This window comes from Pseudomonas fluvialis (genome assembly GCF_002835605.1).
GTDB classification, from domain to species: Bacteria; Pseudomonadota; Gammaproteobacteria; order Pseudomonadales; family Pseudomonadaceae; genus Aquipseudomonas; species Aquipseudomonas fluvialis.
The window spans coordinates 330,566-377,540 of the sequence record NZ_PIYS01000018.1 but is presented as its reverse complement, the minus strand read 5'-3'; the positions used below and the strand labels follow the sequence as shown (position 1 = coordinate 377,540).

The following is a 46,975-nucleotide window of genomic DNA, read 5'->3' as shown; positions in this document are numbered from 1 at the left end:
TCACTTAAGCGGAGCAGCCTTTCGATCCACTGGATAACGGGTCTTTGAGATCTTCACCGTCCTTGGTCTTGATGGCCTTGGACGGTGATCCAGAAACAGCCCACCGATTCCTGCTCTCAGCTCCGACAATCGTGTTCCTGTTGCTGAAATCGGGTTGGCCGCCGCCATCACGATCAATTGCACGGCGATGTATTGAGCTACTGGTTTGAAGCGGATGTCGCCCGGAGAGCGGCCGAAGGCGACGGCTGCCTGACCGGCTTCGCGGCGGATGATGTTGTAGGCCAACAACAAGCCCCAGACCTCCTGGTAGACCAGCTCCGTTACCTTGCTGCGCAGGGTCATCGCATTCTGCTGCAGAGAGCTTTTGATATCCCGGAAGCCCAGCTCGATCTCCCAGCGCTCCTGATACAGCTTGGCGATGGTCTTGGCGCTGTAAGTATCCGCAGGCAGCGAGGTGAGCACTGTCTTGATCTTGTCCTTCACGGCGTAGCTGACTTCACGTACCTCCCAGTGCGTCGGCAGGTCGGGGTTGCGCTTTCGTGCCTGTGCCGACACCTTCATGCGCAGCAAACGATCGCCCTTGCCGTAACGAGCGACTTCCTCGCCAACCAGCCCTTGGCGGGCCGGAATCAGCCAGTGCCGGCTTTCCCCTGCGGCGCCCAGGCGCAACAGCAAGTCGGCACTCCAGAAGCCCTTATCGAACAGCGTCACCGACTGATTGGGAATCTGCTGCATAAACTCATCGGCCAAGCGCATCTCACTGCGCCGGTAGGGACTCACCTGCGCATCCAGAATCAGGTGCGAGCGCACGTTCATCAGGGCTACCAGTCGCAGCATGGGAAACGGCGTCTGGCGCTCGGTGGAGGTATTGCCGGAGCCGAAATGCTCTCGGAGTTCAGGCGTGTCTGGGGTGCGCAGGAGTGCGCCATCCACGGCCAATACTTGCAGGCCCTGCCAGGTATCGCCCTCATAGCGCTCGCAACCCCACTGGTTACCCGTCTGACGAAACAGCCACTCAACCGGATCGGCACCCAATCGTTTACGCGCCTCGGTGACACCGCTTCGGGCCAGCAGGTCGTGAGAGGCCAGCCCCTGGGCACAGATATTCAGGCGTCGTGCGACCTCATGCACCGGCTCGTCACGGAACAAGGCCATGCCAAGCACCAGCCAGAGCACCTGATCGCTGGGCAGACGCCGCCGCCTTATGGTGGCCTGGGCGGACAAGTCCAGAGCGGATGCCACCCACTCGATCGGGATGTTTTGGGTGAAGGTGCTCAGATCCGAGAAGTTGAACAGTTCACCTAAGTCGAGCAGTTGCTGTTGCAGAGACATAAAAAATCCGATGCCAGGGACCTGACATCGGATTTTCGGGGAAGCCCCGTCAGGGCTCAAATGCTTAAGTGAACAGCATTACGGCTACCGCCGGGTTTTTTATGCTCTAGCAAAAGCTTGCCAGGCTCATTTGCTCTGGAGGATATCCAGGCATAGCCGTCCATCCGTCAGCGGTGGGCACCAGTAATAACTGCCGGATATAGGGCGGCTGAAACGAAACAGGCCGTCGACGATCCCGTCTTCAAGACCGACCATACGCTGCATCTGTGCTTCAAAGGCAGCAAAGCTATGGCCAAAGGCCAGGAATACCAGACCGGCCTGCTCGCCTGCAGCCCACGGCATGGAGCGTCGCAGAATGAAGGCTTGCGGAGTAAAGCTTTCCTGGGCGGTGCGTTTGACGTGCGCGGAGTCGGGCGCGTCCTCCAGTTCCTCGTTGTCACTCTGCCGGCGACCGAAAATGTGATCCTGCTCGGTTGCTGGCAACCGGGCAAAGTACTGCAGGTCATGCAGCCAGTGCTGGACAACAGCGAAGCTGCTGCCATCCATACTGCCTTGTCCACTGACTACGGCCGCTGCAACCGCATCTTCATCCTGCGGATTTTCCGTGCCGTCTTCGTAACCGCTCAGGTCGTGGCCGCTGCGATAGCGGAAGGACTCGGTGCTGCACATCAATTGCAGCGCAGGCGCCAGCAGTTGCTGAAGGTGTAGCTTGCGATGCAACAGTTCTCCGCGGTCTTCTCCGCGCAGCCATAGCCACAACGCATGAGGGGTACTGGGGATATCAACGCTACTACCCTGGAGGTTCGGGAAGCTGCGCAAGCCAGGTACTGCCAAACCCAGTTGCCGAGTCAGCGAGGCGCCCAGGCCGACTACCAGCTGCTCGCCATCAACCAGCGGCAGCAGGCGATCGAGGGCAGCCTGCACAGGCTCGGCCTGTGTGATGCTGAAGAACAGGTGAATGGCCTGGGCAGGCACGGGTGTAGCAAGAATGCCTGGTTGTACATGATTCATGCGGGATCCTCGATCATTCGCCTGGGGTGACTGCCTCGCCTGACAGTTGCAGCCAGTGCGCCAGTACCTGCAAGGCCTCTTCGATGCCCTGGCGTTTGGGGGCGGAAAACAACTGGATGCTGGCGTGTTCACCCCAGTGCTGGCGGATCTCCTGGCTGACCTTGAGCAAAGCATTCTTGGCTGCGCCATAGGCGAGTTTGTCAGCCTTGGTCAGCAGGATATGCAACGGCATGCCGGCAGCACTGGACCAATCCAGCATCATGCGATCGAAGTCAGTCAGCGGATGACGGATATCCATCAGCAAGACCAGTCCTACCAGGCTATTGCGGCTACTCAGGTAGGCTTCCAGGTGCTTTTGCCAGTGCTGCTTGAGCGGGATGGGAACTTTGGCGTAGCCATAGCCGGGCAGATCGACCAGCCGGCGTTGTTCGTCCAGGCTGAAGAAATTGAGCAACTGGGTGCGCCCTGGGGTCTTCGAGGTACGTGCCAGATTGGCATGCGTCAGGGTATTCAGTGCACTGGATTTGCCAGCATTGGAGCGTCCGGCGAAAGCGATTTCCAGGCCTTCGTCGGCGGGACACTGATCGACCTTGGCGGCGCTGATGAGAAAGCGGGCTTGTTGGCACAAACCGAGAAGCGGATTCTTGACGGACATGGGGTGGGATCCAGAGCGTGCAACACAGCGTCGCAGGAGAGGCAGTTACGTTTCCGTTTGGTTCGCGCAAGTATATAATGTTGGCGATTTACTGTGCGCTCTATAATCCAGGGTCGAGTGCCAGCCGGGAGGCGCGAACAACCGCACGCAAGAAAGCGGTGCCGCCATTTGCAGCCCAGCTGCTTCATCCGTGATGTCAGGCTGCTGCCGAGCCGGGCATCCAGCAGTACCCATTTTACCGGGCTGGTGCCGTGGGCATCCCGGTTCTGACTTTATCCCTTAGCCGTTGGTTGGATTAGCTGATGAACAAACTTCTGATGAGCCTGCTTTTGACACTGGGTGTGACCACTGCCGTTCAGGCCGCCGGCGATGCCGCAGCTGGCCAGAACAAGGTAGCCATGTGCGGCGCCTGCCATGGTGCAGATGGCAACAGCATGATGCCCAACTTCCCCAAACTGGCTGGCCAGGGCGAGCGCTACCTGCTCAAGCAGATGCTCGACATCAAGTCTGGTGCCCGCCCTGTGGTAGAAATGACGGGCATGCTGGATGCGCTCAACGAGCAGGATCTGGCGGATATCGCTGCGTACTTCGCCAGCCAGAAGGCTTCCGTAGGTATGGCTGATGCCCAGCATGTGGAGCGCGGCCAGGCACTCTACCGTGGTGGCAAGCTGGAAGACGGTATGCCGGCCTGTACCGGTTGCCATGCCCCTGATGGTGCCGGTATTGCGACCGCCGCGTATCCGCGCCTGAGTGGCCAGCATGCGGCCTATATCGCCAAGCAGCTGACCGACTTCCGCGAAGGCAACCGTACCAACGACGGTGAAACCATGATCATGCGTTCGATTGCCGCCAAGCTGAGCAACAAGGACATCGAAGCACTGTCCAGCTATATCCAGGGCCTGCACTAAGGCCTGCCGGCCCGCCTGATGGCGGGTTACGCTGGAATGAAAAAGGGTGGCCATGGCCACCCTTTTTCGTTGTCGCTGCCGCTACAATGAAGGAACCCCTGGCCAGGCCAGGCAGTCCAACTGCCGTTGCCAACCGGCCCATTTTTCTAGGAGTCAAGCATGCGTAATCTGATCCTGTCCGCACTCATCGCCAGCACTGGCCTGTTTGCCTTGCAGGCACAGGCCGAGCCGATTCAGGCCGGCAAGCAGTATGTCGAGCTGAATTCGGCTGTGCCCGTCGCCGTGCCGGGCAAGGTCGAGGTAGTGGAACTGTTCTGGTATGGCTGCCCGCACTGCTACCAATTCGAATCGACCATCAACCCATGGGCCGAGCAGCTGCCCGAAGATGTCAATTTCGTACGCATTCCGGCCATGTTTGGCGGTCTGTGGAATCTGCATGGCCAGGCATTCCTGACCCTGGAAAGCATGAAGGTTGAACATCGCGTGCACAGTGCCGTTTTCGATGCCATGCACAAGCAGGGCAAGAAACTCACCACACTGGAAGAGTTTGCTGATTTCGTCGCGACCCAGGGTGTGGATCGGGCCACCTTTCTCAAGACCTTCAACTCCTTCGCCGTGAAGAGCCAGGTCGAGAAGGCCAAGAAACTCGCCAAGGCCTACCAGATTACCGGTGTGCCGGTGCTGGTTGTCGGTGGCAAGTACCGTTTCGATATCGGTAGCTCGGGTGGTATGGCGCAGACCCTCAAGGTGGCCGACCACCTGATCGATCTCGAGCGTACCCAGCCCTAAGGCGTTTCGGGCCATGCTGCGCCGCTGGCTTACTTCGCGTCCGGTTGCCCTGCCTGAAGCGCAGTGCAACCCGCGGGCGCAGCCTGGCTGCCTGACGCAAGGTGATTGCCTGCGTTTGCTCAGTTTCAACATCCAGGTTGGTAACAGTACTGCGCGTTATCGGCATTACCTGACGCGCAGTTGGCAGCATGTGCTGCCGCATCCCGAGCGACAACTCAATCTGCAGCGGATTGCCCGCATGCTCGCGGATTTTGATCTGGTGGCCTTGCAGGAGGTCGATGGCGGCAGCCTGCGTTCCGGTTATATCAATCAGGTCGAGCATCTGGCGCAGTTGGCCGACTTCCCCTATTGGTATCAGCAGCTCAATCGCAACATGGGGCATCTTGCCCAGCACAGCAACGGCTTGCTGTCGCGCGTGCGTCCCAGCTTGCTGGAAGATCACCCACTACCTGGCCCTCCCGGTCGTGGCGCTATCGTGTTGCGCCTGGGGCAAGGACAGGATGCGCTGCTGGTGGTCATGATGCATCTGGCGCTGGGTGCTCGTACCCGTACCCGGCAATTGGCCTATATCCGCGAGTTGCTCCAGGACTACCGGCATTGCATCCTCATGGGCGACATGAACACTCAGGCCGAGGACCTGCTGCAGCGTTCGCCGCTACGCGATCTGGATTTGCGCGCCCCCCAGTTGCAGGCCACCTTTCCGAGTTGGAAACCGCTACGCTGTCTGGACCATATCCTGCTCAGTTCCAGTTTGCAGTTGCAGCGCTATGCCGTGCTGGGTGAACCGATTTCCGATCATTTGCCGGTTGCCGTGGATATCCGCCTGCCGGTTCCCTTGTCTCTTGAGCCCCCTCTTGCGCCGGCTGCGTGGCAGCGGCATGGACCGTAGTCATGAGTGACGATAGCCAACGCTGGAAAGCCAAGTACCTGGAAAGCCTGGAGCAGCAGGAGCGCCAGGAGAAACGCTGGGAAAACCGCCTGGACCTGTTGCGTCGTGGCCTGGTGCGCACTTCGCTGGCTGCCGAAGGCAGCGACAAGATGGTTGACCAGTGCATGCAGGAACTGCGCGAGATCATCCGTGGCGACAATCTCGATGCCGGTCTTGCCGGGCTGATCCCTCGCCTGGAAAAAGCCGTACTCGACTCCGAACACCGTCGTCAGCAACGTAGCCAGGCAAATTTTTCCGCGCTGGCTACCCTGGCCAGGCAATTGCTCGATCTGCAACCGCCCCGCGACATTCGCAAGGCGCTCAAGCGTTTTGCCAAGGAAGTCGAGCGACAGGCTGGCAATATCGCCGAGCTGCCTGCCCTGCTGGGCGAACTGGGCAGCCTGCAGCAGCAGACGTTCAGCCTGCTGGGGGATGTCGAACAACAGCGCCCAGGTTTTTTACAGCGTCTGTTTGGCCCGCGTGAAAATGCTGGCGATGCTGCCGAGCCGTTGGCGACGGCTGAGCCGACGAGCTTGCCGGTAGCCTCGCGGGCAGAACAGACAGCGCCGCTGCAACAACCTGACGAGCAGCGCCCGCAAGCGGCACTTTCCGCCAATACCCTGGACAGCCTGCCCCTGGCAGCCAGTCTGCTGTCTGGCGAAGGCGATGACTACGCACTCCCGGCCAGTGAGCCGGGCTACAGCGCCGTGGCGCCGCACATCGCCGCTAGTCTTGGCAAGCTGCTTGACGAGTTGCAGTTGCCTAGCCATCACCAGGCGTTGGCTGCCGACCTGCGCCAGCGTTTGGGCGGCACACTCAACTGGTATGAACTGGTTCCTGCCCTGGATGACCTGGCCGTATTGGTCCTGGCAGTCAGTGACAGTGGCCAGCGCGAGTTTGCCGTCTACCTCAGTCAGCTCAACGAACGCCTGGCCAGTTTTCTCGATACCCTCAACCAGGCCCAGGAAGGCTACAGCGAGTCGCTGTTGCAGACGCGCAGTTTCAACCAGGAGCTGCGCGAGCAGGTCAGTGGCCTGCAAAACAGTGTGCAACAGGCCAGCGACCTGGACAGTCTCAAGCGTGCCCTGGAAACCCGACTGGATGGCTTGTTACAGACGGTCAGCCAGCACCAGCGCAAGCGTGACGAGCAGGAGGCGCGGGTGGCCGAGCGCCTGCAGGGGTTGATGGGCAAGGTCGCGGAAATGGAGGAGCAAGCCGCACATTTTCGCGAGCACATCGAAGAGCAACGGCAAAAGGCGCTGACCGATCCGTTGACCGGCCTGCCCAACCGGGCCGGCTGGAACGAACGTCTGGAGCTGGAGGTTGCCCGCCGCCAGCGTTACGGCGGCGAGCTGTTGCTCGCCGTGCTGGATGTCGACCATTTCAAGCGCATCAATGATGGCTATGGCCACCTGGCCGGCGACAAGGTCCTGAAGATCATTGCCCAGGAGTTGCGCAAGCGGACCCGCAAGACGGATTTCCTGGCACGTTTTGGGGGGGAGGAGTTTGTCCTGCTGATGCCGGGCACGCCGCTCAGTGGTGGCCAGCAACTGCTGGAAACCCTGCGTGCCGCCGTGGCCGCCTGCCCTTTCCACTTCAAGGGCGAACCGCTGACCATCACCTGTTCTGCCGGACTGACCGCCTTTGCCGATAACGAGCGCAGCGATCAGGTTTTCGAACGTGCTGACCAGGCGCTCTACCAGGCCAAGCGCGAAGGGCGCGATCGACTGATCGTGGCCTGACTGGTCAGGCCTGTGGCTCAGGCTGCATGGGGAAAGTAGGGTTTCCAGCTCTCCGGTATCTGCTCCAGGCAGGGATAGCCGAGTACCCGCAGGTGACCATGGGCCAGCAGGAACGGGGTATGGCGCAGCTGTTGCGGCAGATGGGCCAGCTCTGGTAACCAGAGACTGACATAGGCCGCCTCTGGGTCATACTCGCGTGCCTGGCGCAGGGTATTGAAGACCCGTGCGTGGCGTGGGTCGTTACCAACACCGGCCAGGTAGGCCCAGTTGCACCAGTTGCTGGCCGGATCGTAGTCGAGCAGATGTTCCTCGAACCAGGCGGCACCGTGTCGCCAGTCCTGCTGTAGGTCATGGATCAGGTAGCTGGCGGCGATCTGCCGACCACGATTGGACAGAAAACCGCTGCTGGCCAGCTCGCGCATGCAGGCATCCACCAGCGGCATGCCGGTACGCCCCTGGCACCATTGCTGGAAACGCGCGTCGAGTGCGCGTTGTGCCACGGCTTCCTGCTTGATGCCGTGGGGCTTGAAGAGCGCTGCGCCATGACGTTTCAGGGTCCAGCGGAAGAATTCGCGCCAGAGTAGTTCACGCCATAGCCATTGGGTGGAGTCATTGCCGCCGAACTGGGCTTCATGACGGCGCAGCTCGGCGGCTACCCGGCGTGGTGACAGGCTGCCATTGGCCAGCCAGGGCGAGAACTTGGAAGAGTACTCGGTACCGATCATGCCGTTGCGGGTGTCCTTGTACTGGCGCACGTTGCCGCTTTGCCACAGGTAGTCACGCAACCTGGCCTGGCCAGCCACCTCGCCTCCGGAAAAGGGGAAGGCGCTATGTTGAACCGGCTGCGCTTCACCGTAGCCCAGTTGTGAAAGGGTGGGCAGTGGCTGCAGCCATTCCAGCGCCGCCTCCGGCATGGCCGGCAACTGGTGGGGAATGCTGGATGGCTGGAATACCGGCAGGCGTTGTTCTACCCATTCGCGGAAACGGCTGTATACCGTGGGCAACTGTTGCAGTGGCATCGGCAACTGGCTTTCCTGCAGCAGGCTGTTGCCGGGCAGGCGGCGCAACGGCACGCTGCCCAGGGCACGGGCTACGCGTTGCAGCTGGGCGATTTCCTCAGGGGCTATTTCGTCGAGGGTCAGGACTTCACGGATATCCAGTTGCTCGACCAGGTGCGCCAGGAGATTTTCTGGCTGGCCTTGTAGCAGCAGCAGACGCGAGCCATGGTTGCGCAATTGGCTATCCAGGGCATGCAGGCTTTCCAGGAGGAAACGTGCCCGGTGGCTGCCCAGACGCCGGCAGCCGAGTTGTTCGCTCTCCAGCCACTGGCTGTCGAGGATATACAGAGGCAGCAGGCGATCAGCCTGCAGGGCAGCTTGCAGGGCCGGATGGTCATCCAGGCGCAGGTCGTTCTTGAACCACAGCAGGGTACGGTGCATGACAGGTTCCTCGTACGCGGCGGGTGGGCGCTATGACTATGACTTCACGCTAGGCCTGTGGTGCCCTGCCTGCACGGCAGTTGGTCGAATGAGCTGACCATACGGTCATCAGGCTGCGCAAAATCGCTGCTGCATCACAGTTTTCCTGGCGCTGCCGGTGTGCAGTGCCGCGCGCTACACTAGCCCGCTCATTGTGTGGAGCGCAGTATGGATATCCTCGGCATTGCCGTTCTGATTTTTCTGGTAACCGATCCTTTCGGCAACATTGCCATCTTTCTCGCCGTACTCAAGCATGTCGAGCCACACCGTCGTTTGCGTATCGTGTTGCGTGAGCTGTTGCTGGCGCTTGGCCTGCTCCTGCTGTTCCTGACGTTTGGTGAGAAGATTCTCAGTGCGCTCAACCTGTCGCGCGAAGCCATCTCGATTGCCGGCGGCATCATCCTGTTTATCATTGCACTGCGCCTGATTTTCCCTGGGCCGCAAGGGGTGTTGGGGGATTTGCCGGGAGGCGAGCCGTTGCTGGTGCCCCTGGCCACCCCTGCCGTGGCCGGGCCCTCGGCCCTGGCGGTGATCATGACCCTGCGCAATACCCACCAGGGGCCGCTTTGGGAGTTGTATGCCGGCTTGCTGCTGGCTTGGGCTGCCGCGGCGCTGATCCTTTCCCAAGCAGCCTTTCTGCAGCGTCTGTTCGGCCCGCGCGGGCTGGGGGCTATCGAACGCCTGACCGGCATGCTGTTGATCATGCTCAGCGTGGACATGCTGCTCGACAACCTGCAAAGCGTCCTGCATATCCAGCCATGAGATACCTGCTGCCTTGCCTCGTCCTGCTCCTCGCCGGCTGCTCAAGCGGCCTGTCGATCCAGCGTGACTACAGCTCCGCCAACCATGCCAGCCGGGTGCAGTACGTGGTGTTGCATTACACCTCGACGGACCTTGAGCACTCGCTGCAACTGCTTACCGAAGGCCCGGTCAGCAGTCATTACCTGATTGGTGAGGAGCCGCCGACGCTTTACCAATTGGTCGACGAGAACCGCCGTGCCTGGCATGCCGGCGATAGCAGCTGGCAGGGACGAACCTGGCTGAATGGCAGCAGCATTGGTATCGAGCTGGTCAATCCAGGCTATCGGGAAACGCCCGCAGGGCGTGTATGGGCACCCTACAGCGAGGCGCAGATCGAGGTCTTGCTGGCCCTGCTGCAGGATATCGTGCGGCGCCACGGGCTAGCCCCGGACAGCATCATTGGCCATAGCGATATCGCGCCGCAGCGTAAGGTTGATCCCGGGCCGCTGTTTCCCTGGGCACGCCTGGCCGCGGCCGGGCTGATTCGCTGGCCGGATGCGCAGGCAGTAGCCCGCGTGCAAGGCGATTTCAGTGAGAGGTTGCCCGAGCCGCTGTGGTTCCAGCAGCAGCTGGCCGCGCTAGGCTATGCGATTGCCCTGAGTGGCGAGCACGATGAGCAAACACGCAATGTACTGGCCGCATTCCAGATGAAGTACCGGCCGGCACGTCATGATGGCCTGGCTGATGCACAAACCGCCGCCTTGTTACAGGTACTCAACAGCCACTAAGCTGGCAGGGCAAGGCTCAGGAGGAGCGCTATGGGAAATAGCCTGTCGGTGTGGCGCAGGGTGTTGCGGCCCTGGCCCGTTGCCGTGGCCAGCAGCGTGCTGTTGTTTGGCCTCTTGGCCAGCCTGGCCTGGCACTGGGCCGAGCAGCAGGCTTATCGTCAGGAAACCTAGCGTCTGCAGGTATTGCAGGGCGAGCTGGTGCGACGCAACACGTTATTTTTCGAGCAGTTGCATGGCCATTTGCAGGAGCTGACCAGTCTGCAACTGAGCCGTTGTGATGCCCCTGCCCGCCAGCAGTTGCAGGCGCTGGATGGGCGGCTCTACCTGGCCAGCGCTGGCGATGCCCAGGGTATCCAGTTGCTGCTGATTGCCGATGCCACGGCGCTACAGGCCAGTCTGACCGGCCTGCGCCTTGGCTATGTGCTGCTGGCCGGCGTGCTGGCTGTGCTGGGTGGCGCCCTGGCCGGCCTGCTGATGCGCCGCGAGCTGTCCCTGGAAAAAGCCTTGCAACAGGCCTTGCGGCGCGGCGAACTGGAAGTGGACTACCAGCCACTGGTCGACCTGGCGACGCGGCGTTGCGTGGGTGCCGAAGCGCTGGTGCGCTGGCGGCGCGCCGACGGTCAGCGGGTTCGTCCGGACCTGTTCATTCCCCAGGCCGAAGCCAGTGGGCAGATTTGTGCGATTACCCAGCGCGTCATCGAGCTGGTCATGCAGCAAATGGCGGAGTTGCTGCGCGCGCACCCCACGCTGTACATCTCGGTCAACCTGGCGGCAGCGGATATTGCACAAGGGCGTTTTGTCGAGGTTGCCAGGCAGCAACTGGCCAGTCAGGGCGTGGCTGCACGACAACTGGTCTGGGAAGTGACCGAACGAGGCCTGGTGGATGTCGAGCAAGCCTGCCAGCTGCTGGAGCAGCTTCGTCAGGCCGGGCATCGAATTGCCATCGATGACTTCGGGACCGGTTACTCCAGCCTGTCCTACCTGCAACGCCTGCCGGTGGATGTGCTGAAGATCGACAAATCCTTCGTCGACAGCCTGGGCATGCAGGCTGCCAGCAGCTCGGTGGCCCCGCATATCATCGACATGGCCCGTGACCTGGGCCTCAAGGTGATCGCCGAGGGTATCGAGTCGGCGACCCAGGCCGACACCCTGCAACAGCTCGGTGCGCAGGTGGGCCAGGGCTTCCTGTTCTCCCGCCCACTGGATGCCAGCGCGTTCCACGAGTTCGTGCGCCGCCATGGTTAACCACGTGAGTGGCCTTGCAGGCCACTCGTCAGGGAAGCGAGGTTTCCCTTTGTAGCGCTTCCAGCCAGCGGCTGAGCAATATCGGGCGGTCATAGATCAGGCCACTGGCACCCTCCCTGACGCGCTGGATCATGTTGTCGCCAAATAGCTGCTTGCCTTGCACGAAGTGTTCGCCGGGGCGCAGGTTGGGGTTGTCTACGCGATGCCCCAGACGCTCGGCCAGCCATAGGCCGGCCTCATGATGGCTGATCCAGCGTTGCTGGCGCAGGCTGCTCAGGGCCTCTTCGGGGGCTTCGCGGGCGAGCACCATCACCGGTACTTCGGCTACCTGCGGAAGCAGGTCGTTGTGGCCCCAGCGTCCATTTTCACCGAGCAACTGACCATGGTCGCCGGTGATCAGCAGGTAGCGTTCACCGTCGAGCTGATCGAAACGGGCAATCACTTCGGCGAGCACGTCGTCGAGGTAGCCAATGGCGTTGTCGTAGGCATTGCGCTGGCGTTCTTCGCGCGGCAGGCTCGGATCGACCGGCCAGCTCGGCAACGGCTCGTTGTGCTGGTCGTAGTTCTCCTCGTAGGGCAGGTGCGCGGTACGCAGGTTGATCACGACGAAGTTGCGCTCCCCCCAGGACTGCTTGCCGAGCAGGTCGACCAGGGCATGATCGTGACGCTGCAGGAACAGCAGTGGGTGGTCCTCGCGGGTGATGCTGACGTCCAGGTGACGGCTGCCCAGGTGGCTGAGCAGTTTCGATTCCTGGGCTGAAAGCCAGTGGCTGCGAAAGCCGCTGGTGCGGGCCAGGGCGAACAGGTTGTGTGGTTGCTGGCGCAGCAGTTCAGGCTGGCCGGGTTCGCGGATCAGGTTGAGCAGCATGGGCAGGCTGACGGCTGTCGCTACGCCGGAAGCGATGCCTGGCCGGGCCAGCAATTCGCCCTGGCTGTGCAGGCGGCTCAGGTTGGGTGTGGTATCGCGGTGATGGCCGAACAGCCCCAGGCGATCGGTGCGCAACGAGTCGGCTACCACCACCCAGACATGCCTGGCACTGCTGGCTTGTGGGGTGATCCGGTAGGGCGCAAAAGGTGCGGCGGGCAAGGTTTCCACGGGACGGAAAGCCAGGCGCACGCCATAGAAGGCGAAGGCGTTGAAACTATTGTGCAGGCCGCTGCGGGTCGGCCCCGGAAGGAATGAGCTGTAGTCGCGGTAGGTGGCGCGCCAGGGCTTTGCAGCCAGTACCAGGAAGAGGATCAGTAGCGCCCAGCGACTGCGTGGCAAGCGTACATAGCGTGGCAGCCAAAGGTGCAGAGCAATCAACAGGGCATAAGGCAGCAGAACGCTGGGTAGCACGTGCCAATGGTCGGCGAAGCTGGCCCAGCCGGTTTCACGGACTTCGGCAAAGTCGTCGACCAGGCTGACCAGATCGGGCGCCGCCAGCGGTTCGCCGAAGAAGGATACGTGGCTTAGCTGAATCAGCTGCATGCCGGCCAGGCCCACCAGCAGCGCCACGACCAGGCGTGGCATGGCGCATAGCCAGAGGCCCAGGGCGAACAGCCAGACTACGACCACGAAACGCAGCTCCAGCTCGGCCTGATTGGCCGGGGTAAACAGTTGCTGGATGAAGTCATCGGCCATCAGCAGGCCGGCACTCAGGCTGCTCAACAGCAGCAGGCGAGACAAGGCTGCCTGCCAGGTCAGTGGGCTGCTAGGCAGGGAGGCAGGGGCGAGTGCTTGTAGCCACATATCCGACAATCCAACTGGGAAATAGGTGGCGCTAAGAGTCGCCCGGCGTGTAACAAGTTCAAAGGCCTACTTGTATCTGTATATGAACGCGCCGGTAGTCGTGCAGCAGGGGGCGCTGCTCGCTATCATCGCCGCACTGAACAGGGGGACAGGGCATGCTCAACGGCCTGTGGCTGAGTTTTTTCCTGGTAGCCACGCTGGCTGCCGTGATGCGCTGGATCGGCGGTGACCCGGGGGTATGGGCCGCCATGGTGGAGAGTCTGTTCGCCATGGCCAAGTTGTCGGTCGAGGTGATGGTCCTGCTATTTGGCACCCTGACCCTGTGGCTGGGCTTGTTGCGCATTGCCGAGAAAGCCGGGCTGATCGATCTGCTGGCACGCCTGCTCGGCCCTCTGTTCGCGCGCCTGATGCCCGAGGTGCCGCGTGGCCATCCGGCGCTTGGCTTGATCAGCATGAACTTCGCCGCCAATGGTCTGGGCCTGGACAACGCGGCCACGCCCATCGGCCTCAAGGCGATGAAAGCCCTGCAGGCGCTCAACCCGTTGCCGCACACGGCCAGCAATGCGCAGATTCTCTTTCTGGTGCTCAACAGCTCGTCATTGACGCTGCTGCCGGTGTCGATCTTCATGTACCGCGTACAGCAAGGCGCGACTGACCCGACGCTGGTGTTTCTGCCGATTCTCCTGGCCACCAGTGCCTCGACACTGGCCGGCCTGCTGGCGGTGGCGCTGATGCAGCGCCTGCGCTTGTGGGACCCGGTGGTGCTGGCCTATCTGCTGCCCTCGGCGCTGCTGCTCGGTGCTTTCATGGCTTTGCTGGCCAGCCTCAGTGCTACAGCGCTGGCCCAGCTGTCCTCGCTGCTCGGCAATCTCAGCCTGTTCGGTTTGATCCTGCTGTTTTTGCTGGTGGGCTGGTGGCGCAAGGTGGCGGTTTACGAAAGCTTCATCGAAGGGGCGCAGGAAGGCTTCAATGTCGCCCGTGATCTGCTCCCCTACCTGGTTGCCATGCTCTGTGCCGTGGGTGTTTTGCGTGCCTCGGGCGCACTCGATCTCGGTCTGCAGGGTATCCGCTGGCTGGTTGAAGGGGCTGGTTGGGATACGCGTTTCATCGAGGCCTTGCCCACCGCGCTGATCAAGCCGTTCTCGGGCAGTGGCGCACGCGCCATGCTCATCGAGACCATGCAGACCTTCGGCGTCGATAGCTTCCCTGCCCTGCTCGCTGCCACGGTGCAGGGCAGTACGGAGACGACCTTCTACGTGCTGGCGGTGTATTTCGGCGCGGTGGGTATCCAGCGAGTACGCCATGCGGTGGGCTGTGCGCTGTTTGCCGACCTGGCCGGCATCCTGGCGGCGATTACAGTGTGTTACTGGTTTTTCGGCTGATCCGGCCGGCGCACGCTAGTCTGTAAATAAATCCTAAATATTTACCGGCGGCAGTCGTTAAACCACTTACCCCTAGCGTTTTTTCTGGAGCTCAAGATGTCCCTACGAGCCATTAGCGTGCGTGCCCGCAACCTGCTGGGTTTTGGCCTGCTTGGCCTGATCCTGTTGACCACCGGCCTGGTGGCACTGAAACAGATCAATGTCCTGCGTCAGGATGTACTAGATATCCGCGATGGCTGGATGGAGGGGCTGGACGCCATGGGGCAGATCAAGGCCGCGCGCCTGAACATGCGCCTGCAGGAAAGCCTGGCGCTGACCATGCCTGATCAACTGGATCTGTTTGCCGAGGAGATCGAGCGCTTCAAGGGACTGGTCCAGCAGGTTGATCGCCAGTACGAGGCGACCATTACCGCCGAAGAAGTAGAGGATCGCCGGCTGTTCAACCGCTATCAGGAGTTCAGCCGTGCCTATGAGCAGGCCCTGCAGGCCGTTGTGGTCAGCCTGCGTTCGGGCAGCCCCGACCTGGCCAGCGTCGGTGCCAGCTTGCAGGCCTACAACAGCATGATCGCCGGGCTCGACGAACTCATCGTGCATAACCGCCAGGGCGCGCAACGGGCCGGCGAGGAAGCCGAAGACAGCGCCAACCAGGCACAGTGGACCTTTGCCGTGCTGTTGCTGGTGGGGCTGATCCTCACCCTGCTGACCGCCTGGTTGCTCAGCCAGAGCGTGACGGCGCCGCTCAACCAGCTCAAGGCCGTGGCTGCACGGATTGCCGGAGGTGACCTGAGCCAGGATGTGCGGGTACATGGCGCCGACGAAATCACCGAAGTCCAGCAATCGCTGCAGCAGATGCAGGTCGCCTTGCGCGACACCCTGCTCGGCATCCAGGGCTCGGCTACCCAGCTGGCCTCGGCGGCGGACGAGATGCACGCGATTACCGAACAGACCTCGCAGGGGATTCACCGGCAGAACGATGAGATCCAGATGGCCGCTACCGCTGTCACCGAGATGTCGGCGGCGGTCGATGAAGTGGCACGCAATGCCAACCACACGTCCGACTCGTCCCGCGAGGCTGAGCAGACCGCCCTCACCGGGCGTCGCCAGGTCAGCGTGACCCGCGACACCATCGAGCAGCTCACCGGCAAGCTGGATAACACCTCGACCACCATCAGCCGCCTGGCTGAAGAAGCCATCGGTATCGGCAAGGTGCTCGAAGTGATCCGCACCATTGCCGAGCAGACCAACCTGCTGGCGCTGAATGCCGCCATCGAGGCAGCGCGCGCGGGTGACCAGGGGCGTGGGTTTGCCGTGGTGGCTGACGAGGTGCGTGCGCTGGCCCAGCGTACACAAAGCTCCACCCAGGAAATCGAGCGCATGATCAGCGCCATCCAGAGCGCCAGCCAGGAGTCGGTCAGTGCCATGCAACAGAGCAGTGAGTTTGCCGGGCGCAGCCAGCAACTGGCCAGCGAGGCGGACGAAGCCCTGGCGCTGATCGCCCAGCGCATCAGCCAGATCAATGAAATGAACCTGGTGATTGCCAGTGCCGCCGAGCAACAGGCGCAGGTGGCCCGCGAGGTGGATCGCAACCTGGTGGCCATTCGTGATATTTCCGAGCAGAGCAGCAGCGGTGCGCAGCAGACCTCGGCGGCCAGCGACCAGCTGGCGCGCCTGGCCACCCAGCTCAACCAGATGGTCGGGCGTTTCCGCCTGTAATCCGCTGGCGCGACGCAATGGCCCGGGGGGCTGTTGCGTCGGTCGCTTGCTGACTGATTTACTCGGGTTTTTCCCGTAGAATCGCCAGCCCTGCGAAATACCCCCGAGTGTGTTGCCATGCCTGCTTCCTTCAAGCCCGAGCTGTTGTCGCCTGCCGGTACCCTGAAAAACATGCGCTATGCCTTCGCCTATGGCGCTGACGCGGTGTATGCCGGTCAGCCGCGCTATAGCCTGCGGGTGCGCAACAACGAGTTCGACCATGCCAACCTGGCGCTGGGGATCAGCGAGGCGCATGCGCAGGGCAAGCAGTTCTACGTGGTAGTCAACATCGCCCCGCACAACGCCAAGCTGAAGACCTTCATCAAGGATCTTGAGCCAGTGGTGGCGATGGGCCCGGATGCGCTGATCATGTCCGACCCGGGGCTGATCATGCTGGTACGCGAGCACTTCCCGCACATGCCCATCCACCTGTCGGTGCAGGCCAACGCGGTGAACTGGGCCAGCGTGGAGTTCTGGCATCGCCAGGGGCTGAGCCGGGCCATCCTGTCGCGCGAACTGTCGCTGGAGGAAATCGGCGAGATCCGCGAAAAAGTGCCGGGCATGGAGCTGGAGGTGTTCGTCCACGGTGCGCTGTGCATGGCCTATTCCGGGCGCTGCCTGCTGTCCGGCTACATCAACAAGCGCGACCCCAACCAGGGCACCTGTACCAACGCCTGCCGTTGGGAATACAAGACCCACGAGGCCAAGGAAAACGAAGTCGGCGACATCGTGCATGTCTACGAGCCGATTGCCGTGCAGGCAGCCGAGCCAACCCTGGGCGTGGGAGCACCGACCAAGGAAGTGTTCCTCCTCGAAGACAGCAGTCGCCCGGGCGAGTACATGTCTGCCTACGAGGACGAGCACGGCACTTACATCATGAACTCCAAGGACCTGCGTGCCGTGCAGCACGTCGAGCGCCTGGTACAGATGGGTGTGCACTCGCTGAAGATCGAGGGGCGCACCAAGAGCCACTACTACTGTGCACGCACCGCCCAGGTGTACCGCAAGGCGATCGACGATGCGGTGGCCGGACGGCCGTTCGACATGAGCCTGATGGACAGCCTCGAATCGCTGGCCCACCGTGGCTATACCGAAGGTTTCCTGCGTCGCCATGTGCATGACGAGTACCAGAACTACGAGCGCGGCAATTCAGTATCCGATCGCCAGCAGTTTGTCGGCGAGTTGACCGGCGAGCGCCGTGGCGAACTGGCCGAGGTCAAGGTGAAGAACCGTTTCGCGGTTGGCGACCGCCTGGAACTGATGACCCCGCAGGGCAATATCCATTTCACCCTGGAGCACTTGCAGAAGGCCACGGGTGAAGCCAGCGAGGTGGCCCCGGGTGATGGTCATACCCTGTACCTGCCGCTACCGCAGGACATCGACCTGAGCTATGCGCTGTTGATGCGCCACCTGCGCGACTAAACGCTCAGCACAGTTGTGGCGCGGCCGGGCAGTACAGTTCGCCGCGCGGCGCAGCTGTACCCATACAACGCAGGTTGTCTGTCTCTGGTGCGCAGGGCGTGCGGCGGCGATGCTGTAGGCACCGCTGAGAGGCCGCCGCGAGCGGCCAAGGATGAGCCATATGCACCTGCCCAGATACCTTGCCCGCCTACCCTCATGGCCCGTGTCGCCTGCACGCGGGCACAGCGATCAGTGGTTGGCCGGCCTGTTGCGTCTGCAGGCGCTCTGCCAGCGCTGGCGACAGAATGCCCGCACGCGGCGCCAGCTGGCCCAGCTCGATCCACGCCTGCTCGGTGATGCCGGTATCGGCTTTGCCGAGCGCCAGGCCGAACTGGACAAGCCCTGCTGGCGTGACTGAGCGGCTCAGGCGTGGCCGCTGCTGGCCTGGTGGGCGTGCAGAGTCTCGATGAACTGGCCGGCCGGCACCGGCCGGCTGATCAGGTAGCCCTGGATTTCGTCGCACTTGTGCTGGCGCAGGAAGTCCAGCTGCTCGCGGGTTTCCACCCCTTCGGCGACGACCTTGAGCTCCATGCTATGCGCCATGGCGATGATCGCCCGGGTGATGGCGGCATCTTCGCCACCGCTGGACAGGTCGCGGATGAAGGTCTGGTCGATCTTCACGTAGTCGGCCGGGAAGCGCTTGAGATAGCTCAGCGATGAATAGCCGGTGCCGAAGTCGTCGATCGACAGCTTGACGCCCAGTTCACGCAACTGGTGGAAGATCGCGATGACGTTTTCCACGTTGTCGAGCAGCTGGCTTTCGGTCAGCTCCAGCTCCAGTGAGGCCGGTGGCAGGCCGCTTTCCTCCAGTGCCAGGCGTACCAGGCTGGTCAGGTTGCCCTGGCGCAGCTGATGGACCGAGAGGTTCACCGAGACGCGAATGTCGGCCAGTCCGCTCTGCCGCCAGGCCTGGGCCTGCTGGCAGGCCTGCTGCAGGACAAATTCGCCGATCGGCACGATCAGTCCGTTTTCCTCAGCCAGGCCGATGAACTCTGCCGGCGGTACCAGGCCGCGTTGCGGGTGGTTCCAGCGTACCAGCGCCTCGGCGGCGTGGATCTGCCCGTCGCGCAAGTCCAGCTTGGGTTGGTAGTAGACCTCCAGCTGGCCTTCGTCGACGGCCTTGCGTAGCTGGTTCTCCAGCTGCAGGCGCTCGACGGTGCAGGCCTGCAGACTGTCGTTGTAGAACTGGAAGGTATTGCCGCCTAGGTGCTTGGCATGCTGCATGGCCATGTTGGCCTGGGCCAGCAGGGCCGGCACCTCCGGTGCGTTGTCCGGCAGCAGGCTGATGCCCAGCGAGGCGCTGATGATCAATTCGTGTCCGCCGATTTCCATGGGCAGGCGCAGCTTGCTGAGTAGACGACTGGCCAGGCGGGCCAGGCTGGCCAGCCCGCCGTGCTGGTCGAGCAGTACGGCGAATTCGTCGCCGGACAGGCGGGCAATGCACAGCGCCTGGGGGATGCACTGGTTGATACGCCGGCTGATCTGACGCAGCAACTGGTCGGCCACCTCATGGCCTAGGGTGTCGTTGAGCAGCTTGAAGCGGTCCAGGTCGATGTGCAGCAGGGCCAGGCTGTCACTGCTGCCGCGGCTCTGGGCGGCGGCTTCGGCCAGGCGCTCCTTGAACAGGGTGCGGTTGGCCAGGCCGGTCAGTTCGTCGTAATGGGAGAGGAAGCGCAGGCGTTCCTCGGCTTCGCGGCGGGTAGTCAGGTCGGCAAAAAAGCCGACGATATGGCTGACCTTGCCACGGTTGTCGCGCACCACGTTGAGCTGCAGCCACTGGGGGTACAGCTCACCGTTCTTGCGTCGTTCGAGCAGCTCACCCTGCCAACTGCCCTGCTGCTCCAGCTCCAGGCGAATGCGCTGGTATTGCTGGCGGGCTTCTTCACTGCCGATCAGGCGCAGCACGTTACTGCCCAGCACTTCTTCGCGACGATGCCCGGTGACCTGGGTGAACGCCTGGTTGATGGCCAGAATGCGATATTGCTCGGAGAGGATGATGATCCCTTCGCTGGCCGCTTCGAACACCGTGGACGCCAGGCGCTGCTCTTCCTCGCGCAGCTTGCGTGCGGTGATATCGCGGCGCGTGCCGATCATCCGCAATACCGTACCGTCGGCGGCGCGCTCCACGGCCCGGCCGCGGTCTTCGATCCACAGCCAGCGGCCATCTTCATGACGGATACGGTATTCCACGGCGTAGCCGTCGCTGCGCCCCTTCATGTGCTCGACCAGTGCGCGGCGCAAGGTCGGTAGGTCATCCGGGTGCAGGCGCGGCTTGAGGTCGGCCAGTACCGCGACCGACTGGCTGTCCAGGCCGAACAGTTCGCGCAACTGCGAGTGGTGCACCTGGTCGCTGACCAGATCCCAATCCCACAGGCCCAGCTGGCTGGCCTCCAGGGCCAGGGCCAGGCGGGTCTCGCTCTTGCTCAGCGCATGGGTAGTTTCGTCCAGTTCCAGGGTGCGCTGGGCAACGCGCATTTCCAGCTCGGCCTGCGCGGCACGCAACTCGCGTTCGGCATGCCGGCGTTGTTCCACTTCGCGGGCCAGCTCGCTGTTCAACTGGTCGGCCTGCAGCTTGGCCTGGCCGAGGTTGTCGATCAGCGCCAGGTTGTGCAGGCGGCGCAGCAGGTTGCCAGTGAGCAGGCGGTTGACCTGCAGGCCGGTGACCAGCAGGCCCAGACCAAAGATCAGGCACAGCAGGCCCCAGCTGCGCAGGGCCGGGTTGTCGCTGAGCAACAGGAAGGTGGTGCTGGGCAGCATGCACGGCAGGGTGAAGGCCAGGAAGGCGGTCTTGCTGACCGCGTAGGCCGTGCACGAGCTGAGGATGGCGGTGGCGATCAGGCCGAACAGCAGGGCCTGTTGCAGGGGGTTGTCCGCCGGCAGGAAGAACACCACCGCGCAGGCCAGGCTCAGGCCGCTGGCGGCGGCACCGAGCAGGAAGCGTTGCCGCCAGCGCGGCTGGGCCTGTAGCGGCGGGCTGGCGCGGTTGAAGGCGTACACCTGTTGCAGACGTAGCAGGGCGATAACCACCAGGCTGACCAGCCAGCTGGCCAGCCATGGACTGTTGCCGGGGCTCCACAGCAGGCCGGTGCAGGCCAGGCCAACCAGCAGCATGAGCAAGGTGGGGGTTTGCGAACCCTGGTAGAGCAGGCGGGTGCGTTCGAGGGCAATGTCCTGCGTCGGCGGACGGGCAGCCGGCGTAGTAGACGCGGAAGATGGCACTGCAGTCATGGGCGCTCTTTTTATAGTTGTTCGCCAGATGCAACCGAGCATACCCAAGCACCTACGCTGACCCAAGGGTCATGTACAAGAAAAGTGCTCTGGCCTGCGGCGGCAAGCGTTGTGAACGACTGTATACAGGAATTTGCCTGGGTGCCAAACAGTGGCGAAACGACAAGCGCCGGGCAACCCGATAGAATGCCGGCCATGCATGACGATATCTCCCATCTGCTCAACGCCCTCAACGAGGCCCAACGCCAGGCGGTCGCCGCTCCACTGGGACGCCAGCGCGTGCTGGCCGGCGCCGGTTCCGGCAAGACCCGCGTGCTGGTGCACCGTATCGCCTGGCTGATCCAGGTCGAAGGTGCTTCGCCGCACAGCATCCTGTCGGTCACCTTTACCAACAAGGCGGCGGCGGAAATGCGCCAGCGCATCGAGCAACTGCTGGGCATCAGCCCGCAGGGCATGTGGGTGGGGACCTTCCATGGCCTGGCCCATCGGCTGTTGCGCGCGCACTGGCGTGAGGCGGGGTTGGCGGAGAATTTCCAGATCCTCGACAGCGATGACCAGCAGCGCCTGGTCAAGCGGGTGATCCGCGAGCTGGGCCTGGACGAGCAGCGCTGGCCGGCCCGCCAGGCACAATGGTTCATCAACGGGCAGAAAGACGAAGGCCTGCGCCCGCAGAATATCCAGGCCAGTGGCGATCATTTCCTCGCCACCCTGCGCAACATCTATGAAGCCTACGAAGCCGCCTGCGCGCGCGCCGGGGCGGTGGACTTCGCCGAACTGCTGCTGCGTGCGCTGGAACTGTGGCGCAACCATCCCGGCCTGCTGCAGCACTACCAGCAGCGTTTCCGGCACATCCTGGTGGACGAGTTCCAGGATACCAACGCGGTGCAGTATGCCTGGCTGCGTCTGCTGGCCCAGGGGGGCGCGAGCCTCATGGTGGTCGGCGACGATGACCAGTCGATCTATGGCTGGCGTGGTGCGCGTATCGAGAATATCCAGCAGTTCGCCGATGACTTCGCCGATGCGCAGAGTATCCGCCTGGAGCAGAACTACCGCTCCACCGGCACCATCCTGCAGGCCGCCAACGCACTGATTGCCAATAACCAGGGGCGTTTGGGCAAGGAGCTGTGGACGGAGGGCCAGGACGGCGAGCCGATCAGCCTGTTTGCTGGCTTCAACGAGTATGACGAAGCGCGCTACGTGGTCGAGTGCATCGAGGAGGCCTTGCGCAAGGACGGCCTCAGGCGCAGCGACATGGCCATCCTCTACCGCTCCAACGCGCAGTCGCGGGTGCTTGAGGAAGCGCTGCTGCGCGAACGCATTCCCTACCGTATCTATGGCGGCCAGCGCTTTTTCGAGCGCGCCGAGATCAAGAATGCCCTGGCCTACCTGCGGCTGATCCGTCTGCGCGATGACGATGCCGCGCTGGAGCGGGTGATCAACCTGCCGGCCCGCGGGATTGGCGAGAAAACCGTCGAAGGCCTGCGCGAAGTGGCCCGCCAGCAGGGCACCTCGCTGTGGCGCAGTATCCAGCAGCAACTGGCCGCCAAGGCCCTGCCGGGGCGTGCGGCCAGCGCGCTGGCCGGCTTCTGTGCATTGATCGACGAGCTGCAGGAGCGGGTCACTGACCTGCCCCTGCACCTGCTGGCGCAGACGGTGATCGAGCGCAGCGGGCTGATCGACTACCACAAGGCGGAAAAGGGCGAGAAAGGCCAGGCCCGCGTGGAGAACCTGCAGGAGCTGGTGAGTGCCGCGCGCACCTTCGAGACTGCCGAGGACGAGCTGTCGCCGCTGGCCGCTTTCCTCGACCATGCGGCGCTGGAAGCCGGCGATACCCAGGCCGAGGAGTTTGAGGACAGCGTGCAGCTGATGACCCTGCACAGTGCCAAAGGCCTGGAGTTTCCCCTGGTCTTCCTGGTCGGCATGGAAGAAGGACTGTTCCCGCACAAGATGAGCCTGGAGGAGCCGGGGCGCCTGGAAGAGGAACGGCGCCTGGCCTATGTCGGCATTACCCGCGCCATGCAGCGCCTGGTGATGACCTACGCGGAAACCCGCCGCCTGTACGGCAGTGAAACCTACAACAAGGTCTCGCGTTTCGTACGTGAGGTGCCCGCCCAGTTGCTGCGCGAGGTGCGCCTGTCCGGCAGTGTCAGCCGGCCGTTCAGCGGCAGCAGCCAGAGTGGTTTCGGCAACAGTCTTTTTGCCGGCGCCGAGGTGCCGCAAACCGGTTTCAGCCTGGGCCAGCGTGTGCAGCATGCGCTGTTCGGCGAGGGGGTGATCCTCAACTTCGAGGGCAGTGGCGCGCAGGCTCGGGTGCAGGTCAACTTCGACCATGAAGGCAGCAAGTGGCTGATGCTCAGCTACGCCAAGCTGCAGCCCCTGTAGCCTGTCTCCCCGTTTGCCGCTAGGTCATCAGACGTGGCGGCCGTTATCATCGCCCGCCGCCCACCCTTCACCTGGAGTCCGCCCATGCAACGACGCTCCCTGTTCACCGCCGCCCTGCTGGCCGGCAGCCTGGCCCTGTTTGGCTGCCAGGAGCCACAAGACAGCGCAGCGGCGCAAGCCAGCCCCGCGCCCGCGCCGCAAACCTGGAAGATGGTTACCGCCTGGCCGAAGAACTATCCCGGCCTGGGTACCGCCGCTGAGCGCTTTGCCCAGCGGGTCGAGGCGATGAGCGGTGGCCGCCTGAAGATCAAGGTGTATGCCGCCGGTGAGCTGGTGCCGGCACTGGAAGTGTTCGATGCGGTGTCCCGCGGCACTGCCGAACTGGGCCATGGCGCTGCCTACTACTGGAAAGGCAAGGTGCCGGCCGCGCAGTTCTTCACCGCCGTGCCATTCGGCCTGTCGACCCTGGAAATGAACGCCTGGGTTACCCATGGCGGCGGTCTGGCACTCTGGCAGGAAGCCTATGCGCCCTATGGTGTACGGCCTTTGCTGGTGGGCAACTCGACCATGCAGATGGGTGGCTGGTTCAACAAGGAAATCAACCAGCTGGATGACCTCAAGGGCCTGAAGATCCGTATGCCCGGGCTGGGTGGCGAAGTCCTCGGTCGACTGGGCGCGACCCCGGTCAACCTGCCCGGTGGCGAGGTATTTACCGCCCTGCAGACCGGGGCCATCGATGCCAGCGATTGGGTCAGCCCGTATAACGACCTGGCCTTCGGCCTGCACAAGGCGGCGCGCTATTACTACTACCCGGGTTGGCAGGAGCCGCAGGCGACCATCGAGCTGCTGGTTAACGAACAGGCCCTGGCCGGCTTGCCGGAGGACCTGCGGGCCATCGTCGAGGAAGCCGCGGCGGCCGCCAACCAGCACATGCAGAGCGACTATGTGTACAACAATGCGCGCGCCCTCGGCGAACTGCAGGCGGCCGGTGTGCAGCTGCGGCGCTTCCCCGACGAGGTACTGGTAGCGCTGCGCGAGCAGTCCATGGCCCTGCTCGGCGAGCTGGCCGGACAGGATGAACTGCACGGGCGTATCTGGCAGTCGATGCAGGACTTCCAGCGCCAGGCGGCGGCCATGCACGCACTCAGCGAGCAGCAGCTGTACAACTGGCGGGAAGCGCCGGCCGTCAGCCGTTGAGTAGCGACACCGACTTGAGCTGTGCCCACAGCGCCTGGCCGCTGTGGATGCCCAGCTGGTCGAAGGAGTAGCGGGTGATGCGTGCCAGCAACTGCTGGCCGCCCGGCAGCTGCAGGCGCACCTGCACGTAGCTCAGTTGCGGCACTTCCTGCCAGTCGCAGACGCGCACCGCCAGGTGGTTGAGCAGGCTGCTGTGCTGCACCTGGGCCAGGCTCAGGCCGACATCGCGGGCGCGCACCTTGAGGCGTAGCGAGGTGCCGGGCGCGACCGCCTGACGCGCCGGCTGCAGCAGCCGGCTCTGTTCATCCAGCTGCACCGCCTGCAGGCCGTAGTGCTCATCGAATGCGCCGGCCAGGCCGTGCAGCACGGCCTGTGCATCCTCCTCCTGGAACATCGGCAGGTCATGGCGCAGCAGGGTTTCCTGCAACGGCCCGCAGGCGCGTACGCGGCCCTCCTCCAGCACGACCAGGTGATCGGCCAGGCGCGCCACCTCGTCCGGGGCGTGGCTGACATACAGTAGCGGGATGTCCAGCTCGCGCTGCAGGCGCTCCAGGTAGGGCATGACTTCCTGGCGGCGCTGCAGGTCCAGCGAGGCCAGTGGTTCGTCCATCAGCAGTAGGCGCGGACTGGTCAGCAGGGCGCGGGCGATACCGACGCGCTGTCGTTCGCCGCCGGACAGACGTCCCGGCAGGCGCTGCAGCAGGTGGCCGATACCGAGTAGGTCGACGGCCTGCTGCAGGGCGACCTGACGCGCCGCACGGGGAATGCGCCGGCTGCCGTAGAGCAGGTTGTCGCGCACGTCGAGGTGGGCAAACAGGTTGGCTTCCTGGAACACATAGCCGATCGGCCGGCGGTAGGTGGGCACGAACAGGCCACGCGCGCTGTCCTGCCAGCAGTCGCCGTTGACCGCCAGGTAGCCGGTGCCGGCCTGTTCCAGCCCGGCGACGCAGCGCAGGCAACTGGTCTTGCCCGAGCCGGAGTGGCCGAACAGCGCGGTGATACCGCGTCCGGGCAGTTGCAGGTCGACATCCAGGCAAAAGCCCGGATGTTGCAGGACGAAACGCGCCTGGATCTGCGCCGGGGCGTGCATGCTCATCAGCTCCAGCCCTGGCGGTTCTGCCGCCCGGCATACAGCAACAGCAGGATCAGGAAGGAAAACAGCAGCATGCCGCCGGCCAGCCAGTGCGCCTGGGCGTAGTGCATGCCTTCCACGTGGTTGTAGATCTGGATGGCCACCACCTGGGTCTTGCCGGGGATGTTGCCGCCGATCATCAGCACCACGCCAAACTCACCCAGGGTATGCGCAAAGCTCAGCGTGGCGGCGGTCAGGAAGCCTGGCCGGGCCAGCGGCACGACCACCGTTAAGAAACTGTCCAGTGGCGAGGCACGCAGGGTGGCGGCGGCTTCCAGCGGGGCGCGGCCGATCGCCTCGAAGGCGTTTTGCAGCGGCTGCACGACAAACGGCAGCGAGCAGAGCGCCGCACCGATCAGCAGCCCGCCAAAACTGAAGGTCAGCGTGCCCAGGCCGAGGCTTTGCGTGAGCTGGCCAATCCAGCCGTGCGGGCCGAGCAGTACCAGCAGGTAGAAACCCAGCACGGTAGGCGGCAGCACCAGCGGCAAGGCTACCAGGGCACTGACCAGGCGCTTACTCCAGCGTCGGCGGCTGTGTGCCAGCCACCAGGCCAGCGGGGTGCCGAGCAGCAGGAGCAGCAGGGTGGTCAGGCTGGCCAGTTGCAAGCTCAAGCCAATCGCCGCGAAGTCGTTCTGGGTCAGCGGCATGCGGGCTTCAATCCGCCAGGTCGTAGCCGAAGGCGCGAATCACCTCGACGGCTTGCGGGCTTTGCAGGAAGTCCAGCCAGGCCTGGGCGGCGGGATTGTCACGGCCCCTGTTGAGCAGCAGGGCATCCTGGTGGAGCGGTGTATGCAGGTTGGCCGGTACCTGCCAGGCCGAACCGCTGCTGATACGCCCGTCCCGGTAGACCTGCGCCAGGGCGATGAAACCCAGCTCGGCATTGCCGCTGGCGATGAACTGCTGGGTCTGGCTGATGCTCTGGCCTTCCACCAGGCGTTCAGCCAGGTGGTCACGCAGGCCCAGCTGCTCCAGGGTCTGCAGCGCCGCCAGGCCGTAGGGCGCCGTCTGTGGGTTGGCGATGGCCAGATGACGGAATTTCCCGGCGTGCAGGGCGGCCGGCGTGCCGTCCAGGTAGTCCGGCTGGGCCGACCACAGCACCAGCTTGCCGGTGGCATAGGTGAAACGCGAAGCGGCCACGCCCTCGCCTTCCTCGATCAGCCTGCGCGGCGTGCTGCTGTCTGCCGACAGCAACACCTCGAAGGGGGCTCCGTGGCGAATCTGCGCATACAACTGGCCGGTAGCGGCAAAGGCGCCGACCGCCTGGTGGCCGGTGGCCTGCTCGAACAGCGGCACCAAGGCCTGGAACGGTGCGGTGAAGTTCGCCGCTACCGCCACCTGCAGGGTGTCGGCCCAGCTGGGCAGGCTGCTGCCCAGGGCAAAGGCCAGCAAGACAGGGCGGAAGGGTCTGCGCATACGCGATGCTCCTCGGCAGGACAGGTGCGCAGCCTAACGGCTGCAACAGCCGGCGTACGCCCGTATACCTCTTAATGGGTAGTGATACCCGCAAGGTTGGCTGACAGGCCGCCACGCATGGATGGTGAGGCGGCTGTTTGACGAAGCGCCTGCGCTATATCTTGCAGAACATAGCGATAGATGACCGGTATGCCAAGCCTGCCGCCTGTCGATGGGGGTTTTTACATGCGTGGCTGCTGGCGCTCTGTTACAGCCTGGGGAATAGGCGCGGACCGGTATAAAATCCCGAAACAGTCTGCTGCTATCCCCGTGCTGCTATGCCCGGCAAGATAGCGCGCGAGAATCACCCACCAAGAGCGACCACCATGCAACGCTTCTTCAGTTTTGCCCTGGCCCTGTGCATCGGCCTGACCATGAGCCTGGATGTCCATGCCAAGCGCCTCGGCGGCGGTAAGAGCTTCGGCTCGGCGCCCAGCCACCAGTCCCAGCCGCTGCAACGTCAACAACAGCCTGCCGCTGCCAACAGCGCCAATGCGGCCCGCCCGGCGGCGGCCAGTGGCGCTTCGCGCTGGCTCGGCCCGCTGGCCGGCATTGCCGCCGGCGGTCTGCTGGCCTCCATGTTCATGGGCGATGGCTTCGAGGGCATGCAGCTGTTCGACATCCTGATCTTCGGCCTGATTGCCTTTGTCATCTTCAAGCTGATTGCTGCGCGCCGTCGCCAGGCCCAACCAGCCATGGCCGGTGGCGTGCCTTATGCCCGCGAGAGCGCCGCCCCGCTGTTTGGCTCGGCCGGCAGCCGCCCCGCGGTTCAGCAGAACCTGCCGGCCTGGTTCGACCAGCAGCGTTTCGTCGAGCAGGGGCGTGAGCATTTCCTGGCCCTGCAGCAGCACTGGGATGCCAACGAGATGGAGAAGATCGCCGAGTTCTTCACTCCGCAGATGACCAGCTTCCTGCAGCAGGAGCGTGCCAGCCTGGGCGACGGTTTCCAGTCCACCTACATCGATAATCTGGAAGTGCAGTTCGATGGGCTGGATGACCAGGCCGACAAGACCATTGCCACCCTGACCTTCAGTGGTCTGGCCAAGACCTCGCGTTTCGACCAGGGCGAAGCCTTCAGCGAAAGCTGGCGCCTGGAGCGTCTGCAGGGTGAAAACCAGCCCTGGCTGGTCGCCGGTATTCGCCAGAACGGCTGATCCGCGCCCGCTCCGGCTTACCGACAAGGCCCCGACTGGTTCGGGGCCTTGTGCATTGTGCGCTGCTACAGTTGCAGAAAGGCCCATCATGCGGAGGTGTCGTGCCATGCGTAGCCTGTTTTTGGATACCGAGTTCACCTGTCTCAGTCTCGATCGCCGGCTGATCAGCCTGGCTCTGGTGGGTGCGCAGGGTGATGAGTGCTACATCGAGCTGAACGAGGGCTGGACAGTCGAGGGCTGCAGCGAATTCGTCCAGCAGGTTGTGCTCCCGCAACTGGACCTGGCGCGCCATGGGCACAGCCTGGAGCAGGCGCGGCGGGTGCTGGTGGATTTTCTGCAGGGCCAGGGCGAGGTAGAGATCGTCAGTGATGCGTTGGCCTGGGACTGGCCGCTGCTCCTCGAGTTGCTGGGCCGTGACGGCTTGCCAGCCACGGTGCGTGGCTGCCGCGAGGACGCCCAGTTGCTGGCGGGTGTCGATCCGCAAGCCATTCCCCATCATGCCCTGCTGGACGCACGGTTGATGGCTGGGCTGCCCCTGCACAGCCAGGCTCCCTACGGCATGGAGTAGTCCACAGGGGTGCTGGACAGTCCTGTGGATAAGCTGTCAGTGCCTGCCGCTGGCCTACGGCCAGAGCGGCCTGGCGCGCCTTGTTCATTTTTTCGACAGGGCCGCCTGGCGTGCCTGCTCGGCCCACAGCAGGAGGTTTTCGCTGCGTTGCTGGCTGTGTTCTAGGGTCTGCTGCAGGGTTTCTTCGTAGTCGCTCAACCAGCTGCGCGAGCCAGGCAGCATGTTGGCCAGGTCGCGCATGCCGCGCTTCAGGGCCTGCAGTGCTTGTCGGTAGTCGCGTTCCTGGGCCTGCAGCACCTGCGCTACCTGGGCAATGCTGTCGGGGTGCTCGGCCAGGCTGAACACCTGTTGCAGGCGGGCTTCCTGCAGGCTGGCGAGTAGTGTTTGTTGTTCATCGAGGCGCTGTGCCTGGCTCTGCACCTGCTTTTCCAGACTGGCGATCTGTCGGGCCTGGGCCTGCAGCGTGGCCTGGCTGTCGTCGCCGAGTAGATGGATCAGGTTGAACAGCACGGAGCCCAGCATCAGGCTGCCCAGCGCCGCGCTCAGCCCGAGCAGGAACAGGCGGTTACGACGTGCGGCCTGTTCCAGCAGGTCGATGCGCTGTTGTTCCGCGTCGCTGTCGTCGCTGCTACTCATGCGCCCATCCCCCATGCTCAGGCCATGCCTGTCTGTGACCCTAGCAGAATGCCATTATTGCGCCAGCGGATAAGGTTTGAAGCAAGGCGGGCGCCACCGCACACTAGCGCCCCTGTTCCGTCATTAGCCCAGGAGTCTGAAGCGTGGAAGAGATCATCGAGGAACTGCGAGAGCGCAACGAACCGGTACCGGTGCCGTTGGAACTGCCGGATGAAGAGATGCTGGTGGACGTCCAGGAGCAGATTCTCATCCACCTGCCCTTTGCCCTGCGCGAATACCTGCTGACGGTCAGTGATGTGGTCTATGGCCGCCTGGAGCCGGTGACCGCCAGCGACCCGCACGCCCATACCTACCTGCCGGAAGTGGCCTCGGTAGCCTGGGATCGCGGCTTGCCACGCGACCTGGTGCCGCTGTGCCAGGACGGCGATGACTACTATGCGGTGGATGCCGAGGGTGAGGTGTTTCTGTGGCAGGCGGCCAGCGGCGAGCTGGCTGAGGAAACCTGGGAAACCGTGTGGCACTGGTGCCGGGATGTCTGGCTGGAGAGCGGCTACTGAGCCGCCTGTGATTCAGCTCGCGGGCTGACTGTCCAGCGCCAGCAGGTTGAGCAGCGCCTGGCCGCAGAAGCTCAGGTCGCGTTCGATGCTGGCACGGGCAGCCAGGGCATCCCCGGCGAGGATGGCCTGCAGGCACTGCTGGTGAAACTCGTTGAGGCGCAGCGATAGGTCGGCGGCAGTGAACAGCTGGTTGAAGAACGGTCCGACCTGGAGCCACAGCGACTCGATCAGGCGCAGCAGCAGCGGGTTGCCGGCAGCCCGGTAGAGGCCCAGGTGAAACTGGCTGTTGTGTTGCAGGTAGGCCTGGACGTCGCGCTGGTCGAGAGCTGCCTGCATGGCCTGGCTGGCCTGCTGCAGCTGTTGCAGGGTGTCGGCATCCATACGCCGGGCGCCCTCCTCGGCGGCCAGGCCTTCCAGACTCAGGCGTACTTGCAGCAAGTGCCGATAGCGTTCGGCATCCATCTGCGGAACGTGCAGTGAACGCTGCGCCTCGCCCTCCAGCGCACCTTCGGCCGCCAGCCGCTGCAGGGCGGCGCGCACCGGCATGGGGCTGGTGCCCCAGGCGGCGGCCAGGTCGCGGATTTTCAGGCGCTGGCCGGGTAGGTAGCGGCCGGCCAACAGGTCAGCGCGCAGTCGCTGGTAGAGCTGTTCCTGGAGGTTGCCGGACATGCTCGTCAACAGCCTTGCCAAGGCACAGACGCAGGGCTGGCGATCAATAAAAAAGTGCACATGTGAATTGACCCTGTGATCACAAGTAAGCCTGGATCATAACCTTGAAAGAGTTTTTTTGCCGTGATTGACAGTTATGTGATCACAAATCAGGATGTGTGAAAAAACGAACGAGGTGTTCAGGCATGACTTCCAGTGGCATCAGCAGCCAGGCCGTGGCGCAGTTCTTCGCTGCCGAGCAGGCGCGCTTCCTGCAACGCAACCCGCGCTCGCAGGCGTTGGCCGAGCGCGCTCGCCAGTCGCTGTTCGGCGGCGTGCCGATGCACTGGATGGCCGACTGGTCGACGCCCTGCCCGCTGTTCGTCGAGCGCGCCAAGGGGGCGCGTTTCCATGATGTCGACGGCCACGAGTACATCGACTTCTGCCTGGGCGACACCGGCAGCATGTTCGGCCACTCGCCGGAGCCGGTCGCCAAGGCCCTTGCCGAGCAGGCTGGCAACGGCCTGACCACCATGCTGCCCGGCGAAGATGCCCTGGTGTGTGGCGAGCTGCTCGCCGCGCGCTTTGGCCTGCCCTACTGGCAGGTCACGGCCACGGCCACCGACGCCAACCGCTATGTATTGCGCTGGGCGCGGGCGATTACCCAGCGCAATACCCTGCTGGTCTTCGATGGCTGTTATCACGGCACCCTCGATGACGTGATGGTGCGCCAGCGTGATGGGCGCACCCAGCACCGCAGCGGGCTGATCGGCCAGGCCTATGACCTGACCGAGTACAGCCGGGCCATCCCCTTCAACGATATTCCGGCACTGGAGGCGGCACTGGCCCAGGGTGACGTGTGCGCCCTGCTCTGCGAGCCGGCGATGACCAACATCGGCATGGTCCTGCCCGATCCGGGCTTCCTGGAAAAGTGCCGCGAACTCACGCGTAAATATGGCGCATTGCTGATCATCGACGAAACCCACACCATCTCCACCGATATCGGTGGCTGTACCCGCTTGTGGAACCTTGAACCGGACTTTTTCGTGCTCGGCAAGCCGATCGCCGGTGGCGTGCCCTGCGGGGTCTATGGCTGTAGTGCGGAGATGGCCAGCGCCATGCAGGCGGCCCGCCAGCGGGCCAGTGCCGGCAGCCAGGGGCACGGCCATAGCGGCATGGGCACCACCCTGTCGGCCAACGCCCTGGCCATGCACTGCATGCGCGCCAACCTTGAGCATGTGATGACGGTCGAGGCCTACCAGCACATGCTGCCGTTGGCTCAGCGCCTGGCCGAGGGCTTGCGTCAGGTCATTCGCAAGTATGCGCTGGCCTGGTCGGTGACCGAACTGGGCGCCCGCTGCGAGTTCCAGTTCTGCGCGCGGCCGCCGCGTAACGGCGCTGAGGCCGAGGCGGCCTTCCACGACGAGTTGCAGATGGCCCTGCATCTCTATCTGATCAACCGGGGCATTCTCATCACCCCGTTCCACAACATGACCCTGTGCTGCCCGCAGACCACGGCGGCGGATGTCGACTGTTTGCTGCACACCCTGGAACAGGCTCTGGGCGAGCTGCTGGGCATACCCGGCGCTCGCCTGTAACCCCGCCGCAAAGGATCATCGCATGCCCTTCGCCAACCCCCAGGAAGCCCGCGACTTCCTCGCCCAGCACCCCGAGGTGCGCCTGATCGAGCTGATGCTGATCGACGCCAACGGCATCCCGCGCGGCAAGCTGCTGCACCGCGACGAGCTGCTGGCGATCTACGAGAACGGCCGCCCGCTGCCCAGCTCCATCCTCTCGCTGACCATCCAGGGCGAGGACGTCGAGGAAAGCGGCCTGGTCTGGGAAGTCGCCGATGCCGACTGCTGGACCTACCCGCTCGCCGGCAGCCTGACCCTGCAGACCTGGCGTGCCAACCCCACCGGCCAGGTGCAGGTGAGCATGCACCCGACCCAGGGCGCGCCGGCCGCCGCCGGCGACCCGCGGCATGTGCTGGCGCGCTCCATCGACCGCCTCAAGGCCGACGGCTACCACCCGGTGATGGCGGTGGAGCTGGAGTTCTACCTGCTGGATAAAAACCGCGACGCCAACGGCCGCCCGCAACCGGCCGTGCAGGCCAACGGCGTACGCCCGCAGGCGCCGCAGGTGTATGGCGTGCTGGAGCTGGAGCAACAGCAGGCCTTCCTCGACGACCTCTACAGCGCCTGCGAGGCCCAGGGCCTGCCGGTGCGCACGGCGATTTCCGAGTACGCCCCGGGCCAGCTGGAGCTGACCCTGGAGCACCGCTTCGACGCCCTGCAGGCGGTCGATGAGGGCATCCGCTACAAGCGCCTGGTCAAGGGCGTGGCCAACAAGCACGGACTGATCGCCTGCTTTATGGCCAAGCCGTTCGGCGACCTGGCCGGCAGCGGCCTGCATATGCACGTCAGCCTGGCGGACGCCGAAGGCAACAACCTGATGGCCTCGGAAGACCCGCATGGCACCCCGCTGTTGAAGTATGCAATTGGCGGCATGATGGCCACGCTCAACGACGCACTGGCGATCTTCTGCCCCAACGCCAACTCCTACCGCCGCTTCCAGGCCAACAGCTACGCGCCGCTGGCCAAGAGCTGGGGCGTGAACAACCGCACCGTGTCGTTCCGCGTGCCCGGCGGCCCGGCCAAGAGCCGCCATGTGGAGCACCGCATCTGCGGCGCCGATGCCAACCCCTACCTGGCCGCCGCAGCGATCCTCGCCGGCATCCATCACGGCATCAAAAACCAGATCGATCCGGGCGAGGCCATCGTCGGCAACGGCTACGAGCAGGCCCGCGAAACCTTGCCGACCGACTGGCTGACCGCGCTGCGCACCCTGGAGCAGTCGGCCTGGGCCAAGGAAGCGCTGGGCGAGGACTTCCTGAAGATCTACCTGGCGATCAAGTGGGAAGAGTTCCGCCAGTTCGTCAGCGAGGTCGGCGAGCAGGATTGGCGCTGGTATCTGGTGCACGCCTAAGGCGCCCTGCAGTGAGCGTGCTCCGCGTCTTTAGTCCCGGCAGCGCGCAGCTTGCCGGATTGGCGCACGCCTGCGCTGCGATGGTGCATGGGCTGACTCGTGTGGCCAGCCGTGCCTGCGGTAGGTAACGGTTTGACGTATCCCGTGGAATACGGCCGCAAACTTGCATGCAGCCGAGTCGCTGGCCGTTTTCGGTGGCTGGCCTAGTCTTGCGCCTATCCAGCCATCCGAGGGAATCCATGGAATTTGCCAACAACCAGCTGACCATGACCGTGCTGATGACACCGGACAAAGCCAATTTTTCCGGCAACGTGCACGGCGGTACCCTGCTCAAGTACCTCGACGAAGTGGCCTATGCCTGCGCCAGCCGCTACGCCGGGGGCTACGTGGTGACCTTGTCGGTGGATCAGGTGATCTTTCGCCAGCCCATTCATGTCGGCGAGCTGGTGACCTTTCTCGCTTCAGTGAACTTTACCGGGCACAGCTCCATGGAGATCGGCATCAAGGTCATCACCGAGAACATCCACCAGCGCTCCGTACGGCATACCAACAGCTGCTTTTTCACCATGGTGGCCGTGGATGGCGAAGGTCGGCCACAGGCCGTGCCCGCGCTACAGCCGCAGAACGCGGAAGAGCGCCGGCGCTGGCGCCAGGCCGAGCAGCGCCGGCATATCCGGCGTGAACTGCAGCAGCGTTATGAGGCGCTGGAAGCGTAACGCTAGTCGCTGTCCGGCAGCGGTTGCGCGGCGCGTGCCAGGCGGTCATGCACGGCTTGCCAGGCTTCGCCGGCCGGTGGCAGCTGGATCAGCAGGCGCTGCGCACCGAGGCGATCCAGGCGGTAGAGGGCAGCGTAGAGCTGCCGGGCGTAGGCTTGCGGCTCATTGCCGAGATCGATGGCCGGCCCGGCACTGGGCTGTGCCTGGCCGCACCATAGCCAGGCGCAGGCCGGGTCGGCGAGTGCCTGCGCGGGGGGCTGGCTGAAACTCAGGCTGGGTGTGGCGGGTGCGTAGTGCCGATGGTGCTGGCCGGGTACGCGTAGTTCGCCGGCTGCGCCGAGTTGCAGCGGCTCCTCCAGTACGGCCTGCAAGGTGCTGGGGCCGAGCATGCCGGCGCGCAGCAGGCAGGCGGGCTGCCCAGGCAGCAGGCTGACGATGGTCGATTCCAGGCCAACCTGGCAGGGGCCGCCATCGAGGATCAGCAGGTCGCTGTCGGCAAACTGCTGGGCCACGTGTTCGGCACAGCTGGGGCTGATCGACATGTAGCGGTTGGCCGAGGGGGCCACCAGGCCGTCGCCGAATTGCTGCAACAGGCGCTGCGCCAGGGGATGGGCGGGCACGCGCAGGGCCACGCTGTCCTGTCCGGCAGTCACCAGTCGGGAAACCTCCGGGCGGGCCGGCAGCACCAGGGTCAGCGGGCCGGGCCAGAACGCCTCCATCAGGCGCTGCGCCTGCGCACTGATGTCTTGTGCCCACTGCGTGGCCTGGCTGGCATCAGCCAGGTGGACGATCAGCGGATTGCTCGGTGGCCGCCCCTTGAGCGCGTAGACCTTGGCTACCGCTGCCTCGTTGCGTGCATCGGCGGCCAGGCCGTAGACGGTTTCGGTGGGCAGGGCGAGCAGCTCGCCGGCACGCAGGCGGGCGCAGGCAAGATCAAGGTCGGTGGTCAGCTGGGGCATGGCAGGCGCTTCACGGCTGGGTGGAAGCCTATTGTGCCTGTGCCGGCGCGTGCCTGCAGCCCCGTAGGCGTCGTGCGCTGGCGCACAGCCTGTCAGGCTGACGGTCGCCGTCTGGCAGAGTGCCTGCTAGTCTTGCTTATCCCGTCATTTTTCGTGCTTACGCCCATGCTTTCGCGTCTGCTTGCCTTGTCCGCGTTATTGCTGTGCCTGCCGGTGCAGGCGCTGACCATCTACAAATATGTCGACCAACAGGGCGTGGTGACCTATAGCGACCAGGCCGTGCCGGGGGCGCAGGTCTTCGTGTTCCGTGATCGCATGGTCGAACGGCTGGACAATCAGGTGAAGCTGGAAACCCGCAAGCATGCCGGCGGCGAAACCCTGCTGGTGCGCAACGACCTGTTTGCTCCCGTGGAGGTCGAACTGCGCCTTGAGCAATTGCGCAATGTCAGCGGTGCCCCGGAAGGGCCTATTCGCTGGGTGCTGGCACCGCGCAGCCAGATCCGCCTGGCCACCCTTGCCCCGCGCAAGGCCGGGCAGCCGATGGCTTATACACCGCGGCTGCGTTATGCCATGGGCGATCCACGGCTGGTCCAGCAGCATTATCGCTACCCCCTGCCCTGGCGTGGCGGACCGTTCCGCCTGACCCAGGGACCGGGCGGTAGCTACAGCCACACCGGTCCCAAGGGGCGTTACGCCGTGGATATCGCCATGCCCGAGGGTACGCCGATCGTCGCGGCACGGGCTGGTATGGTGGTGAAGACCGAGAACCGGCAGAGTGGCCGGGGCAACAACCCGTCGGGCAATTTCGTGCGGATCCTCCACGATGACGGCACCATGGGGGTCTACCTGCACCTGATGCGCGGCTCGGTCAGCGTGCGCGAGGGCCAGCGGGTCGCCGTCGGCGAGCAGATCGGGCGCTCCGGGAATACCGGCAACAGCACCGGCCCGCACTTGCATTTCGTGGTGCAGCGCAATGTCGGCCTGGCCCTGGAGTCGATTCCTTTCGACTTTGCCCAGCCCATTGATCGCCTGCCCAACTTTGCCGTGGGTGGCGAATAAGTGGCCTAAGCGGCCAGGGTGACTTTGGCCAGGACGATTTTCGGGCCCTTCATCTTCTTGATACTGATACGCAGGCCGGCCAGCTCGAATTGTTCACCTTCCTCCGGCATGCGTTCCAGGCTGGCGTACAGCAGGCCGGCCAGGGTGTCGGCCTGGATGGCGTCGAGGTCTACGCCAAGCAGGCGTTCCAGCTTGAATAACGGCGTATCGCCGCGAACCAGTAACTTGCCCGGCTGGTAGCTGAGTACGCCGCGCTCTACCTTGCGGTGCTCATCCTGAATATCGCCAACCAGCACCTCCAGCACGTCTTCCATGGTCAGGAAGCCGATGGCCTTGCCGTCGGCCTCTTCCACCAGCGCGAAATGCGTACCGCCCTGGCGAAACTGTTCCAGCAGGCTGGCCAGGGGCAGGTGACGATGCACGCGCTCCAGCGGGCGCAACAGGCTGGCCAGGTCGAACTTGCCTGGGAGCATTTCCAGCAGGGAGAGCTGCAACAGCAGGTCCTTGATATGCAGCAGGCCGATGAAGCGCCCGCTGGCTTCATCCCAGACCGGGTAGCGGCTGTAAGTGTGCCGGCGGAACAGCTCGAAGACTTCATGCAAGGCCGCGTGGCTATCCAGGAAAACCAGGTCTTCCCGCGAATTGGCCCAGTCCAGCACTTCCAGTTCGCCCAGTTCGGCCGCCGAGGCCATGACCCGTTGGCTGGCCAGGCTGGCCTGTTCTTCACTCTGCGCCCGTGCTGTGCGGTAACCCGGGACGATGCCGGCCAGTTGTTGCAGGGCTGTGGCGCTGTGCTCGGCCAGGCGCAACAGGGGCCAGCTCAACAGGTAACAGCCTTGCAGCAGCCAGCCCAGGCGAGGCAACAGGTGTGTGGCCTGGCGGCGCGCCCAGTGGCGCGGCCAGTACAGTACGCCGAGTGCGTACAGGTAGAGCAGGCCTGCCAGCAGCAGGCCCACGAGTACGCCCTGCCAGCTGCTGGCAGCCGGACCCTGGCTAGCCAGGTAGCTGCCGAGGGTGGTGGACAGGCGGCTACCCAACAGCCAACCCAGGGCGATGCTCAGCGCGGCATTGCCGAGACGTCCGGCCCACAGGTAACGCTCGCGCTGGGCCAGCAGTGTGGCCAGGCGGCCCTGGCTGTTCTCGGGTTGTTCCGGGTAGTACTGCAGGCAGTAGCGCGACAGGTTGCAGCAGCCCTGGAAGGCCAGTAGCAGCAGGCTGTACAACAACAGCAGGGTGAGTGGGATGAGTGGGCTGGGTGCAGGATCCATGGCGATGGCTGTGTGGTCGACCAGTCAGAACAGTGGCGTTGCTCGCCCAGATTTGCAAGTCATCCGCCGCCTTGATCACGGCGTGGCTGATGCGGCGAAACTGGACTATGGTTGCCGGAGCCTGCCCGTTACAGACTTGCCAGTCAGGTGCTGTGGCTGTTTTACTCTGGCCCGCCAGGCCCACAAGGCCCGGTACAACTCTATCCGCAGAACAAAAGGAGCAATCCCCATGAAAGGCACTCCCCTGGCATGGGTACTGTCCGCAGCCCTGGCGGCAACCACCCTGGGCGGCGCGGTACAGGCCAATGAAAAATTCGTCACCATCGGCACCGGTGGGCAAACCGGCGTGTATTACGTTGCCGGCCAATCGATCTGCCGCTTCCTCAATCGCGGCAACAGCGAGCACGGCTTGCGCTGCAACGCACCGGCCAGCGGCGGTGGCGTGGCCAACGTGAATGGCATCCGCAGTGGTGAATTCAATTTCGGCATCATGCAGTCGGACCATCAGTACAAGGCCATGCAGGGGTTGGCGCCGTTTGCCGCCGAAGGTGCGATGGAAGACATTCGCGCAGTCTTTTCGCTGCAGAGCGAGGTCTTCACCGTGTTGGCCCGGCGTGATGCGCATATCCATGGCCTGGATGACCTCAAGGGTAAGCGCGTGAATATCGGCAATCCGGGCTCCGGGCAACGTGACACCCTGGAAGAAATCATGCGTGAAAAGGGCTGGGACAAGTCCGTCTTTGCCCTGGCCGCTGAGCTCAAGCCGGCCGAGCAGGCCAGCGCACTGGGTGACAACAATATCGATGCCATGACCTATTTTGTCGGCCATCCCAACGGCGCAATCCAGGAAGCTACCACCACGGTGGATGCGGTACTGGTGCCGATTACCGGCGAAGCCGTCGAGCAGCTCTTGGCCAAGGCCCCCTACTTCAGCAAGGCGGAAATCGCTGGCGGCCTGTACAAGGGTAACGATCAGCCGACCGCTTCGATCGGTGGCAAGGCCGTGCTGTCCACCAGCGCGAAGACCGATGCGGAAGTGGTCTACCAACTGGTCAAGTCGGTCTTCGACAACCTTGAGCGCTTCAAGCGTCTGCACCCGGCCTTTGCCGAGCTGAAGGCCGAGGACATGATCAAGGTAGGCCTGTCGGCGCCGCTGCACGAAGGTGCTGCGCGCTACTACCGCGAACGCGGCTGGCTGTGATCGCCAGGCGGCAGCGGTTTTGCGCTGCCGTCACCCCGCTCTGGAAAAACCCGCAAGCTGAGGCTTCGCGGGTTTTTCCGTTGCCGCGCTGGCGGCTTCTAGAGGTTGCCCTTACATGCAAGACAAACATCTTTCCACCGAAGAGCTGATTGCCCAGGATGTCGGTGCCCGCTTGCCGCAAGGTAGCATGGGACGCCTGATTGCCCTGCTGGCGTTGCTCTGGTCGCTGTTCCAGTTGTGGATCGCCTCACCGTTGCCCTTCAGCCTGGGCTTTGCCGTCTTCAACGATACGGAAACCCGCGCCATTCACCTGGCCTTTGCCTTGTTGCTGGCCTTTTTGGTGTTCCCGGCATTCAAGCGCTCGCCGCGTGATCGTGTGCCGCTGGCGGATATCGCGTTGGGGCTGCTGGCCTGCGCGACGGCTGCCTACCTGTTCATCGCCTATGCCGAGCTGGCGCAGCGTCCGGGTAATCTCACCGACCTGGATCTCTGGGTAGCCTGTCTGGGCCTGCCGTTGCTGCTTGAGGCTACCCGCCGGGCCCTGGGTCCAGCGCTGACGGTCATTGCCGCGCTGTTTCTGCTCTACAGCCTGCTGGGGCCCTACATGCCGGGCATTCTCGCGCATCGCGGGGTGAGCCTGACAGCATTGGCCAACCATCAGTGGATCACCACCGAGGGGGTCTTTGGGATTGCCCTGGGGGTTTCCACCAGCTTCGTATTTCTCTTCGTCCTGTTTGGTGCGTTGCTGGAGCGAGCGGGTGCCGGCAACTATTTCATCCAGCTGGCCTTCAGCCTGCTTGGTCATTTGCGCGGTGGCCCGGCCAAGGCCGCGGTGGTGGCCTCCGGATTGACCGGGCTGATTTCCGGTTCGTCGATCGCCAACACCGTGACCACCGGCACCTTCACCATTCCCATGATGAAACGCACCGGCTTTTCCGCCGAGAAGGCCGGAGCTGTCGAGGTGGCATCTTCGGTCAACGGGCAGATCATGCCGCCGGTGATGGGCGCGGCGGCGTTCCTGATGGTCGAATATGTCGGCATTCCCTATGTTGAGGTGGTCAAGCATGCGTTCTTGCCGGCGCTGATTTCCTACATTGCGTTGATCTATATCGTCCATCTGGAAGCGCTCAAGCTGGGCCTGCAGGCCTTGCCGCGCAGTGCTCCGCAGCAAACCTGGTTGCGTCGTCTGGCTGGCGTGGCGTTTGGTGCGGCGCTGCTCAGCGGCCTCTCACTGCTCGTCTACTACGGGTTGGGCTGGCTCAAGCCGGCGCTCGGCGAGGCGGCTAGCTGGGGGATTGGCAGCCTGCTGGCGTTGACCTACCTGGCTTTGCTGAAAGTGGCGGCGAGTCATCCGCCCCTACAGCTGGATGACCCGGAGGCACCGCTGGAGCGCCTGCCGGAGACGCGTGCGGTGCTGTTGTCCGGCCTGCATTTCCTGTTGCCGGTGGTGGTTCTGGTCTGGTGTCTGATGGTTGAGCGCTTGTCACCCGGTCTCTCGGCGTTCTGGGGCAGTGTGATGCTGATCATCATCCTGCTGACCCAGCGTCCGTTGCTTAGCTGGCTGCGCGGGGATGGCGGGGCTACCCATGGTGGCTGGTGCGACGGCCTGGTCGACTTGCGCGAGGGGCTGATCGCCGGGGCGCGCAACATGATCGGCATCGGTATTGCCACGGCGGCGGCGGGCATCATCGTCGGGGCGGTCTCGCAGACCGGGGTTGGCCTGGTGCTGGCCGATGTGGTGGAGTTGCTGTCGATGGGCAATCTGCTGCTGATGCTGCTGCTCACCGCGCTGTTCAGTCTGATCCTTGGTATGGGGCTACCGACCACCGCCAACTACATCGTGGTATCCAGCCTGCTGGTGCCGGTCATTGTCGGCCTGGGGCAGCAGAATGGTCTGATCGTGCCGCTGATTGCCGTGCATCTGTTTGTCTTCTACTTCGGCATCATGGCCGACGTCACCCCACCGGTGGGCCTGGCGTCGTTTGCGGCGGCGGCGGTATCCAAGGGCGACCCGATCAAGACTGGCCTGGTGGCTTTCTACTACAGCCTGCGTACGGCGGCGTTGCCTTTCCTGTTCATCTTCAATACCGACCTGCTGCTGATTGATGTGGACTTCTGGCATGGCGTGCTGATCTTCCTGGTGGCTACCCTGGCCATGCTGATCTTTGCTGCGGCCACCCAGGGTTACTTCATCGTGCGTAGTCGCTGGTATGAAAGCCTGTTGTTGCTTGTGGTCGCCTTTACCCTGTTCCGTCCTGGGTTCTGGATGGATCGCCTGCATGATCCCTACCAGGACATCGCGCCCACGGCGCTGGTCCAGGCGCTGGGTGACGTGGCAGCGGATAGTCAGTTGCGTCTGCAGGTGCTGGGTGAAAACGAAGTAGGCGATCCACGCCGCTTTACCCTGCTCTTGCCGGTGCCGGAGGGGGCGTCAGGCGAGGAGCGCCTGCAGGCGCTGGGTCTGCAGTTGATCGAGGAGGATGGCCGGCTACTGGTCGACAATGTTGCCTTCGGCAGCCTGGCCGCGCAGCTTGGGCTGGAATTCGACCAGCAGATCCTGGCGGTTCGCGCGCCGACTGACCGCTGGGCCAAGGAGTGGATGTGGCTGCCAGGACTGGCCTTGCTGGCGCTGCTGGTGTGGCTGCAATGGCGGCGGCGTCCCCGCCACTGAGTGATCAGTGGCGGCGCACCGCCTGGCTGGCCGGGAAGTGGCAGGTGAAGGTGCTGCCCTTGCCCGGCGTGCTGCTGATGTCCAGGCGGCCACGATGGCGCAGCAGCACATGCTTGACGATGGCCAGCCCCAAGCCGGTACCGCCGGTGTGGCTGGCCCGGCTGGAATCGACCCGGTAAAAGCGTTCGGTGAGGCGTGGCAGGTGCTTGGCCTCGATACCGATGCCACTGTCCTGCACGGCGAGGTGTGCGCCCTGCTCGTCGCTCCACCAGCGAATGCTGATCTCGCTTTCATCCGGGCTGTACTTGACCGCATTGAAGATCAGGTTGGAGAAGGCACTGCGCAGCTCCGCTTCGCTGCCCTTGAGCTTGAGGTGCGGGTCGGCCTGTAGCTGCAGACGATGCCGGCGTGCCCCGGACAGTGCCTGGGCGTCGCTCTTGATCGACAGCAACAGCAGGTCGACCGCCACCGGCTGGCTGTCCGAGGGGTAGTCGGTAGCTTCGAGCTTGGCCAACAGGAGTAGGTCGTTGAGCAGGTTCTGCATGCGTCCGGCCTGTTGCTGCATCTGCTGCATGGGGCGTAGCCAGCGCGGATTGATCTGCTCGACATTGTCCAGCAGGGTTTCCAGGTAGCCGGTGATCACCGTCAGCGGTGTGCGCAGCTCATGGGAGACATTGGCGACGAAGTCCTTGCGCATCTGTTCCAGCTGGTGAAGGCGGGTGACATCGCGCACCAGCATCAGGTGTTCGCGGTTGCCATAGCGGGTGATGTGGAACTGCAGGCGCAGACGGTCATTGATCGGTGAGGGCAGCTCCAGGTTGTCGTGGAAGTTACCCTGCTCGAAATACTCCTTGAAGCGTGGATGACGCACCAGGTTGCTGATCGCCTGGCCGCTGTCCTGCGGGCTCTTCAGGCCCAGCAGGGTCTCGGCGGCGCGGTTCCACCATTCCAGGTTGCCCTGGCTGTCGAGCATGATCACCGCATCCTTGAGCGCTGCAGTGGATTCCTGAACACGGTCGATCACCGCCTGTAGGCGCCCACGAACGCGCAGGTCACGGCGCTGCAGGTGGTAGATGCTGTCGAAGACCTCACCCCACAGGCCGTAGCCGTCGGGCGGAGGCTCGTCCTCCTGGCGCTCGCGCAGCCACTTGTGCAGGCGTAGCAGCTGGCTGAGATGCCAGCCCAGGTAGCCGGCCAGGCCGAATGCCAGTGCCCAGGCGTATTCACCGCTGATCAGGCCCAGCAGCAGGCAGCCAGCCAGCAACAGCAGCAGGCGGCGTATCAGGGCGCCGCGCCAGTTATGGTTCAACACAATGCGTCCCTTCTGCAGGCGCTCAACACGGGCAGGCCTGGGCCAGACAGCCGTTCAACCCTTGGTGGAGAAACGATAGCCGGTGCCGCGCACGGTTTGCACGAGGTTTTCGTAAGCCTCGCCCAGTGCCTTGCGTAGGCGGCGGATATGTACGTCGACGGTACGCTCCTCGACATACACGTTGCCCCCCCAGACCTGGTCAAGCAGCTGGCTGCGGGTGTAGGCGCGCTCCTGGTGGGTCATGAAGAACTGCAGCAGGCGGTATTCGGTGGGTCCCATCTCGGCCGGTTGGCCATCGATGGTGACGCGATGGCTGACCGGATCGAGCAGCAGGCCGCCGACTTCGATGGGCGCTTCGCTGTCTGCGGGGCCGGCGCGGCGCAGCACGGCCTTGAGGCGGGCAACCAGTTCGCGTGGCGAGAACGGCTTGGTGATGTAGTCGTCGGCACCGACTTCCAGGCCCTGGATCTTGTTGTCTTCCTCGCCCTTGGCGGTGAGCATGATGATGGGGATGTCGCCGGTCAGTTCGTCGCGCTTGAGGCGGCGTGCCAGCTCGATGCCACTGGTGCCGGGGAGCATCCAGTCGAGGAGGATCAGGTCTGGTTTGCGGTCGACGATACAGGCGTGCGCCTGCTGGGTATTCTCTGCTTCGAGACAGTCATAGCCGGCCATTTCCAGGGCCACGGCGATCATCTCGCGGATGGGCGCTTCGTCGTCAACGATGAGAATGGTCTTGCCTGCCATGGTTAAGCCTTGTCCGTTTGCGGTTCAGATGCAGGGCATTAGATAACGGAATTATTGCAGGCTTGTGACAGCGGCCGGGGTGCGGCACACCGCCAAAATGAAAAAACCCGCCACGGGGCGGGTTTTTTCTCAGGCGGCCGGATCAATTACTTGATCTTGGCTTCCTTGTAGATCACGTGCTTACGAACGACCGGATCGTACTTCTTGATTTCGATCTTGTCGGGCGTGGTGCGCTTGTTTTTGTCGGTGGTGTAGAAGTGGCCGGTACCGGCGCTGGACACCAGACGGATCAGATCACGCATGACAGTCTCCTTAAACCTTTTCGCCGCGAGCGCGCAGCTCAGCCAGCACTACGTCGATACCACGCTTGTCGATGACACGCATGCCCTTGGCCGAAACGCGCAGACGCACGAAACGCTTTTCCGACTCGACCCAGAAGCGATGGTGCTGCAGGTTCGGCAGAAAACGACGACGGGTTTTGTTGTTTGCGTGGGAAATGTTGTTCCCAACGGCCGGACCCTTACCGGTCACTTGACAGACTCTCGACATACCTCAGCCCTCTAAACCACATGCCCAACCCGGCATGGGTTGGCCGCTTGAACTTTCACTCATAGGCGCTAACGCCCGTTTCATCAGGGTCTTACCTGCTTGTCACGACAGGTCGTGCGCAGGGCCCCTCGAAAAGAGCGCTGCTTTATATCAGAGCAGCCCTGGCAAAGCAAGGCGCAACGCATGTTGCGGGCGTCTGGCGACGGACGGCTCAGAGGCTCAGGGTCCAGTCGTAGTCAATGATCAACGGCGCATGCTGGGAGAAGCGCGGCTGGCGTGGCAGGCGTGCGCTGCGTACCGAACGGCGCATGCCGGGCGTGAGAATCTGGTAGTCGAAACGCCAGCCGAGGTTCAGCGTCTGCGCCTGCTCGCTATCCGGCCACCAGCTGTACTGCTCGCCTTCGCGGCTGACTTCACGCAGGGCATCGACATAGCCGAGGTTGCCGAACACTTCATCGAGCCAGGCGCGCTCGGGGGCGAGAAAGCCCGGCAGTTGCTGGCAGTCGCGCCAGTTCTTCACGTCCAGCTTGTTCTGTGCCGCATACAGCGAACCGCAATAGATGTATTCACGGCGTTTGCGGCGCTGCTTGTTCAGGTAGTGGGTGAAGTCGTCGATGAACTTGAACTTCTGGTTCAGGTCCTCGTCGCCGCGCTGCCCGGAAGGCAGCAGCAGGCTGGCGATACTCACCTTGTCGAAGTCGGCCTGCAGGTAGCGTCCATAGCGATCGGCCAGCTCGAAGCCCAGGCCGCTGATCACCGCCTTGGGCTGCAGGCGCGAGTACAGTGCCACGCCGCCCTGCTCGGGTACTTCGGCTGCACTGGCATACAGGTAATAACCATCCAGCTGGAAGGCCTGGTCATCCATCTCGTCCAGGCTGGCCCGGGTGTCCTGCAGGCAGATCACGTCGGCATTCTGGGCTTGCAGCCAACTGAGGAGACCTCGTTCGGCGGCAGCCTGAATACCATTCACGTTCACACTGATGATCCGCATAAATGGCCCCTAAAAACTCGTCTGTGTATGATACCCGAGCTCAGCGCTTCTTGGCCAAATCCGTGGCCCGGAGCCGTTTTCGACAGGATTATCCATGCAGGCCTACCAGCGCGAATTCATTCAGTTTGCCATTGAGCGCGGGGTTCTGCGCTTTGGCGAGTTCACCCTCAAGTCCGGACGCACCAGTCCCTACTTCTTCAATGCCGGGTTGTTCAACTCGGGGCTGGCGCTGGCCCGCCTGGGGCGTTTCTATGCGGCGGCACTGGTCGACAGCGGGATTCCCTTCGACGTGCTGTTTGGCCCGGCCTACAAGGGTATTCCCCTGGCGGCCGCTACCGCGGTGGCGCTGGCCGAACAGCATGGCCAGGACCTGCCCTGGTGTTTCAACCGCAAGGAGGCCAAGGATCATGGTGAGGGCGGTACGCTGGTTGGCGCGCCGCTGGCTGGCCGGGTGCTGATCGTTGATGATGTGATTACCGCGGGTACGGCGATCCGCGAAGTGATGCAGATCATCCATGGGCAAGCCGCCCAGGCGGCCGGCGTACTGATCGCCCTGAACCGTCAGGAGCGCGGCCAGGGTGAGCTGTCGGCCATCCAGGAAGTGGAACGCGATTTCCAGATTCCCGTGGTGAGCATTGTCGCCCTTGATCAGGTATTGGAATATCTGGCCGAGGATGCTGAACTGAAGCGTCACCTGCCGGCGGTGGAGGCCTATCGCGGGCAATTTGGAATCTGAATAACAACAAGGGACAGCCGGGTGCGGCCTGTCCCGACAGGGAATGCCTATGTCGAAGCTGCGCGTGATGCCTCTGTTGTGCCTGGCGGCCTGGTTACCTTCGTTGGCGATGGCGACCGAGCTGTATCGCTACGTCAACGACAAGGGGGTGGTGGTCATCGATCGTCAGGGCGTGCCGCCTGAACACATTCACCGTGGCTACGAAGTGCTCAACGAGCAGGGTCGGGTAACCCGCGTGGTGCCAGCGGCACCGCCGCTGGAGGAGCGCCAGCGCCTGCTGGAGGAAAAGAATCGCGCCAAGAGCGACGCCCAGTTGTTGCGGCTGTACGGTACGCCGGAGGACATCGAGCGTGCGCGTGCGCGCAAGCTGCAGGAACTGGATGGGGTGATCAGCGTGGCGCGCGCCAACTTGCAGTCGCTGCGCACCCAGCAGGCCAACCTGCAGAGCCAGGCAGCTGATCATGAGCGGGCGGGCCGGGCTGTGCCGGAGCACTTGCTGGCGCAGATCGACAATCTCAAGGCAGAACAGCGTCGTGTGCGCAGCGACATCCAGCGCTTCAGAGACAATCGCCGCCAGGTAGACGCCGAGTTCCTGCGCGACAAGGCTCGTCTGGTCGAGCTCTGGTCGCGCTGAACCCGGCGCGCGCTCAGGCGCGCTGGTTGCTGATCAGGGTGCCGACACCGCTGTCGGTGAAGATTTCCAGTAGCACGGCGTGCGGCACGCGGCCGTCGATGATGTGCGAGCTGGTCACGCCGGCCTGCACGGCCTCCAGCGCGCAGCGGATTTTCGGCAGCATGCCGCCATAGATGGTGCCGTCGGCAATTAGCGCATCCACCTGTTCGGTGCTCAGCCCGGTGAGCACCTGACCCTGCTTGTCGAGCA

Annotated in this window: 43 protein-coding genes and 2 pseudogenes (1 of these 45 only partly in view); 25 read left to right on the top strand and 20 right to left on the bottom strand. The window is 63.7% G+C overall.

Features of this window, described 5'->3' with window-relative positions; translation table 11 throughout:
• From CW360_RS11515 to yihA, 3 genes are all read right to left on the bottom strand, one after another.
• Positions 1-1,332: an IS4 family transposase gene (locus CW360_RS11515; protein ID WP_170307333.1), complete on the bottom strand. Its 1,332-nt coding sequence runs from the start codon at positions 1,330-1,332 to the stop codon at positions 1-3.
• A gap of 126 nt (positions 1,333-1,458) precedes the next feature.
• Positions 1,459-2,343: a Dyp-type peroxidase gene (locus CW360_RS11510; protein ID WP_101193786.1), complete on the bottom strand. Its 885-nt coding sequence runs from the start codon at positions 2,341-2,343 to the stop codon at positions 1,459-1,461.
• 13 nt (positions 2,344-2,356) lie between these two features.
• The gene (gene yihA / locus CW360_RS11505; protein ID WP_101193785.1) at positions 2,357-2,998 is read right to left on the bottom strand and encodes a ribosome biogenesis GTP-binding protein YihA/YsxC; all 642 of its coding nucleotides are present in this window, start codon (positions 2,996-2,998) and stop codon (positions 2,357-2,359) included.
• Between the two features lie 302 nt (positions 2,999-3,300).
• Between yihA and CW360_RS11500 the strand changes: the two genes are divergently transcribed.
• The 4 genes from CW360_RS11500 (at position 3,301) to CW360_RS11485 (ending at position 7,365) form a co-directional block, all read left to right on the top strand.
• Complete coding sequence (locus CW360_RS11500; RefSeq protein WP_093986453.1) at positions 3,301-3,906, top strand: c-type cytochrome; 606 nt, start codon at positions 3,301-3,303, stop codon at positions 3,904-3,906.
• Positions 3,907-4,065: 159 nt separating this feature from the next.
• Positions 4,066-4,695, top strand: a complete 630-nt coding sequence (locus CW360_RS11495; protein ID WP_093986454.1) for a thiol:disulfide interchange protein DsbA/DsbL — start codon at positions 4,066-4,068, stop codon at positions 4,693-4,695.
• 13 nt (positions 4,696-4,708) lie between these two features.
• Positions 4,709-5,584, top strand: coding sequence for an endonuclease/exonuclease/phosphatase family protein (locus tag CW360_RS11490; protein WP_101193784.1), 876 nt, complete (start codon positions 4,709-4,711; stop codon positions 5,582-5,584).
• Positions 5,585-5,586: 2 nt separating this feature from the next.
• On the top strand, positions 5,587-7,365 hold the full coding sequence (locus tag CW360_RS11485) for a GGDEF domain-containing protein (RefSeq protein ID WP_101193783.1): 1,779 nt from the start codon (positions 5,587-5,589) through the stop codon (positions 7,363-7,365).
• Between the two features lie 17 nt (positions 7,366-7,382).
• Here CW360_RS11485 and CW360_RS11480 read toward each other — a convergent pair whose 3' ends face one another.
• Positions 7,383-8,804, bottom strand: a complete 1,422-nt coding sequence (locus CW360_RS11480; protein ID WP_101193782.1) for a DASH family cryptochrome — start codon at positions 8,802-8,804, stop codon at positions 7,383-7,385.
• Between the two features lie 207 nt (positions 8,805-9,011).
• On the opposite strand from CW360_RS11480, the gene CW360_RS11475 reads away from it, so the two are divergent.
• The 4 genes from CW360_RS11475 to CW360_RS11465 are packed head-to-tail and all read left to right on the top strand — an operon-like array spanning position 9,012 to position 11,617.
• Positions 9,012-9,605 (top strand): MarC family protein, encoded by a 594-nt coding sequence (locus tag CW360_RS11475; RefSeq protein WP_093986458.1) that lies wholly within the window; start codon positions 9,012-9,014, stop codon positions 9,603-9,605.
• The gene (locus tag CW360_RS11470; RefSeq protein WP_101193781.1) at positions 9,602-10,372 is read left to right on the top strand and encodes an N-acetylmuramoyl-L-alanine amidase; all 771 of its coding nucleotides are present in this window, start codon (positions 9,602-9,604) and stop codon (positions 10,370-10,372) included. The genes CW360_RS11475 and CW360_RS11470 overlap by 4 nt, the downstream gene beginning before the upstream one ends.
• 30 nt (positions 10,373-10,402) lie before the next feature.
• A complete protein-coding gene (locus tag CW360_RS16825) occupies positions 10,403-10,543 on the top strand; it encodes a hypothetical protein (RefSeq protein ID WP_157825295.1) in 141 nt (46 codons plus the stop codon).
• A 27-nt stretch (positions 10,544-10,570) separates the two neighbouring features.
• Positions 10,571-11,617 (top strand): EAL domain-containing protein, encoded by a 1,047-nt coding sequence (locus tag CW360_RS11465; RefSeq protein WP_245874706.1) that lies wholly within the window; start codon positions 10,571-10,573, stop codon positions 11,615-11,617.
• Positions 11,618-11,645: 28 nt separating this feature from the next.
• Here CW360_RS11465 and CW360_RS11460 read toward each other — a convergent pair whose 3' ends face one another.
• The gene (locus CW360_RS11460; protein WP_245874705.1) at positions 11,646-13,286 is read right to left on the bottom strand and encodes a phosphoethanolamine transferase; all 1,641 of its coding nucleotides are present in this window, start codon (positions 13,284-13,286) and stop codon (positions 11,646-11,648) included.
• Positions 13,287-13,504: 218 nt separating this feature from the next.
• Between CW360_RS11460 and CW360_RS11455 the strand changes: the two genes are divergently transcribed.
• The 4 genes from CW360_RS11455 (at position 13,505) to CW360_RS11440 (ending at position 18,302) form a co-directional block, all read left to right on the top strand.
• On the top strand, positions 13,505-14,731 hold the full coding sequence (locus CW360_RS11455; RefSeq protein WP_101193779.1) for a nucleoside recognition domain-containing protein: 1,227 nt from the start codon (positions 13,505-13,507) through the stop codon (positions 14,729-14,731).
• Between the two features lie 666 nt (positions 14,732-15,397).
• Positions 15,398-16,444 (top strand): methyl-accepting chemotaxis protein, encoded by a 1,047-nt coding sequence (locus CW360_RS17355; RefSeq protein ID WP_371870519.1) that lies wholly within the window; start codon positions 15,398-15,400, stop codon positions 16,442-16,444.
• A 117-nt stretch (positions 16,445-16,561) separates the two neighbouring features.
• Positions 16,562-17,905, top strand: coding sequence for a prephenate-dependent tRNA uridine(34) hydroxylase TrhP (gene trhP / locus CW360_RS11445; RefSeq protein ID WP_093986464.1), 1,344 nt, complete (start codon positions 16,562-16,564; stop codon positions 17,903-17,905).
• A gap of 160 nt (positions 17,906-18,065) precedes the next feature.
• Positions 18,066-18,302 (top strand): DUF1127 domain-containing protein, encoded by a 237-nt coding sequence (locus CW360_RS11440; RefSeq protein ID WP_101193778.1) that lies wholly within the window; start codon positions 18,066-18,068, stop codon positions 18,300-18,302.
• 5 nt (positions 18,303-18,307) lie between these two features.
• Here CW360_RS11440 and CW360_RS11435 read toward each other — a convergent pair whose 3' ends face one another.
• On the bottom strand, positions 18,308-21,172 hold the full coding sequence (locus CW360_RS11435; protein WP_101193777.1) for a putative bifunctional diguanylate cyclase/phosphodiesterase: 2,865 nt from the start codon (positions 21,170-21,172) through the stop codon (positions 18,308-18,310).
• A 195-nt stretch (positions 21,173-21,367) separates the two neighbouring features.
• Here CW360_RS11435 and uvrD point away from each other — a divergent pair, with 195 nt between their 5' ends.
• Positions 21,368-23,554, top strand: coding sequence for a DNA helicase II (uvrD, locus tag CW360_RS11430; protein WP_093986550.1), 2,187 nt, complete (start codon positions 21,368-21,370; stop codon positions 23,552-23,554).
• Between the two features lie 84 nt (positions 23,555-23,638).
• The gene (locus tag CW360_RS11425) at positions 23,639-24,751 is read left to right on the top strand and encodes a TRAP transporter substrate-binding protein (protein WP_101193776.1); all 1,113 of its coding nucleotides are present in this window, start codon (positions 23,639-23,641) and stop codon (positions 24,749-24,751) included.
• Here the strand turns inward: CW360_RS11425 and modC are convergent.
• From modC to modA, 3 genes are read right to left on the bottom strand one after another with little or no spacing between them, the layout of a single operon-like run.
• The gene (gene modC / locus CW360_RS11420; RefSeq protein WP_245874704.1) at positions 24,741-25,847 is read right to left on the bottom strand and encodes a molybdenum ABC transporter ATP-binding protein; all 1,107 of its coding nucleotides are present in this window, start codon (positions 25,845-25,847) and stop codon (positions 24,741-24,743) included. The genes CW360_RS11425 and modC overlap by 11 nt on opposite strands.
• Complete coding sequence (gene modB, locus CW360_RS11415) at positions 25,847-26,530, bottom strand: molybdate ABC transporter permease subunit (protein ID WP_101193775.1); 684 nt, start codon at positions 26,528-26,530, stop codon at positions 25,847-25,849. Before modB ends, modC begins: the two co-directional genes overlap by 1 nt.
• Before the next feature lie 7 nt (positions 26,531-26,537).
• Positions 26,538-27,296 (bottom strand): molybdate ABC transporter substrate-binding protein, encoded by a 759-nt coding sequence (gene modA, locus CW360_RS11410; RefSeq protein WP_101193774.1) that lies wholly within the window; start codon positions 27,294-27,296, stop codon positions 26,538-26,540.
• Between the two features lie 365 nt (positions 27,297-27,661).
• Here modA and CW360_RS11405 point away from each other — a divergent pair, with 365 nt between their 5' ends.
• Together CW360_RS11405 and CW360_RS11400 are read left to right on the top strand one after the other, a co-directional pair.
• Positions 27,662-28,489: a Tim44 domain-containing protein gene (locus CW360_RS11405; protein WP_101193773.1), complete on the top strand. Its 828-nt coding sequence runs from the start codon at positions 27,662-27,664 to the stop codon at positions 28,487-28,489.
• A gap of 106 nt (positions 28,490-28,595) precedes the next feature.
• Positions 28,596-29,057, top strand: a complete 462-nt coding sequence (locus CW360_RS11400; protein ID WP_101193772.1) for a hypothetical protein — start codon at positions 28,596-28,598, stop codon at positions 29,055-29,057.
• Between the two features lie 84 nt (positions 29,058-29,141).
• On the opposite strand, the gene CW360_RS11395 is transcribed toward CW360_RS11400, so the two are convergent.
• On the bottom strand, positions 29,142-29,693 hold the full coding sequence (locus tag CW360_RS11395) for a hypothetical protein (RefSeq protein WP_101193771.1): 552 nt from the start codon (positions 29,691-29,693) through the stop codon (positions 29,142-29,144).
• 143 nt (positions 29,694-29,836) lie between these two features.
• Between CW360_RS11395 and CW360_RS11390 the strand changes: the two genes are divergently transcribed.
• Positions 29,837-30,250, top strand: coding sequence for an SMI1/KNR4 family protein (locus CW360_RS11390; protein ID WP_093986474.1), 414 nt, complete (start codon positions 29,837-29,839; stop codon positions 30,248-30,250).
• 12 nt (positions 30,251-30,262) lie between these two features.
• Here the strand turns inward: CW360_RS11390 and CW360_RS11385 are convergent, their stop codons facing one another.
• Positions 30,263-30,919 (bottom strand): GntR family transcriptional regulator, encoded by a 657-nt coding sequence (locus tag CW360_RS11385; protein ID WP_093986475.1) that lies wholly within the window; start codon positions 30,917-30,919, stop codon positions 30,263-30,265.
• A gap of 185 nt (positions 30,920-31,104) precedes the next feature.
• Here CW360_RS11385 and CW360_RS11380 point away from each other — a divergent pair, with 185 nt between their 5' ends.
• From CW360_RS11380 to CW360_RS11370, 3 genes are all read left to right on the top strand, one after another.
• Positions 31,105-32,496 (top strand): aspartate aminotransferase family protein, encoded by a 1,392-nt coding sequence (locus CW360_RS11380; protein WP_101193770.1) that lies wholly within the window; start codon positions 31,105-31,107, stop codon positions 32,494-32,496.
• A 22-nt stretch (positions 32,497-32,518) separates the two neighbouring features.
• Complete coding sequence (locus CW360_RS11375) at positions 32,519-33,886, top strand: glutamine synthetase family protein (protein ID WP_101193769.1); 1,368 nt, start codon at positions 32,519-32,521, stop codon at positions 33,884-33,886.
• A 239-nt stretch (positions 33,887-34,125) separates the two neighbouring features.
• Positions 34,126-34,602, top strand: coding sequence for an acyl-CoA thioesterase (locus tag CW360_RS11370; RefSeq protein ID WP_093986478.1), 477 nt, complete (start codon positions 34,126-34,128; stop codon positions 34,600-34,602).
• Positions 34,603-34,604: 2 nt separating this feature from the next.
• Here CW360_RS11370 and CW360_RS11365 read toward each other — a convergent pair whose 3' ends face one another.
• Positions 34,605-35,561 carry an L-threonylcarbamoyladenylate synthase gene (locus CW360_RS11365; RefSeq protein WP_101193768.1) on the bottom strand — a complete coding sequence of 319 codons (957 nt, stop codon included), beginning with the start codon at positions 35,559-35,561 and terminating at the stop codon, positions 34,605-34,607.
• A 165-nt stretch (positions 35,562-35,726) separates the two neighbouring features.
• On the opposite strand from CW360_RS11365, the gene CW360_RS11360 reads away from it, so the two are divergent.
• Positions 35,727-36,620: a peptidoglycan DD-metalloendopeptidase family protein gene (locus CW360_RS11360; RefSeq protein WP_101193767.1), complete on the top strand. Its 894-nt coding sequence runs from the start codon at positions 35,727-35,729 to the stop codon at positions 36,618-36,620.
• 5 nt (positions 36,621-36,625) lie between these two features.
• On the opposite strand, the pseudogene CW360_RS17350 reads toward CW360_RS11360, so the two are convergent.
• Positions 36,626-37,318 (bottom strand): annotated as a pseudogene (locus CW360_RS17350) (transporter associated domain-containing protein); the annotation flags it as partial.
• A gap of 15 nt (positions 37,319-37,333) precedes the next feature.
• Positions 37,334-37,888: pseudogene (locus tag CW360_RS17345) on the bottom strand (CNNM domain-containing protein); the annotation flags it as partial.
• Between the two features lie 229 nt (positions 37,889-38,117).
• On the opposite strand from CW360_RS17345, the gene CW360_RS11350 reads away from it, so the two are divergent.
• Together CW360_RS11350 and CW360_RS11345 are read left to right on the top strand one after the other, a co-directional pair.
• The gene (locus CW360_RS11350) at positions 38,118-39,089 is read left to right on the top strand and encodes a TAXI family TRAP transporter solute-binding subunit (protein ID WP_101193765.1); all 972 of its coding nucleotides are present in this window, start codon (positions 38,118-38,120) and stop codon (positions 39,087-39,089) included.
• Between the two features lie 115 nt (positions 39,090-39,204).
• Positions 39,205-41,760: a TRAP transporter permease gene (locus CW360_RS11345; RefSeq protein ID WP_101193764.1), complete on the top strand. Its 2,556-nt coding sequence runs from the start codon at positions 39,205-39,207 to the stop codon at positions 41,758-41,760.
• 4 nt (positions 41,761-41,764) lie between these two features.
• Here CW360_RS11345 and phoR read toward each other — a convergent pair whose 3' ends face one another.
• From phoR to CW360_RS11320, 5 genes are all read right to left on the bottom strand, one after another.
• Positions 41,765-43,075, bottom strand: a complete 1,311-nt coding sequence (phoR, locus tag CW360_RS11340; protein WP_392527955.1) for a phosphate regulon sensor histidine kinase PhoR — start codon at positions 43,073-43,075, stop codon at positions 41,765-41,767.
• 51 nt (positions 43,076-43,126) lie between these two features.
• Entirely contained in the window at positions 43,127-43,816 is a 690-nt protein-coding gene (gene phoB, locus CW360_RS11335) for a phosphate regulon transcriptional regulator PhoB (RefSeq protein WP_093986484.1), read from the bottom strand.
• 146 nt (positions 43,817-43,962) lie between these two features.
• Positions 43,963-44,118, bottom strand: a complete 156-nt coding sequence (gene rpmG, locus CW360_RS11330; RefSeq protein WP_014854577.1) for a 50S ribosomal protein L33 — start codon at positions 44,116-44,118, stop codon at positions 43,963-43,965.
• Between the two features lie 10 nt (positions 44,119-44,128).
• Positions 44,129-44,365 (bottom strand): 50S ribosomal protein L28, encoded by a 237-nt coding sequence (gene rpmB, locus CW360_RS11325; RefSeq protein WP_093986485.1) that lies wholly within the window; start codon positions 44,363-44,365, stop codon positions 44,129-44,131.
• Positions 44,366-44,576: 211 nt separating this feature from the next.
• Complete coding sequence (locus CW360_RS11320) at positions 44,577-45,356, bottom strand: exodeoxyribonuclease III (protein ID WP_101193763.1); 780 nt, start codon at positions 45,354-45,356, stop codon at positions 44,577-44,579.
• A gap of 94 nt (positions 45,357-45,450) precedes the next feature.
• On the opposite strand from CW360_RS11320, the gene pyrE reads away from it, so the two are divergent.
• The gene (gene pyrE / locus CW360_RS11315) at positions 45,451-46,092 is read left to right on the top strand and encodes an orotate phosphoribosyltransferase (RefSeq protein ID WP_101193762.1); all 642 of its coding nucleotides are present in this window, start codon (positions 45,451-45,453) and stop codon (positions 46,090-46,092) included.
• A 43-nt stretch (positions 46,093-46,135) separates the two neighbouring features.
• Entirely contained in the window at positions 46,136-46,726 is a 591-nt protein-coding gene (locus tag CW360_RS11310; protein WP_101193761.1) for a DUF4124 domain-containing protein, read from the top strand.
• 13 nt (positions 46,727-46,739) lie between these two features.
• Here the strand turns inward: CW360_RS11310 and argB are convergent, their stop codons facing one another.
• A protein-coding gene (gene argB / locus CW360_RS11305) for an acetylglutamate kinase (protein WP_093986489.1) crosses the window boundary here: on the bottom strand, positions 46,740-46,975 show its end. It continues 667 nt past the right edge of the window; the window shows 236 of its 903 coding nt (coding positions 668-903); the start codon falls outside the window, past its right edge — the gene reads right to left on this strand; the stop codon is at positions 46,740-46,742.

Bases quoted from the DNA above. Each gene is read 5' to 3' on its own strand.
- CW360_RS11515 (WP_170307333.1), bottom strand. From the start codon at position 1,332: ATGTCTCTGCAACAGCAACTGCTCGACTTAGGTGAACTGTTCAACTTC.
- CW360_RS11510 (WP_101193786.1), bottom strand. From the start codon at position 2,343: ATGAATCATGTACAACCAGGCATTCTTGCTACACCCGTGCCTGCCCAG.
- yihA (WP_101193785.1), bottom strand. From the start codon at position 2,998: ATGTCCGTCAAGAATCCGCTTCTCGGTTTGTGCCAACAAGCCCGCTTT.
- CW360_RS11500 (WP_093986453.1), top strand. From the start codon at position 3,301: ATGAACAAACTTCTGATGAGCCTGCTTTTGACACTGGGTGTGACCACT.
- CW360_RS11495 (WP_093986454.1), top strand. From the start codon at position 4,066: ATGCGTAATCTGATCCTGTCCGCACTCATCGCCAGCACTGGCCTGTTT.
- CW360_RS11490 (WP_101193784.1), top strand. From the start codon at position 4,709: ATGCTGCGCCGCTGGCTTACTTCGCGTCCGGTTGCCCTGCCTGAAGCG.
- CW360_RS11485 (WP_101193783.1), top strand. From the start codon at position 5,587: ATGAGTGACGATAGCCAACGCTGGAAAGCCAAGTACCTGGAAAGCCTG.
- CW360_RS11480 (WP_101193782.1), bottom strand. From the start codon at position 8,804: ATGCACCGTACCCTGCTGTGGTTCAAGAACGACCTGCGCCTGGATGAC.
- CW360_RS11475 (WP_093986458.1), top strand. From the start codon at position 9,012: ATGGATATCCTCGGCATTGCCGTTCTGATTTTTCTGGTAACCGATCCT.
- CW360_RS11470 (WP_101193781.1), top strand. From the start codon at position 9,602: ATGAGATACCTGCTGCCTTGCCTCGTCCTGCTCCTCGCCGGCTGCTCA.
- CW360_RS16825 (WP_157825295.1), top strand. From the start codon at position 10,403: ATGGGAAATAGCCTGTCGGTGTGGCGCAGGGTGTTGCGGCCCTGGCCC.
- CW360_RS11455 (WP_101193779.1), top strand. From the start codon at position 13,505: ATGCTCAACGGCCTGTGGCTGAGTTTTTTCCTGGTAGCCACGCTGGCT.
- trhP (WP_093986464.1), top strand. From the start codon at position 16,562: ATGCCTGCTTCCTTCAAGCCCGAGCTGTTGTCGCCTGCCGGTACCCTG.
- CW360_RS11440 (WP_101193778.1), top strand. From the start codon at position 18,066: ATGCACCTGCCCAGATACCTTGCCCGCCTACCCTCATGGCCCGTGTCG.
- CW360_RS11435 (WP_101193777.1), bottom strand. From the start codon at position 21,172: ATGACTGCAGTGCCATCTTCCGCGTCTACTACGCCGGCTGCCCGTCCG.
- uvrD (WP_093986550.1), top strand. From the start codon at position 21,368: ATGCATGACGATATCTCCCATCTGCTCAACGCCCTCAACGAGGCCCAA.
- CW360_RS11425 (WP_101193776.1), top strand. From the start codon at position 23,639: ATGCAACGACGCTCCCTGTTCACCGCCGCCCTGCTGGCCGGCAGCCTG.
- modC (WP_245874704.1), bottom strand. From the start codon at position 25,847: ATGAGCATGCACGCCCCGGCGCAGATCCAGGCGCGTTTCGTCCTGCAA.
- modB (WP_101193775.1), bottom strand. From the start codon at position 26,530: ATGCCGCTGACCCAGAACGACTTCGCGGCGATTGGCTTGAGCTTGCAA.
- modA (WP_101193774.1), bottom strand. From the start codon at position 27,296: ATGCGCAGACCCTTCCGCCCTGTCTTGCTGGCCTTTGCCCTGGGCAGC.
- CW360_RS11405 (WP_101193773.1), top strand. From the start codon at position 27,662: ATGCAACGCTTCTTCAGTTTTGCCCTGGCCCTGTGCATCGGCCTGACC.
- CW360_RS11400 (WP_101193772.1), top strand. From the start codon at position 28,596: ATGCGTAGCCTGTTTTTGGATACCGAGTTCACCTGTCTCAGTCTCGAT.
- CW360_RS11395 (WP_101193771.1), bottom strand. From the start codon at position 29,693: ATGAGTAGCAGCGACGACAGCGACGCGGAACAACAGCGCATCGACCTG.
- CW360_RS11385 (WP_093986475.1), bottom strand. From the start codon at position 30,919: ATGTCCGGCAACCTCCAGGAACAGCTCTACCAGCGACTGCGCGCTGAC.
- CW360_RS11380 (WP_101193770.1), top strand. From the start codon at position 31,105: ATGACTTCCAGTGGCATCAGCAGCCAGGCCGTGGCGCAGTTCTTCGCT.
- CW360_RS11375 (WP_101193769.1), top strand. From the start codon at position 32,519: ATGCCCTTCGCCAACCCCCAGGAAGCCCGCGACTTCCTCGCCCAGCAC.
- CW360_RS11370 (WP_093986478.1), top strand. From the start codon at position 34,126: ATGGAATTTGCCAACAACCAGCTGACCATGACCGTGCTGATGACACCG.
- CW360_RS11365 (WP_101193768.1), bottom strand. From the start codon at position 35,561: ATGCCCCAGCTGACCACCGACCTTGATCTTGCCTGCGCCCGCCTGCGT.
- CW360_RS11360 (WP_101193767.1), top strand. From the start codon at position 35,727: ATGCTTTCGCGTCTGCTTGCCTTGTCCGCGTTATTGCTGTGCCTGCCG.
- CW360_RS11350 (WP_101193765.1), top strand. From the start codon at position 38,118: ATGAAAGGCACTCCCCTGGCATGGGTACTGTCCGCAGCCCTGGCGGCA.
- CW360_RS11345 (WP_101193764.1), top strand. From the start codon at position 39,205: ATGCAAGACAAACATCTTTCCACCGAAGAGCTGATTGCCCAGGATGTC.
- phoB (WP_093986484.1), bottom strand. From the start codon at position 43,816: ATGGCAGGCAAGACCATTCTCATCGTTGACGACGAAGCGCCCATCCGC.
- rpmG (WP_014854577.1), bottom strand. From the start codon at position 44,118: ATGCGTGATCTGATCCGTCTGGTGTCCAGCGCCGGTACCGGCCACTTC.
- rpmB (WP_093986485.1), bottom strand. From the start codon at position 44,365: ATGTCGAGAGTCTGTCAAGTGACCGGTAAGGGTCCGGCCGTTGGGAAC.
- CW360_RS11320 (WP_101193763.1), bottom strand. From the start codon at position 45,356: ATGCGGATCATCAGTGTGAACGTGAATGGTATTCAGGCTGCCGCCGAA.
- pyrE (WP_101193762.1), top strand. From the start codon at position 45,451: ATGCAGGCCTACCAGCGCGAATTCATTCAGTTTGCCATTGAGCGCGGG.
- CW360_RS11310 (WP_101193761.1), top strand. From the start codon at position 46,136: ATGCCTATGTCGAAGCTGCGCGTGATGCCTCTGTTGTGCCTGGCGGCC.